The sequence below is a fragment of the Mycobacterium sp. VKM Ac-1816D genome (assembly GCF_000416385.1).
In the GTDB taxonomy this organism is placed as follows: Bacteria; Actinomycetota; Actinomycetes; order Mycobacteriales; family Mycobacteriaceae; genus Mycobacterium; species Mycobacterium neoaurum_A.
Window position 1 is genome coordinate 1 of sequence record NZ_AOHQ01000134.1, and the last position, 57,671, is coordinate 57,671.

At 67.0% G+C, this 57,671-nt stretch carries 53 protein-coding genes (1 of these 53 running past the window's edge); 27 read left to right on the forward strand and 26 right to left on the reverse strand.

Annotation, left to right across the window (positions count from 1 at the left end; genetic code table 11):
- From G154_RS27390 to prpD, 4 genes are all read right to left on the reverse strand, one after another.
- Positions 1–161: biotin carboxylase N-terminal domain-containing protein (locus G154_RS27390; protein ID WP_353647189.1), on the reverse strand; the 161-nt coding region annotated here is incomplete at its 3' end.
- On the reverse strand, positions 158–1,291 hold the full coding sequence (locus G154_RS13280; protein ID WP_019514141.1) for a bifunctional 2-methylcitrate synthase/citrate synthase: 1,134 nt from the start codon (positions 1,289–1,291) through the stop codon (positions 158–160). The genes G154_RS13280 and G154_RS27390, both read right to left, overlap by 4 nt.
- On the reverse strand, positions 1,288–2,202 hold the full coding sequence (gene prpB, locus G154_RS13285) for a methylisocitrate lyase (RefSeq protein ID WP_019514142.1): 915 nt from the start codon (positions 2,200–2,202) through the stop codon (positions 1,288–1,290). The genes G154_RS13280 and prpB overlap by 4 nt, the downstream gene beginning before the upstream one ends.
- Positions 2,199–3,704, reverse strand: coding sequence for a 2-methylcitrate dehydratase PrpD (gene prpD, locus G154_RS13290; RefSeq protein WP_023985191.1), 1,506 nt, complete (start codon positions 3,702–3,704; stop codon positions 2,199–2,201). The genes prpB and prpD overlap by 4 nt, the downstream gene beginning before the upstream one ends.
- Positions 3,705–3,789: 85 nt before the next feature.
- Between prpD and G154_RS13295 the strand changes: the two genes are divergently transcribed.
- The gene (locus G154_RS13295) at positions 3,790–5,235 is read left to right on the forward strand and encodes a short-chain fatty acyl-CoA regulator family protein (RefSeq protein WP_051154385.1); all 1,446 of its coding nucleotides are present in this window, start codon (positions 3,790–3,792) and stop codon (positions 5,233–5,235) included.
- A gap of 5 nt (positions 5,236–5,240) precedes the next feature.
- Here the strand turns inward: G154_RS13295 and G154_RS13300 are convergent, their stop codons facing one another.
- Positions 5,241–5,915: a hypothetical protein gene (locus tag G154_RS13300; RefSeq protein ID WP_023985190.1), complete on the reverse strand. Its 675-nt coding sequence runs from the start codon at positions 5,913–5,915 to the stop codon at positions 5,241–5,243.
- Positions 5,916–6,073: 158 nt separating this feature from the next.
- The gene (locus tag G154_RS13305; RefSeq protein WP_019514146.1) at positions 6,074–7,933 is read right to left on the reverse strand and encodes an Hsp70 family protein; all 1,860 of its coding nucleotides are present in this window, start codon (positions 7,931–7,933) and stop codon (positions 6,074–6,076) included.
- A gap of 92 nt (positions 7,934–8,025) precedes the next feature.
- Here G154_RS13305 and G154_RS13310 point away from each other — a divergent pair, with 92 nt between their 5' ends.
- Positions 8,026–8,508 carry a nuclear transport factor 2 family protein gene (locus G154_RS13310; protein WP_019514147.1) on the forward strand — a complete coding sequence of 161 codons (483 nt, stop codon included), beginning with the start codon at positions 8,026–8,028 and terminating at the stop codon, positions 8,506–8,508.
- A 23-nt stretch (positions 8,509–8,531) separates the two neighbouring features.
- Here the strand turns inward: G154_RS13310 and G154_RS13315 are convergent, their stop codons facing one another.
- Complete coding sequence (locus G154_RS13315) at positions 8,532–9,182, reverse strand: L,D-transpeptidase (RefSeq protein ID WP_019514148.1); 651 nt, start codon at positions 9,180–9,182, stop codon at positions 8,532–8,534.
- Between the two features lie 76 nt (positions 9,183–9,258).
- On the opposite strand from G154_RS13315, the gene G154_RS13320 reads away from it, so the two are divergent.
- Positions 9,259–10,710, forward strand: a complete 1,452-nt coding sequence (locus G154_RS13320; protein ID WP_019514149.1) for a bifunctional phosphatase PAP2/diacylglycerol kinase family protein — start codon at positions 9,259–9,261, stop codon at positions 10,708–10,710.
- Here the strand turns inward: G154_RS13320 and G154_RS13325 are convergent.
- Positions 10,655–11,332, reverse strand: coding sequence for a phosphatase PAP2 family protein (locus G154_RS13325; RefSeq protein WP_234713171.1), 678 nt, complete (start codon positions 11,330–11,332; stop codon positions 10,655–10,657). The two genes, G154_RS13320 and G154_RS13325, sit on opposite strands and share 56 nt — an antisense overlap.
- 58 nt (positions 11,333–11,390) lie before the next feature.
- On the opposite strand from G154_RS13325, the gene G154_RS13330 reads away from it, so the two are divergent.
- From G154_RS13330 to cysC, 6 genes are all read left to right on the forward strand, one after another.
- The gene (locus tag G154_RS13330) at positions 11,391–11,873 is read left to right on the forward strand and encodes a hypothetical protein (RefSeq protein WP_019514151.1); all 483 of its coding nucleotides are present in this window, start codon (positions 11,391–11,393) and stop codon (positions 11,871–11,873) included.
- 9 nt (positions 11,874–11,882) lie between these two features.
- Positions 11,883–12,599, forward strand: coding sequence for a CoA pyrophosphatase (locus G154_RS13335; protein ID WP_019514152.1), 717 nt, complete (start codon positions 11,883–11,885; stop codon positions 12,597–12,599).
- Between the two features lie 120 nt (positions 12,600–12,719).
- Positions 12,720–14,090, forward strand: coding sequence for a sulfatase (locus G154_RS13340; RefSeq protein WP_019514153.1), 1,371 nt, complete (start codon positions 12,720–12,722; stop codon positions 14,088–14,090).
- A 65-nt stretch (positions 14,091–14,155) separates the two neighbouring features.
- Positions 14,156–14,956 (forward strand): Stf0 family sulfotransferase, encoded by an 801-nt coding sequence (locus tag G154_RS13345; protein ID WP_019514154.1) that lies wholly within the window; start codon positions 14,156–14,158, stop codon positions 14,954–14,956.
- Entirely contained in the window at positions 14,953–15,873 is a 921-nt protein-coding gene (cysD, locus tag G154_RS13350; protein WP_019514155.1) for a sulfate adenylyltransferase subunit CysD, read from the forward strand. The genes G154_RS13345 and cysD overlap by 4 nt, the downstream gene beginning before the upstream one ends.
- A gap of 1 nt (position 15,874) precedes the next feature.
- Entirely contained in the window at positions 15,875–17,725 is a 1,851-nt protein-coding gene (gene cysC / locus G154_RS13355; RefSeq protein WP_019514156.1) for an adenylyl-sulfate kinase, read from the forward strand.
- A 51-nt stretch (positions 17,726–17,776) separates the two neighbouring features.
- Here the strand turns inward: cysC and G154_RS13360 are convergent, their stop codons facing one another.
- Positions 17,777–18,541 (reverse strand): trans-aconitate 2-methyltransferase, encoded by a 765-nt coding sequence (locus tag G154_RS13360; RefSeq protein ID WP_019514157.1) that lies wholly within the window; start codon positions 18,539–18,541, stop codon positions 17,777–17,779.
- Positions 18,542–18,585: 44 nt separating this feature from the next.
- On the opposite strand from G154_RS13360, the gene G154_RS13365 reads away from it, so the two are divergent.
- On the forward strand, positions 18,586–19,473 hold the full coding sequence (locus G154_RS13365; protein ID WP_019514158.1) for an amidohydrolase family protein: 888 nt from the start codon (positions 18,586–18,588) through the stop codon (positions 19,471–19,473).
- A 63-nt stretch (positions 19,474–19,536) separates the two neighbouring features.
- Entirely contained in the window at positions 19,537–20,727 is a 1,191-nt protein-coding gene (locus G154_RS26440) for a S9 family peptidase (RefSeq protein WP_023985188.1), read from the forward strand.
- 10 nt (positions 20,728–20,737) lie between these two features.
- Here the strand turns inward: G154_RS26440 and eccE are convergent, their stop codons facing one another.
- The 12 genes from eccE to G154_RS13430 form a co-directional block, all read right to left on the reverse strand.
- Positions 20,738–21,622 carry a type VII secretion protein EccE gene (gene eccE / locus G154_RS13375; protein WP_019511456.1) on the reverse strand — a complete coding sequence of 295 codons (885 nt, stop codon included), beginning with the start codon at positions 21,620–21,622 and terminating at the stop codon, positions 20,738–20,740.
- The gene (gene mycP, locus G154_RS13380) at positions 21,619–22,956 is read right to left on the reverse strand and encodes a type VII secretion-associated serine protease mycosin (protein ID WP_045546673.1); all 1,338 of its coding nucleotides are present in this window, start codon (positions 22,954–22,956) and stop codon (positions 21,619–21,621) included. The genes eccE and mycP overlap by 4 nt, the downstream gene beginning before the upstream one ends.
- An 89-nt stretch (positions 22,957–23,045) precedes the next feature.
- A complete protein-coding gene (gene eccD / locus G154_RS13385; RefSeq protein ID WP_019511454.1) occupies positions 23,046–24,458 on the reverse strand; it encodes a type VII secretion integral membrane protein EccD in 1,413 nt (470 codons plus the stop codon).
- Positions 24,440–25,300, reverse strand: coding sequence for an ESX secretion-associated protein EspG (locus tag G154_RS13390; RefSeq protein WP_019511453.1), 861 nt, complete (start codon positions 25,298–25,300; stop codon positions 24,440–24,442). The genes eccD and G154_RS13390 overlap by 19 nt, the downstream gene beginning before the upstream one ends.
- The gene (locus G154_RS13395; RefSeq protein ID WP_019511452.1) at positions 25,301–25,588 is read right to left on the reverse strand and encodes a WXG100 family type VII secretion target; all 288 of its coding nucleotides are present in this window, start codon (positions 25,586–25,588) and stop codon (positions 25,301–25,303) included.
- Between the two features lie 25 nt (positions 25,589–25,613).
- Positions 25,614–25,907, reverse strand: coding sequence for a hypothetical protein (locus G154_RS13400; protein WP_019511451.1), 294 nt, complete (start codon positions 25,905–25,907; stop codon positions 25,614–25,616).
- Between the two features lie 68 nt (positions 25,908–25,975).
- Positions 25,976–27,535 carry a PPE family protein gene (locus tag G154_RS13405; protein WP_023985187.1) on the reverse strand — a complete coding sequence of 520 codons (1,560 nt, stop codon included), beginning with the start codon at positions 27,533–27,535 and terminating at the stop codon, positions 25,976–25,978.
- 1 nt (position 27,536) lies between these two features.
- Positions 27,537–27,848, reverse strand: a complete 312-nt coding sequence (locus tag G154_RS13410) for a PE family protein (protein WP_019511449.1) — start codon at positions 27,846–27,848, stop codon at positions 27,537–27,539.
- Positions 27,848–31,819, reverse strand: a complete 3,972-nt coding sequence (locus G154_RS13415; protein WP_019511448.1) for a type VII secretion protein EccC — start codon at positions 31,817–31,819, stop codon at positions 27,848–27,850. The genes G154_RS13410 and G154_RS13415 overlap by 1 nt, the downstream gene beginning before the upstream one ends.
- Entirely contained in the window at positions 31,819–33,351 is a 1,533-nt protein-coding gene (eccB, locus tag G154_RS13420) for a type VII secretion protein EccB (protein WP_019511447.1), read from the reverse strand. The genes G154_RS13415 and eccB overlap by 1 nt, the downstream gene beginning before the upstream one ends.
- A complete protein-coding gene (eccA, locus tag G154_RS13425; RefSeq protein WP_019511446.1) occupies positions 33,348–35,198 on the reverse strand; it encodes a type VII secretion AAA-ATPase EccA in 1,851 nt (616 codons plus the stop codon). The genes eccB and eccA overlap by 4 nt, the downstream gene beginning before the upstream one ends.
- A gap of 222 nt (positions 35,199–35,420) precedes the next feature.
- On the reverse strand, positions 35,421–36,305 hold the full coding sequence (locus G154_RS13430; protein WP_019511445.1) for an oxygenase MpaB family protein: 885 nt from the start codon (positions 36,303–36,305) through the stop codon (positions 35,421–35,423).
- 87 nt (positions 36,306–36,392) lie between these two features.
- On the opposite strand from G154_RS13430, the gene G154_RS13435 reads away from it, so the two are divergent.
- Positions 36,393–37,001, forward strand: a complete 609-nt coding sequence (locus tag G154_RS13435) for a TetR/AcrR family transcriptional regulator (protein ID WP_019511444.1) — start codon at positions 36,393–36,395, stop codon at positions 36,999–37,001.
- A 56-nt stretch (positions 37,002–37,057) separates the two neighbouring features.
- Here the strand turns inward: G154_RS13435 and G154_RS13440 are convergent, their stop codons facing one another.
- Complete coding sequence (locus G154_RS13440) at positions 37,058–37,633, reverse strand: VOC family protein (RefSeq protein WP_019511443.1); 576 nt, start codon at positions 37,631–37,633, stop codon at positions 37,058–37,060.
- 83 nt (positions 37,634–37,716) lie between these two features.
- Here G154_RS13440 and G154_RS13445 point away from each other — a divergent pair, with 83 nt between their 5' ends.
- From G154_RS13445 to G154_RS13460, 4 genes are all read left to right on the forward strand, one after another.
- Positions 37,717–38,340 carry a TetR/AcrR family transcriptional regulator gene (locus tag G154_RS13445; RefSeq protein WP_019511442.1) on the forward strand — a complete coding sequence of 208 codons (624 nt, stop codon included), beginning with the start codon at positions 37,717–37,719 and terminating at the stop codon, positions 38,338–38,340.
- Positions 38,337–39,470: an alpha/beta hydrolase gene (locus G154_RS13450; RefSeq protein ID WP_019511441.1), complete on the forward strand. Its 1,134-nt coding sequence runs from the start codon at positions 38,337–38,339 to the stop codon at positions 39,468–39,470. The genes G154_RS13445 and G154_RS13450 overlap by 4 nt, the downstream gene beginning before the upstream one ends.
- Before the next feature lie 41 nt (positions 39,471–39,511).
- Positions 39,512–40,420, forward strand: a complete 909-nt coding sequence (locus tag G154_RS13455; RefSeq protein ID WP_019511440.1) for a 2-hydroxyacid dehydrogenase — start codon at positions 39,512–39,514, stop codon at positions 40,418–40,420.
- Positions 40,421–40,508: 88 nt separating this feature from the next.
- A complete protein-coding gene (locus G154_RS13460; RefSeq protein ID WP_019511439.1) occupies positions 40,509–42,698 on the forward strand; it encodes an acyl-CoA dehydrogenase in 2,190 nt (729 codons plus the stop codon).
- A 111-nt stretch (positions 42,699–42,809) separates the two neighbouring features.
- Here G154_RS13460 and G154_RS13465 read toward each other — a convergent pair whose 3' ends face one another.
- Complete coding sequence (locus tag G154_RS13465; protein WP_019511438.1) at positions 42,810–43,589, reverse strand: SDR family NAD(P)-dependent oxidoreductase; 780 nt, start codon at positions 43,587–43,589, stop codon at positions 42,810–42,812.
- 115 nt (positions 43,590–43,704) lie between these two features.
- Positions 43,705–45,381: a long-chain-fatty-acid--CoA ligase FadD2 gene (fadD2, locus tag G154_RS13470; protein ID WP_019511437.1), complete on the reverse strand. Its 1,677-nt coding sequence runs from the start codon at positions 45,379–45,381 to the stop codon at positions 43,705–43,707.
- 55 nt (positions 45,382–45,436) lie between these two features.
- On the opposite strand from fadD2, the gene G154_RS13475 reads away from it, so the two are divergent.
- The 3 genes from G154_RS13475 (at position 45,437) to G154_RS13485 (ending at position 48,499) form a co-directional block, all read left to right on the forward strand.
- A complete protein-coding gene (locus G154_RS13475) occupies positions 45,437–46,657 on the forward strand; it encodes a DNA polymerase domain-containing protein (RefSeq protein WP_023985185.1) in 1,221 nt (406 codons plus the stop codon).
- Positions 46,658–46,878: 221 nt separating this feature from the next.
- Entirely contained in the window at positions 46,879–47,301 is a 423-nt protein-coding gene (locus G154_RS13480) for an STAS domain-containing protein (RefSeq protein ID WP_019511435.1), read from the forward strand.
- Positions 47,302–47,512: 211 nt separating this feature from the next.
- The gene (locus tag G154_RS13485; RefSeq protein ID WP_031601285.1) at positions 47,513–48,499 is read left to right on the forward strand and encodes an NAD(P)H nitroreductase; all 987 of its coding nucleotides are present in this window, start codon (positions 47,513–47,515) and stop codon (positions 48,497–48,499) included.
- On the opposite strand, the gene G154_RS13490 is transcribed toward G154_RS13485, so the two are convergent.
- Positions 48,489–49,052, reverse strand: a complete 564-nt coding sequence (locus G154_RS13490; protein WP_019513654.1) for a TetR/AcrR family transcriptional regulator — start codon at positions 49,050–49,052, stop codon at positions 48,489–48,491. The two genes, G154_RS13485 and G154_RS13490, sit on opposite strands and share 11 nt — an antisense overlap.
- A 209-nt stretch (positions 49,053–49,261) precedes the next feature.
- Between G154_RS13490 and G154_RS13495 the strand changes: the two genes are divergently transcribed.
- Positions 49,262–50,218, forward strand: a complete 957-nt coding sequence (locus tag G154_RS13495; RefSeq protein WP_019513655.1) for a hypothetical protein — start codon at positions 49,262–49,264, stop codon at positions 50,216–50,218.
- Between the two features lie 68 nt (positions 50,219–50,286).
- Here G154_RS13495 and G154_RS13500 read toward each other — a convergent pair whose 3' ends face one another.
- Complete coding sequence (locus G154_RS13500; protein WP_019513656.1) at positions 50,287–51,141, reverse strand: LysR family transcriptional regulator ArgP; 855 nt, start codon at positions 51,139–51,141, stop codon at positions 50,287–50,289.
- Between the two features lie 290 nt (positions 51,142–51,431).
- Here G154_RS13500 and G154_RS13505 point away from each other — a divergent pair, with 290 nt between their 5' ends.
- The 7 genes in view from G154_RS13505 to G154_RS13535 are tightly spaced (at most 9 nt apart) and all read left to right on the forward strand, a layout consistent with a single transcriptional unit that may run on beyond the window.
- Positions 51,432–51,956, forward strand: a complete 525-nt coding sequence (locus G154_RS13505) for an MSMEG_0572/Sll0783 family nitrogen starvation response protein (RefSeq protein WP_162181533.1) — start codon at positions 51,432–51,434, stop codon at positions 51,954–51,956.
- A 9-nt stretch (positions 51,957–51,965) separates the two neighbouring features.
- Positions 51,966–52,865, forward strand: a complete 900-nt coding sequence (locus G154_RS13510; protein WP_023985182.1) for a carbon-nitrogen hydrolase family protein — start codon at positions 51,966–51,968, stop codon at positions 52,863–52,865.
- On the forward strand, positions 52,858–53,154 hold the full coding sequence (locus tag G154_RS13515) for an MSMEG_0570 family nitrogen starvation response protein (protein WP_019513659.1): 297 nt from the start codon (positions 52,858–52,860) through the stop codon (positions 53,152–53,154). The genes G154_RS13510 and G154_RS13515 overlap by 8 nt, the downstream gene beginning before the upstream one ends.
- A complete protein-coding gene (locus G154_RS13520) occupies positions 53,151–54,422 on the forward strand; it encodes an MSMEG_0569 family flavin-dependent oxidoreductase (protein ID WP_019513660.1) in 1,272 nt (423 codons plus the stop codon). The genes G154_RS13515 and G154_RS13520 overlap by 4 nt, the downstream gene beginning before the upstream one ends.
- Positions 54,423–54,431: 9 nt before the next feature.
- Positions 54,432–55,487 (forward strand): MSMEG_0568 family radical SAM protein, encoded by a 1,056-nt coding sequence (locus tag G154_RS13525; RefSeq protein ID WP_023985181.1) that lies wholly within the window; start codon positions 54,432–54,434, stop codon positions 55,485–55,487.
- Positions 55,487–56,902, forward strand: coding sequence for an MSMEG_0567/sll0787 family protein (locus tag G154_RS13530; protein WP_019513662.1), 1,416 nt, complete (start codon positions 55,487–55,489; stop codon positions 56,900–56,902). Before G154_RS13525 ends, G154_RS13530 begins: the two co-directional genes overlap by 1 nt.
- 9 nt (positions 56,903–56,911) lie before the next feature.
- Positions 56,912–57,671, forward strand: the 5' portion of a protein-coding gene (locus G154_RS13535) for a carbon-nitrogen hydrolase family protein (protein ID WP_019513663.1). 77 nt of this gene lie beyond the right edge of the window; only the first 760 of its 837 coding nucleotides appear in the window; the start codon lies at positions 56,912–56,914; its stop codon lies beyond the right edge, outside the window.

Here is a 57,671-nt window from a genome sequence, read left to right on the forward strand (position 1 = left end):
TCATCCCCGATCTGATACGACTCATCAGCCTTCAGGCGATGCAACGAATTGCGATCCTCGAACGGGTACACCGCAACGGTCGTTGCACCGAGTTCGAACGCCGCGCGGAACGCGCGGATGGCGATCTCGCCGCGATTGGCCACCAAGAGTTTCGATATCACCGGCGACGTTCCAGCGGTCGCTGGGCGGTCCCGACGTACTCACTCAACGGCCGGATGAGAGCGTTTGAAGCGGTTTGCTCCATGATGTGGGCCGTCCACCCGGTGATCCGACTCATCACGAAGATCGTTGTGAAGCAACCGATGTCGAAACCCATAAGGTGGTACGCCGGCCCGGTCGGGAAATCCAGATTGGGCTTGATACCGGTGGCGGCGGCCATATCGGCCTCCAGCACGTTGTAGATGTCCAACCATTTCTGCCCGTCCCGGACGGCGGCGACCCGGATCAGCGACTCCTTCATGGTCGGTACGCGTGAGTCACCGTTCTTGTAGACCCGATGGCCGAAGCCCATCACCTTGTCCTTGCGGGACAGTTTGCCGTGCAACCATTCCGATGCCTTGTCGGCAGAACCGATCTCCAGCATGTCGTGCATCACGGCCTCATTGGCGCCGCCGTGCAGCGGACCCTTCAGCGCACCGATGGCCGCGGTCACCGCGCTGTAGATGTCGGACTGCGTGGAGGTGACAACCCTGCTCGCGAACGTGGAAGCATTGAAGCTGTGTTCGGCGTAGAGCACCATCGATGCTTCGAAGGCGTCCACGATGACCTTCTCCGGGACATCCCCGAAGCACATGTGCAAGAAATTCTGTGCATAGCTCATGTGACTGTGCGGGGCGATCGGGTCGAGACCGCGACGCCTGCGCATGTCCGCGGCCACGATCGTCGGCAGCACGGCCAGCATGCGGAGCGACTTGTCGTAGTTGGCCCTCGGACTGCTGTCATCCTCATCGGGGTCCTGGGCGCCCATGTAGCTGATCAATGTCCGCACGACGTCCATCGGGTGGCAGGTGTCGGGCAGCTTGGAGAGCAAGGACTGCATACCGCGGTCCATCCGTCGGGCAGCACGCTCACGCTGAGTGAACAGAGCCAGCTCTTGGTCTCCGGGCAGCTCGCCGTGCCACAGCAGGTAGGCGACCTCTTCGAAGGAACACATGGCAGCCAGATCCTGTACCGCGTAACCGCGATAGGTCAGCGAATTGGTCTCCGGGACAACCTTGGAGATCGCCGTCGTGTCCACGACGACGCCGGCCAGGCCCTTGCAGATGCGCGGACTGTCTTCGACAGCGCTCATGGTGCCACCCCTTGCAGTGCGAAGTTGTAGATGTCGGAATCGAATTCGTTGTACTCGGCGTAGTGCAACAGTTCGTAGAGCCGGCTGCGGTGTTGCATCTGATCCAGCAGTCCGGATTGGGTTCCCGCCGAATTGATCTCACGCAGACCGGTTTCGACGGCATGCATGGCCAACCGCAGCGTGGTGACCGGATAGATGACGACGTTGTAGCCGATATCGGCGAGCTGGCCGGCGGTCAACAGTTCGGACTTGCCGAACTCGGTCATGTTCGCCAGTAGCGGCGTGTCGACGGCGTCCCGGAAGTGCTCGAAGTCGGCCGGATTGTGCAACGCCTCGGTGAAGATCAGATCGGCCCCGGCATCGGCGTAGGCCTTGGCCCGATCGATCGCGGCACCGATTCCTTCGATGCCGGCGGCGTCGGTGCGGGCACAGATCACAAAGTTGGGATCGCGCCGCGCAGCGACCGCCGCCCGCAGCCGCTTGACCATCTCGGACGTTTTGACCACGGCCTTGCCGTCGAGGTGACCGCAACGCTTGGGGTTCACCTGGTCTTCGAGGTGCAGGCCGGCCAGGCCGGCGTCCTCGAGGAGGGTGACCGTGCGCGCGGCGCTCATGGGCTCACCGAACCCGGTGTCGGCGTCGATCAGGGTCGGCAGGTCCGTCGCCGCAGCGATCTGCGCACCCCGACTGGTCACCTCGGTCAGTGTCGTGAGGCCGATATCGGGTAGCCCGAGGTCAGCCGACAGCACCGCACCGGACACGTAGACACCGTCGAAACCGATCTCGGCGACCAGCTTCGCGACCAGCGGAGAGAACGCACCCGGAAACCGCTGTAGCCGACCGGATTTCAGTGCGGTGCGGAAGCGCGCTCGTTTCTCTCCGGCCGAGGTCGACGCACCCATCAGGCTCATCGGAAGACGCCCGAGGGAATCGTCGGGGCCTTGTCCAACACCCGTTGGTCGACCCGGATGTTCAGCGCACTCAGACCACCTGACTTGATGCCGGCAGCACCGTCGACGACCTGCAAAAACCGTTGCTGCTCTTCCGGTTCCACCACCCCCTCCGCCAGCACGCCGAACTTGTGCACGTACTGTTCCCGAGCGAAGGGGCGGGCGCCCAGCGGATGCGCATCGGCAACGGCGAGCTCGTCGACGATGGTCTCCCCACTCTTGAGGGTGATCACGGCCTTGGCGCCGAAGGCCTTATCGGCCGAGTCGGTGCTGTGGTAGCGACGCGTCCACTCCGGATCCTCGACCGTGGAGATCTTGCGCCACAGCTCGATGGTGTCGGGACGGTGCGCGCGCTCCGGCGCGTAGGAGTGCTCGTGGTGCCAGGTACCGTCCTGCAGCGCGACGGCGAAGATGTACATGACCGAGTGGTCCAGCGTCTCCCGAGACGCGTCCGGATCGAACTTCTGCGGATCGTTGGAGCCTGTACCGATCACCACGTGCGTGTGGTTGCTGGTGTGCAGCACGATCGACGCGATCTGATCCAGATCGCCGACCCGCTCGCGCATCCGGCGAGCCAGGTCGATGGGCGCTTGGCTCTGGTACTCGGCCGAGTGCTCCTTGGTGTAGGTGTCCAGGATGGCCCGTTTCGGCTCACCCGGCTCCGGCAGCGGCACGGTGTAGGTGCGCTCGGGCCCACCCAGCATCCAGGCGATGACGCCGTCCTCACCCTCCCAGATGGGAGCCGGGGACCCCTCACCGCGCATCGCGCGGTCCACGGCCTCGATGGCCACCTTGCCGGCCCAGGCCGGGGCGTACGCCTTCCAGCTGGAGATGAGGCCCTTGCGTGACTGGCGGGTCGCGGTGGTCAGATGCAGCGCCTGCCCGATGGCGTTGTAGATGGTCTCGGTGTCCAGGCGCAGCATCGTGCCCAGGCCGGCGGCGGCCGACGGACCGAGGTGCGCGACATGGTCGATCTTGTTCTCGTGCAGACAGATGCCCTTGACCAGATCGACCTGGATCTCGTAGGCGGTGGCCAATCCGCGGATCAGGTCGGCACCGCGCACCCCGAGCTGTTGGCCGACGGCGACCAGCGCTGGGATGTTGTCACCGGGATGGGAGTATTCGGCGGCCAGGAACGTGTCGTGGAAGTCGAGTTCGCGCACCGCCACGCCGTTGGCGTAGGCGGCCCACTCGGCCGAGTAGCTGCCTTCGACACCGAAAACGGCGGCACCCTGGCGCGTGGGATGCGCCAGCGCCTGTGCACGGGCCACCGTCACCGGGCGGCGGGTCACCGAGGCCGCCGAGACCGACGCGTTGTCGATGATGCGGTTGATCACCATTTCCTCGGTGGCCGCCTCGACCGCGACCGGGTCGGCGGCGACCTCGGCGATCTTCCACGCGAGGTGCTCGGTGCGAGGGAAATTCTCGGCGCTGCGTCGGGTACGGACGTCGTGTTTCTGCATGATCCGCACGCTACGCAAACGCCGACGACATGCGAAAGCACCTGTAAATGCGTAATTTTGCGTCCATTGTTGACGCACTTTGCGAATGTTGTGTAAGACGGGTGCGCTAAGGTTTGCCGCGGTGGCGAAGACATTCGCGGGAGCCCGGCTACGGCGGCTCAGGGACGAGAAGGGCCTGACTCAGGTCGCGCTGGCGCGCGCCCTGGGCCTGTCCACGAGTTATGTGAATCAGCTGGAGAACGACCAGCGCCCCATCACCGTCCCCGTACTGCTCGCGCTCTCGGATCGCTTCGATCTCCCGACGCACTACTTCGCGCCCGATTCCGATGCTCGGCTGGTATCCGACCTCCGCGAGATCCTGGCCGACGGGTCCTCGACGACGACCCAGATCGAGGAGTTGGTCGCACGCATGCCCGAGATCGGGCAGACCGTGGTCAACCTGCACCGGCGACTGCACGATGCGGTGGCCGAACTCGAAACCGTGCACGCCCGCGCCAATTCCGAGCTTCACGGCGGTACCCAACAGCCGATGCCCTTCGAGGAGGTTCGCGACTTCTTCTACGACCGACGCAATTACATCGACGTGCTCGACCGTGCGGCCGAGGATCTCTTCGTCCGGCGCAGTCTGCGCATCGGCGGCATGGACGGTCAACTGGCCGAGCTGCTGTTCGACGAGTTCGCCATATCGGTCGTCGTCGACAACGGAGATCGCCTCGGGCCCAACGTCAAACGACGCTTCGAACCGGACACCCGGACACTACTACTGGCACGTTGGCTGCTCCCGGGACAGCGCGCCTTCCAGTTGGCCACCCAGTTGGCGCTGCAACTGCACTCGGATCTGATCTCGTCGATCGTGGCCACCGACGACCAGCTCAGCGCCGAGGCGCGCGATGTCGCGCGCATCGGGTTGGCGAACTACTTCGCAGGCGCCCTGCTATTGCCCTATCGGATCTTCTTGTCGGCTGCCGAGTCGTTGCGCTATGACATCGACCAGCTCGCACGCAATTTCGATGTCGGTTTCGAGACCGTCTGTCACCGGTTGTCGACTCTGCAGCGTCCCGACGCTCGCGGGGTCCCGTTCATCTTCGTCCGCACCGATAGTGCGGGCAACATCTCCAAACGGCAGTCCGCCACCGCCTTCCACTTCTCCCGGGTCGGCGGCAACTGCCCACTGTGGGTGGTTCACCATGCCTTCTCCAGGCCCGGGGAGTTCCTCACCCAGGTGGCGCAGATGCCCGACGGCCGCAGCTACTTCTGGCTGGCGAAGACATCGGTGTCCCCACCCGGCCGGTACCTGGGAACCCCGAAGAGTTTCGCGATCGGGTTGGGATGCGATCTGGCCCATGCCGACAAGCTGGTCTATTCGGTGGGTATCGATCTCGCCGACGCCGAGGCCACCGTGCCGATCGGCGCCGGCTGCCGGATCTGTGACCGGGCGGCGTGCCCGCAGCGGGCGTTTCCCTATGTCGGGCGACCGGTCCAGGTGGATCCGCAGACCAGCAGCAATCTGCCCTACCCGCCCGCCAACTGACCGGACTAGCGGTAGTAGACCTCGTCGCCGGTCGGGTAACCGCCGCCGGTCGTGGTGACGTGCACGTGGTCGTAGTGGCCGTAACCGCCCGACCCGGATGCACCGGTCGGGGTGTAGTAGGTGCCGCGCCAGATGGCGTCCTGCATGCCGAAGCGGGCGGCGTTCTTCATCACGTAGGCCACGATCTGATTGCCGAGTGCGATCCCCTGCGCGCTGCCCGGATTCGGGATCATCACGTCCAGGGCCAGTCCGTTGGGGTGCCAGCGCAGTGCGTCGGGGCGCACACCGCCGATGCTGCGGATCTCGGGGAAGACAACGCTGATTGCCCGAGCAGCCAGGATGGTCTTGACCTGCAGTCCGTGTTCGGGGGCTACCCCGGGAGGCAGCAGCAGCGGGCGGTTGTCGGGACGCCACCGGGATGCGGCGACCAGCTGAGCGGTCGGCGCCGCGGGCGCTGCGGCCGAGACCGTCGACGAATTCCAGGCGAAGTCGGCGGGCGCGGCGACGATCTCCACACCGGGCACGACGGGTGCGGCGGCGCTGACGACCGTCACGGGCTCCTGGGGCGCCTGGGGGCGGGCCTCGGAGCCGACCGAGAACACGATGGCTGCCGGGGCCAAGATCGCGGCAAGAGCCGCTGACGACCGATAGCGGCCGCTCGCCGTTCCATATCGCGCCATTCACCGCACCTAACGAATTGGTTCAGCAATCACCGAGACCGTGGCGTTTGCTTCCCGTTACACATTCGTGACTTTGACTCCGGGACTATAACCCGGCGTGTCGCGGCGGCTCAACTCTTCGCAAAAACCATCGGTGCAGGTGAGGGCCCACCCGGCGGTCACGGCCCCGCCGGAACTCCCTGGTTGGGCACCTGGATCGGTATCGGCGGCAGCAAAGGGATCTCCAGATATGTGGTGGTCATCGCCGGTTGGGTGGTGGTCACCGCGGGCGTGGTGGTGACCGGCGGAGCAGTCGTCGTCGTCACCGGAGGAGTCGTGGTGGTGACGGTCGTCGTGGTGGTCGGCGGCGTTGTCGTCGTAGTCGTGGTGGTCGTCGTCGTGGTGGTCGTGGTCGTGGTGGTGGTCGTCGTCGGCGTGGTGGTCGTCGTCGGCGTGGTGGTCGTCGTGGTCGGCGGCGTCGTGGTGACGATCGTCGAGGGGACCACCGGCGCGACCGGTTCGGGACGCGGCGCCACCGGCTCCGGCGCGGGCGCCTGGGTCACGGTGACGGGCGGCGGCTCGACCGGTGCGGCGGGTTCGGCCGGTGGCGGTGTCAACACACCGGTCACCGGGGCTGTGGACGGGGTGGGCGCCGGGCTCTCCGAGGTTCCGGTCAAGGCGATGGCCACCCCACCGAGCGCGACGAGGGAGATGAGACCCACCGCAGCGAAGACCGCCATGGGTACCCGCGGCAACCCCCGCGGCTCGTCGGCGTACACCGACGGGTCCTGCTGCGACACCACATGGGTGGCCTCGTCGACGAGGTAAGGGTCGGCCAGATAGGGATTGACACTCGGATAGTCCTCGGGGCCGGTGTAGGGCACCGGCTCGTTACCGGCATCGCCGTCCTCGGACCAGGCCAGCGCACGGAATGTCGACGATCCGGACGGGTCATGGGTGATCGCCGCGGCCGGAGCCAGACTGGTCGGCGCGTCGGCGCCCACCGCCGGAGCCATCCCGGTCTGTGCGCCGGTATCGGTGCCATACGCCGCCCGCAGCACCGCCCCGAGTGCGGCATCGAGTGCAGGTTGCGGCGTGTTCACCACCGGTGTCCTGGTGTGCTCGGACAGTTTCTGGGTGACCAGCGGGATACTGGCCCCGCCACCGACGGTGGCGATCACCGAGACATCGGACCACCCGATTCTGTTGCGCTGCAACAGGTTGTCCAGTTCTGAGAGCACCAGGGCGAAGGGCTCGACCAGCAGCGACTCCAATTCGGCCCTGGTCACCCGGACCACCGAGCGGACACCGGGAAGGTCCACGGGCACCTCGGTGGCGGTCGCCCCCGACAACCGTTCCTTGGCCTGCCTGCACTGCTCACGCAGCACCCCGAGCTGCCCGACAGCGGCCGTTGCGGCCGGATCCGCGTCGTTGACACCGGCGAGCACACGACCCAACAACGCCTGGTCGATGAGGTCACCGGAGAAGTCGGCCACCCGCACCGTCTCGTCGATCGGTTCGAATCCGGCGTCGGCGTCGGCCAGTGTGATGCTGGTGCCACCACCGCCGAGGTCGATCAAAATCACCGCCCCGCGTGCGTTCAGGCCCGGGTTGGCGTTCAGTGCGGTCAACGACGTGACGGCATCGGACACCAGCCGTGGCGGAGCGCCCCCAGGTGAAAGCACCGGGTTGGCGCGCAATGTCGCACGCAGAACCCGCATGGTGGCCGGAGTCCAGTGCGCAGGTACCGCAATCACCGTCTGCCCGGACCCGGTCGGGCCGACCAGCGCTTCGAGGGCCTCCACCAGGAGATCGTCGGCGAGGTAGGACGATCCGTCGGCGGCCACCAGTGGCACCGGATCGCCCACCCGTTCAACGAAACCGGAGAGCACCTGGCCGGGACGCCCGGACGGCACGCCTATCTCCGGCGCGCCGTCGGTGGGAAGGGTCAGCACCGCGCGCCGTGTCACTGGTTGGTCGCCGACCCGGGCAGCAACCAGATTGGTCGTGCCGATCGACAACCCCAACGGGTCGCTCATTGGGCCCACCCTAACCGGCGGCCCTGTCGGCGGCAGGCCGGACACCGCCGGTCTGGCCGGAGTTCCAGACATCGACCGGAGGCTGTGTTGTGATGTCGGGCATGGCAGACATTGCACGCGATATGCACGACATCAAGCAGGTCAAGTACCGCTACCTGCGCGCCCTGGACTCCAAGCACTGGGACGATTTCGCCCAGACGCTGGTCGAGGACGTCAGAGGTGACTACGGGCCGTCGCTGGGCAACGAGCTGCACTTCACCGACCGCGACGCCCTGGTGGACTTCATGCGCACTTCCCTGGGTCCGACGATCTACACCGAACACCGCGTCGACCACCCCGAGATCACCTTCGACGGTCCCGACGAGGCATCGGCCACCTGGTACCTGCAGGACCGCGTCATCGCACCGGACTTCAACTTCATGCTCATCGGTGCCGCGTTCTACCACGACCGCTACCGACGCACCGACGACGGCTGGAAGATCAGTGCGACCTCCTACGACCGCACCTATGACGCCACGATGTCGCTGGAGGGCCTGAACTTCAACCTGAAACCCGGTCGCGCACTCAACATCTGAGACCTGAGTTACTTGGACCCCAGTTACTTGGACACCGCGATCAGCGCACCGGGCCGCAGCCAGCGCATGATCTTCACCATCATGTCGTCGTCGATGGCGATGCAGCCCGCGGTCGGCCCACCTCCGGTGGTGTGCAGGAAGAAGGCACTGCCCGCGCCGGGCACCCTGGCCTTGTTGACGCCCATCACCACGGCATGGGCGTATTGCGGTATCTGCAGATTCTCGGTGGCGGTGCCCTCGATGCCGAACGGGCACTCGTCGCGCTTGCACACCTGCATGGTGTTGTAGGTGGGGCTGTCCTCATCGCCGTCCCACCAGTGATCGGGGCCCACCTGCACGTGCGGCAACCCACCGCCGGGGTTGGGCTCGGTTCCGAAGGTGAAGTCCAGCGAGAAGATACCCATCGGCGTCTTCATCGAGCCCTCGCTGAAGTCCTCGGCCATCCCGGCCGATCCGATATCGGCGGGGATGCCGACGCCGATCGGTTCCCAGCCTGCCGCGGTCCGCTCCCAGACATCCATCTTCGCGGTGGTGGGACCCACGCCGACCACTGAGATCACCTGAGTGGCCGAGCCGACCGAGTCGACGAACCAGGGCGTCTCGGCGGCACGGGCTACGGGTGCGACGGCGCACGCCAGCCAGAGCGCACACGCCATGGCGAGCAGTCGACGCATCGGTCAATCGTCGGTGCGGCGCACAAGCGGGTCAAGTCAAGTTTCAGACACGATCCGGTTGGATAGGTTGAAGGCCATGGGACTCGGAACGCTCGACCGCCGCATCTTCGACGCCGTCGCCGAGTCCGACAGTCCCTTTCTGGACAAGGTCATGCCGCGGCTGACCTCGGCGGCCGATCATTCCAAGCTCTGGTTCGCCATCGCCGCGGCGCTGACGGCGACCGGATCACCGTCGATGCGACGCGGGGCCGCGCGAGGGGTGCTGACGCTGGCGGTCACCAGCCTGCTCACCAACCAGGGCGCCAAGCGCATCTGGAAACGGCCCAGGCCCGACCACTCGATGGTGCCGCTGCTTCGTCGCTCACGCCGGATGCCGACCTCCAACTCGTTGCCCTCCGGCCATTCCGCCAGCGCGGCGGCCTTCGCCGTCGGGGTCGGACTGGAAAACCGGTCACTCGGTGTCGGGCTGGGAGTGCTGGCCGGCCTGGTCGGACTGTCCCGGGTCGCCACCGGTGCGCACTATCCCGGTGACGTGCTTGCCGGTTTCGGTATCGGGACCGCCGTGGCGCTGGCCGGTGCGGCCGTCGTGCCGACGATCGTGGAACCGCCGATCACCGCGGGGCATCCCCGCCATTACCAGACCGAGGCCCGGCCCGACGGCGAGGGCGTCATCCTTGTCGTGAACCCGAACTCGGGAAGCGGCACCGGAGCGCGCATTCTCGACGAGGTCCGACAGTCGCTGCCCAAGGCCGAGATCGTCGAGGTCGGCGACGACGAGGACATCGCCGAGAAGCTCCACGAGGCCGCCGATCGGGCCGAGGTGCTTGCCGTGGGTGGCGGTGACGGGACGGTGTCCTGCGCGGCCGGCATCGCATTGCAGGCCGGGGTACCGCTGGCGGTCTTCCCCGGTGGCACGTTCAACCACTTCGCCAAGGACATCGGGTGCGATACGGTCGCGGCCACCGTCGAGGCGCTACGCACCGGGTCGGCCGCCTTCGTCGACACCATCGCCTTCAACGACACCGACACGGTCGTCAACACCGCCAGCATCGGCGCCTACCCGAAATTCGTCCGAATCCGCGAAAAACTGGAGAAACGGGTCGGTAAGCCCGTGGCCGGCGTGTACGCGCTGTTCCGCACCCTGCGCAGCGATGCCAGCGTGCGCATCCGCTACGACGACAAGACCGTGCAGACATCATTGTTCTTCCTTGGCAATTCGCTGTACTCCCCCTCCGGCTTCGCCCCGTCGCGCCGGGTCCGGATGGACGACGGACTGATCGATGTCCGCATCCTGGAGACCGGTCCCAGGTTCGCCACCCCGCGCATCCTTGCCGCGCTGGCGACCGGCCGCCTGGTGCACAGTCCGCTCTATCACGAACTGCGTGTGCCCGAGTTCAGCTTCACCGCAGTCGACGGGCCCACCCGGATCGCCCACGACGGCGAGGTCGAGATCGTCTGCCAGGAGGCGACCTTCAAGAATCGCTATCGCTCGCTGCCAGTGTTTCGTCCGCTGCCTCGGAACGTCTGAGCACCGGCAGCCACGCCAACGCCCACAGGTATCCCAGCGCCCAGCCCGCCAACACATCGGAGGGGTGGTGCACGTTGAGCACCACCCGGCCGACGCCGACCGCGACCACGCTCAACACACCGATCACCACAACCGTTGTCCGCCAACGCCGCAGCTGATGCCAGCCGGCCATGAGCAGCGCGGTCACCGCGGCAGCGACACCCAGTGCGTGCCCCGACGGGAACGACGAGGACATCTCGCCGACGAGCGCGGTGCTCGGGCGCGGCCTGTCGATCACCAATTTCAGCACCAGCACCAGCAGAGCGGACGCCTCGACGGTGAGGGTGAGGAAGAGGGCGACGTGGTACTGGCCGCGCAGCAGCGCATACCCGATCCAGACCAGCGCGAGCACCCGGAACACGGCCGGATGCAGCACATTGCAGAGCAGATTCCAGCCGTCCACCCACACCGGATGGGCCGATCCATACCGGTACAGCGGGTCCAGCACCGTCCAGTCCGCATCCGTCATCCAGGCCCAGTGGCCCAGGACACCGCCGAGCGACACCAGGAACACGATCGCCGCGGCCGTGACCGCCATGCGGTGTCGAGAAGTGGCCGCCAGGCGGTGCTGAGAACTGGTCACCTCATCGAGGGTAAGTGACCGACGACCCGATCTCGGCGGTTGGCGTAGGGTTCGCTGCATGGCGGTACTTCTGCGTAAGTGGCTGAGGATCGGCAAACTTCCCGGTGAGCTGCGCGCCGAGGTCGAGGCAGAAGGAATTCTCCACCTCGCCGAGTACGTCGCGGTGACCCGCCGGTTCTCGGGCCAGGTTCCCGGCAAACGATCCGCAGGCAGCGTCTCCAGTTTCACCGGTTCCCTGGTGATCACCGAAGCGCGGGTGCTGGCCACCCTGTCGACCATGCCGAAGCTGGCCGGCCGCACCATCGACCAGCGCTGGGACGCCGTCCAATCCGGCACCGTCACGGCCGATCTCTCGGTCGCCGGTCTGGTGCTCGATGTCGACATCGCCGCGGTCGACCCGCGCTGTTCGGGGACGCTGTCGCTGCACTACAAGGAACCGCTGCCCGAGGACCTGCTGGCGCAACTGCCGCGCCGGTCGCTGGCCTACGACGTGCCGCCGGAGTTCGTCTTCCGTGCCGTCGGGGTGCCCTACCACCCGTAGGGTCGCGCCATGACCGTTCCCTACGACACCGCGCTGCGCGACCGGGTCCGCGCCAACCTCGCAGCCCATACCCGTCGTACCGTCACCGACCCGACCAAGCGGCACGCCGCCGTTGCCGTGACCCTGGTCGACTCCCGCGTCGGCGAGGACCGCGTCGACCCGGCACCCGTCGAGGACTGGATCGCGGGCCGGCCGATGCCGGACAGCCTGGACGGCCGCATGATCGATGTGTCCGGCGGGGCATCGTTTCTGCTGTGCCGACGGGCGTCGCGGCTCAATTCGCATGCCGCACAATGGGCGCTACCCGGCGGTAGGCTCGACCCCGGCGAATCGGTGATCGACGCGGCACTGCGCGAACTGCACGAGGAGGTCGGCGTCGAGCTCGGCAGCGATGCGGTTCTCGGACTGCTCGACGACTACCCGACCCGATCCGGATACGTCATCACCCCGGTGGTGCTGTGGGGTGGCGGCCGACTGGACCTCGCTCCCTCCCCCGACGAGGTCGTCGCCGTCTACCGGGTGGGCCTGCACCAGCTCCAGCGTCCCGACTCCCCGCGATTCGTCACCATCCCTGAGAGCCCTCGGCCGGTGGTGCAGATTCCGTTGGGCCACGACCTGATCCACGCCCCGACCGGCGCAGTCCTGCTGCAGTTTCGGTGGTTGGGCCTGGAAGGCCGCGCCGATGCGGTAGACCAGCTCGAGCAACCGGTCTTCGCCTGGAAATAGCGGAGCCACTAGCATATTCGCCCCTCCTTCGACAGTGCGGCGGTCGGCCTGCGCGAAAACCGCTCTGCACGCGGGACCGTCACTGTGGAATATTGCGAAGGGACGAACAGGAGGTGGCGCGTGACCGAGGCGCGACGCGAGAACGTGTTGATCGTGCACTGGCATGATCTCGGCCGTTATCTCGGGGTGTACGGCCACCCCGACGTACACAGCCCGCGGCTGGACGGGTTTGCCGCCGAGTCCATCCTGCTCACCCACGCCCACGCCACCGCGCCACTGTGCTCGCCTTCGCGTGGCTCCCTGTTCACCGGCCGCTATCCGCAGACCAACGGACTGGTCGGCCTGGCCCACCACGGCTGGGAGTACCGCGCCGGGGTCCAGACCCTGCCCGCCATCCTGTCCCGGTCTGGTTGGCACACCGCGTTGTTCGGTATGCAGCACGAGACGTCGTATCCCTCGCGGCTGGGTTTCGACGAGTTCGACGTCTCCAATTCCTACTGCGAATACGTCGTCGAGCAGGCCACCGGATGGCTGCGGCGCCCGCCGGCCGAACCCTTCCTGCTGACCGCCGGCTTCTTCGAGACGCACCGGCCCTACCCACACGACCGCTACACACCGGCCGACCCTGCTGCCGTCGACCTGCCCGACTATCTGCCCGACACCCCGGCCGTCCGCCAGGATCTCGCGGACTTCTACGGGTCCATCACCGTCGCCGACGCCGCCGTCGGCGAACTGCTGGACACGCTGGCCGAGACCGGTCTGGACCGCAGCACCTGGGTGGTGTTCATGACCGATCACGGTCCTGCCCTGCCCCGGGCCAAATCGACGCTGTACGAGGCAGGTACCGGCATCGCCATGATCGTGCGGCCACCGATCGGGTCCGCGGTGCCTGCCCGGGTGTACGACGAACTGTTCAGCGGTGTCGATCTGGTGCCCACGCTGCTGGACCTGCTTGGCCTCGAGGTGCCCGATGAGGTGGACGGCATCTCGCATGCCGAGGCGTTCGCCGGGACCGGGGAATCACCGCGTAATGAGGTGTATTCGACAAAGACTTATCACGATTCTTTCGATCCGATTCGCGCAATTCGGACGAAGGAATTCTCCTATATCGAGAATTACGCCTCCCGACCACTTCTGGATCTGCCGTGGGATATCGCCGACAGTGCACCCGGCGCCGCCGTCGGACCGCAGGTGAGCGGTCCCCGGCCGGTGCGCGAGCTCTACGACCTGCGCGTCGATCCCAGCGAGTCACACAATCTCTTCGATGGCCCTCTTCCAGCGGAAATCGAAGCCGTGGCACGCGACTTGGCGCTGCGGCTCAACGATTGGCGACAGCAGACCAACGACGTCATCCCGTCCGAATTCGCCGGCACGCGGATCTCGGAGCGCTACACCCAGACATACAAGACCATTCTGGAATGGCCCGCTCTGAGCAGGTCGGCAAAAGCGACCGAACGAGGCATCGAAGACACCTCCAAATCAGGGCAATAGTTAAACTCGCGGTGACCTGAATACCAGGTCTACGAGGCGGAACAATTGCCATTAGAGTCTCGCCCATGGCCCACTCGAAGGCGTATCTCGTCCTCGCGTCGCAGCGCAGCGGAAGCACTCTGCTCGTCGAATCGCTGCGCGCGACGGGCGTCGCCGGTGAACCGCAGGAGTTCTTCCAATACCTGCCGACCACCAGCCAATCACCGCAGCCGCGGCAGTGGTTCGCCGGAGTCGAGGACGAGTCGATCCTGCGCCTGCTCGATCCCCTCGACGAGGGCAAGCCCGACCTTGCGCCGCCGGCGATCTGGCGTGACTACATCCAGACCGTCGGCCGGACCCCCAACGGGATCTGGGGTGGCAAGCTGATGTGGAATCAGACGCCTTTGCTGCTCGACCGTGCGGCCGGACTGCCCGATCGATCCGGGACCGGCCTGCTGTCGGCCATCCGCGATGTGGCCGGCAGTGATCCGGTGCTGGTACACGTCTACCGCCCGGATGTGGTGTCCCAGGCCGTCTCGTTCTGGCGGGCGGTGCAGACCCGGGTCTGGCGCGGACGCCCCGATCCGGTGCGCGACGCCCGTGCCGAGTACCACGCCGGGGCCATCGCACATGTGATCACCATGCTGCGCGCGCAGGAGGAGGGCTGGCGGAACTGGTTCGCAGAGGAGGGCATCGAACCCCTCGATGTGTCCTATCCCTACCTCTGGCGCAACCTCACCACCGTCGTCGGCGATGTCCTGCAACGGCTGGGACTCGATCCGCGGCTGGCCCCCGAGCCGGTGCTGGAACGTCAGGCCGACCAACGTTCGGACGAGTGGGTGGACCGATATCGCGCCGACGCACACCGGGAAGGGTTGCCGACATGACTTCTGCCGAGGGCGCCATCGAGCGCGTCGACGAGCTGCGGTTGTTGGAGGCCGAGGCCGTGCACATCATCCGCGAGGTGGCTGCCGAGTTGCAGCGCCCGGTGCTGCTGTTCTCCGCGGGCAAGGACTCGATCGTGCTCTTGCGGTTGGCGGAGAAAGCTTTTCGTCCGCTGCCCTTGCCGTTCCCGGTACTGCATGTGGATACCGGGCACAATTTCGAGGAGGTCATCGAGTTCCGCGACCGGCGTACGACCGGAGCCGGACACAAGCTGCTCGTGGCGTCGGTGCAGGAGACCATCGACAGCGGCCGCGTCGCCGATCCGGGGCCCGGTGCCTCACGCAACCGGCAGCAGACCCGCACGCTGCTCGATGCCCTGGAGGCCGGCGGGTTCGATGCCGCATTCGGCGGCGCACGCCGCGATGAGGAACGGGCCCGCGCCAAGGAGCGCATCCTGAGCTTCCGCGACGAGTTCGGGCAGTGGGATCCACGAGCGCAACGGCCCGAGCCGTGGTCGTTGTACAACGGGCGCATCCGCAAGGGCGAGCAGGTACGGGTGTTCCCACTGTCGAACTGGACCGAGATCGACATCTGGCGCTATATCGAGCTGGAAAACCTTGAGCTGCCGTCGATCTACTTCGCCCACGAACGTGAGGTGTTCGAGCGAGACGGCATCCTGCTGGCGGTATCGGAATACGCCAAGCCCGTCGACGGGGAGTCCGCGGCGGTGGAGTGGGTGCGCTACCGCACCGTCGGCGACCTGACCATCACCGGTGCGGTCCGGTCACAGGCCACCACCATCGACCGCGTGATCGCCGAGATCTCGGCGGCCACCGTGTCCGAGCGGGGCGAGACCCGCGCCGACGACCGGACCTCGGTCGCGGCAATGGAAGACCGTAAGCGGGAAGGGTACTTCTGACATGACGACCCGTCAGCTACTGCGCATCACCACCGCCGGATCGGTCGATGACGGCAAGAGCACCTTGATCGGCCGGCTGCTGCATGACACGGACAGCCTACCGCTCGATCACCTCGAAGCCGTGACCGACGCCGAGGGGGTGGCCGATCTGGCCGCGCTGTCCGACGGTCTGCGCGCCGAGCGCGAGCAGGGCATCACCATCGATGTCGCCTACCGGTTCTTCTCGACCGACACCCGCAGCTACATCCTGGCCGATACTCCCGGCCACGAGCGCTACACCCGCAACATGTTCACCGGCGCCTCGAACGCCCACGTGGCCATCCTGCTGGTCGACGCCCGCGCCGGTGTGCTGCGGCAGACCCGCAGGCACGCCCGGATCGCAAAGCTGTTGGGCATCAAGCATTTTGTCGCCGCGGTCAACAAGATCGATCTGGTCGACTTCGACGAGGGCCGATTCGCCGAGGTGGAGCGCGAACTACAGCAGGTGGCCGATCGGCTCGGTGGTGCCGACCTGTCGGTCATCCCCATCGCGGCCAAGCTCGGCGACAACGTCGTGCACCGTTCGGTCAACACACCGTGGTTCACCGGGCCCACCCTGCTGGAGTATCTGGAGACGGTGGAGTTGGCCGCGCCGCAGCCCGATCCGGCCAGTCTGCGGTTACCGGTGCAGTGGGTATCGCGACCCACCGCGCAACAGCGCCGCCGGTACACCGGGCGGTTGTCGGCGGGCACCCTGAAGGTCGGCGATCCGGTCGTGAGCCTGCCGGCAGGCACCCGCTCGACGGTCACGGTGCTGGACACCCTCGATGAGGACCGTACGACGGCCGTTGCGCCGCTGTCGGTCTCGATCGAGCTGGCCGACGATATCGACGTCGGCCGCGGTGACGTGTTCGTCAGCGCCGCCGAGAATGCGTCGCTGCCGGTACTGGCACGTGAGCTGGATGCCACGGTGTGCTGGTTCCTCGACGAGCCGCTGCGCGCCGGCGACCGACTGGCGCTCAAGCAGGGCACCCGCACCGTGCGGGCGACCGTGCAGGAACTGCACACCAAGCTCGACCCCGAGACACTCGACGAGGTGGACGGCCCGGTGGAGCTGGCCCTCAACGACATCGGCTCGATCACGCTGCGTACCAGCTCGGTGGTGGTGGCCGATGCCTATGCCGACAACCGGGACAGCGGTGCCTTCATCCTCATCGACGAGGTGTCCAATGACACCGTCGGTGCAGGCATCATCGCAGAGCCTCGCGAGGTCAAGCCCAGCGGACACAACCGCTCCGATATCAAGTGGCACCCGTCCTCGCTGGACCGCGAATACCGCTGGGGCAGAACCGGTCAGCGCGGTGCCACCATCTGGTTCACCGGACTGCCCGCCTCGGGCAAGTCGACACTGGCCGTCGCCGTCGAACGTGCGCTGGTCGAATCGGGGCGGGTGGCCTACCTGCTCGACGGTGACAATCTGCGCCACGGTCTGTCCGACGATCTGGGCTTCTCGGCCGGTGATCGGGCCGAGAACATCCGCCGGGTCGGGCACCTGACGCGGTTGCTCGCCGACGCCGGTGTGGTGGCGCTGGCCTCCCTGGTCTCACCGCTGCGGTCCGACCGCGAACTGGCCCGCACGCTGAACGATGCGGCCAAGCTGCCGTTCCTGGAGGTGCACGTCGCGACCCCGGTCGCCGAGTGCGAGCGCCGCGACCCCAAGGGGCTCTATGCCAGGGCCCGGGCGGGTGAACTGAAGGGGCTCACCGGGATCGACGCACCCTACGAGCCCCCGGAGAACGCGGATCTGGTGGTCGACACCACCGGTGCCGATATCGACGACCTGGTCGCCAAGGTCATCGCACTGCTCGACTGATCGCGATTTGTGGAGTCTCACCCGCGGTCGTCACGGCTGAGACTCCATACATCACCGCAGCTGGGCCACCACGAAGATCCGACGGAACGGGAAGTACGTGACACCGTCCGCGCGGGCCGGATACGCCTTCGCCAGCAGCGGAATGATGGCCTCCCGGTAGCGCTGCCAATCCTGCGCGGACAGCCGTTCGCGCACCTGTGTCAGCGCGGTACCGGTGATCCAGTCCAACACCGGTGTCTGCCCACGTAACTCGTGTAGGTAGGTGGTCTCCCAGGCATCCACCGCGCACCCGGCGTCGGTCAGCAGGCCGGCATAGTCGGCCGGGGTACCCACCACGTCGGCATCGCGGAACGGCATGTCACCCAACGCCTCGGCGAATGCCGCATCGCGTGCCACCTCGCGCACCGCCTCATGCGACGGCGCGGAGAAGTTGCCGGGAACCTGGAAGGCGATCCAAGACCCGGGCGCCAACTGCTGCACCCAGCTCACCAGCAGTTCCCGATGCTCGGGCACCCACTGCAAGGCGGCGTTGGAGATGACGACATCGGTCTCGGGTTCGGGTGACCAGTCGGCGATGCTGCCCAATCGGACATCGAGTCCGCGTTCACCGGCGGCGGCCACCATTTCCGGTGACGAGTCCACACCCGACACCGATGCCGCCGGCCAGCGCCGACTCAGCGTCTCGGTCAGGTTTCCCGGCCCGCACCCGAGGTCGACCACCCGACGCGGTGCGTCGGCGGCCACGCGGTTCACCAGGTCGAAGAATGGGCGGCCGCGGTGATCGGCGAACGCCAGATAGGTATCGGGATTCCACATACCCCGAGTCTGCCCGGTCGGCGCCTTTGACAGGATGACCGGCGATGGACGACACAACCGAGGTGCGCCGGATCGTCGAGGGACTGGGCCTGCCCGGCGTCATCGACGTGCACACCCACTTCATGCCGAAGAACGTCATGGACAAGGTCTGGCAGTACTTCGACAGTGCCGGCCCGCTGACCGGACGGCCCTGGCCCATCACCTACCGTGCGGACGAGCGGGACCGTCTGGCCACGCTGCGATCCTTCGGCGTGCTGGCCTTCACCTCGCTGGTCTATCCGCACAAGCCGGCCATGGCCGAGTGGTTGAACCAGTGGGCGGCGCGTTTTGCCGCCGACACCCCGGACTGTCTGTCCACCGCGACCTTCTTTCCCGAGCCCGGCGCCGCTCGGTATGTGGCCGCCGCGATCGAACACGGTGCGCGGGTATTCAAGGCCCACGTCCAGGTCGGCGGGTACGACCCCACCGATGCCCTACTCGACGATGTCTGGGGAGTGCTGGCCGACAGCGGTACGCCCGTGGTCACCCACTGTGGCTCGGGACCCACTCCCGGCACCCACACCGGCCCGGACCCGATCCGCGCGGTTCTGGCCCGGCATCCGCGGTTGCGCCTCATCGTGGCGCACATGGGCGGGCCCGAATACAGCGACTTCCTGGACATCGCGGCAGCACATGATGGCGTGTACCTGGACACCACCATGGCGTTCACGCCCTTCATGGAACGCACCATGCCGTTTCCGGCGACCGAGTATGCCCGGTTACGCGATCTGGGCCACCGCATACTCTGGGGCAGCGATTTCCCGAACATCCCCTACACCTATGCCGAGGCGATGCGCGCCGTCGGTGATCTGCCCGGCGTCGACGACGCCTGGCTGCGCGGGGTGTTCCACCACAACGCCGCGGCGGTCTTCGGCACCCCCGATCCTGACTGACCGATACCGTCGGTTCGACCGGGCTACCATCAGTTGGCCCGCGAAAGCCCGAGAGAGGCAGCCGTGCCCCAAGCGCAACCGGTCGATCCGCCGATCCCCGTCCCCGATATCCCGGGCGCAGATGCAACCGCCCGTGGACTGCCTCGGCGGGTGGATCTGACCCGCCAGCAGCGGCTGGTGGTGGACGCTTCGGCGGTCGCCGACCTGGCGCTGCGGACAACGGTGGCCTCTATCGTCGGGGCGGCGATGTTGCCGAAGCTGGCCGGTGCGGCGCTGCGTCCCGGTTCGGTGCGCGACGAGGACGCCGCGCTGCAGTTCTACATCGATCTGGCGGCCGAGCATGATCCGACGCTGTCGTTCCCTGCGCCGACCGAACCACCTCGGGTGTCCTCACGGCCGGCGAACCTGTTGGCATCGTCGGTCGCCCACGGCTCGGTCTACAACATCCGCTTCAACAGCAGCTTCCGCGCGATCAACCCGGCACTTCGCGACCGGCGCGCGGGATATGTACGCAACAACGTCGTGCACGCGCAGCACTGGGTGCACGGCGACGGTCCCCGGCCCACCCTGTGCCTGATCCACGGCTTCATGGGGTCGGCGTACCTGTTCAACGGCCTGTTCTTCTCGTTGCCGTGGTTCTTCCGCTCCGGCTACGACGTACTGCTCTACACGTTGCCCTTCCACGGGATGCGCGCCGAAGCCGATTCGCCATACAGCGGATACGGCTACTTCGCCGACGGCATGCCCGGTTTCGCCGAGGCGATGGCCCAGGCGGTGCACGACTTCCGTTCGGTCATCGACTATCTGGAGTACACCGGGGTCGACCGAATCGCGCTGACCGGCATGTCGCTGGGCGGGTACACCTCGGCACTGATCGCCTCGGTCGACGACCGCATCCAGGCGGTCATCCCGAATGTCCCGGTCGTCACCCCCGAAGCCGCATTCGACGACTGGTTTCCGGCGAATATGCTTGTGCGCCTTGGTAATCGACTAAGCAACGTGGACAAGTCGCGATCGGATGCCGCGACGATGTTCCATTCACCGCTGAACTACGCACCACTGGTGCCCAAGGAGCGCCGGCTGATCATCGCCGGACTCGGTGACAAGCTGGCGCCGCCGCAGCAGGCTGAACTGCTCTGGCGACACTGGGACCGGTGCAAATTCCACTGGTTCCCCGGCAACCACGTGCTGCACGTCAGCCAGCCGGATTATCTGCGTCGGATGACCCGATTCCTGCGGCCGTACATGTTCTGACCCTCCCGAGTCACACCGTCGAGGGCCAGCGCACCTGATCGGCGAATGTCCCGGCGGGACGGTGTCCGGGCAACCGATCCGCCGAGAACGGATCGAGTGCGTCAAGTGTCGACCGCTGGAGTCCGCCGAGCGGAGCGAGCGCCGCGATGGGGGGCGCTCCGGTCGGACGCTCCGCCGAGCGCAGCGCAGCCACCGCGGTCACCGACTCGGGGGCGAATTCGACTGCCGTCCAGCGTTCCTCGCAAGGAGCCGCTCGCACCAGGTCCAGCGTGGCGGCCAACGCATCGACCGGAATCCGGTAGGCGGTCAGGAAACCGGACTCGTCGGTCACGGCCCGCCAGGTCTCCTTGGCCGAATCCGACACCGGTCGCGGGGCGTGCTGCACCGCGGTGACCGTCCAACCGCCCTCCCGCAGATGGTCTGCCAGGCGGCGGGCCACGGTCTCGGTGGTCTGTGCGACGGGGATCTGCGCCGAACGTGCCTGTAGCGCGGGTAGGTTCTCCTCGGCGTCCAGGGTCAGGCTGATCCAATGCTGGACCTGCCCGCCGGCCTCCCGGCTGGTGATGCGCACCTTGTCCAGCCGCAATCCGTAGCGATCGGCATAGCCGGCGATCAGCCCGACCGGCAGTTCGTCATCCAGTGGATCCTCGATGCCCAGCACCACGGTCGCGGCGGTCACACGGGCCGGACGGCGCGCACCGCCGCGGTTGCCTCGCCAGATCGCCCACCGACGGACGAGTTTGGTCGTCGCGAATTCCCCACGCCACCAGGAGAAGAGAGCAATCACCACGACGACAGAGACGCCCAGGACCCACTGCTGGGTGGCATCGCGGTAGGGGTAGGCCAGCACTGCGGCCACGATGAACAGCAGCGCGAGTGCGAGTCGGACCGTCATGCGGCGGTGTCCTTCCGTCGTTGAGTTGCGGTCACGGCCGTCACGGTGGCGATCAATGCCAGCAGACCCGCACCGATGAAGGCGATATTGCGCCCGGTGTGATCGGGCGCCACCGGATCGGGCGGAGCCGCAACATCTCTGGTCGTCCGTGGTGGACTGCCGGGACCCGGCACATCCCAGGTGAGGGCGGCAACCGGGTCGACGGTTCCCGCGCCCACCAGCGATGACGGCGAGCGGTCGGCACCGCGGGCGGTCATGGTCAACCGGCGCACCACCTGGGTGGCCGAGAGCTCGGGAAACCTGCTGCGCACCAGGGCTGCCACGCCGGACACATAGGCGGCCGCATAACTGGTGCCCGAAACCGGTGTCAGCTCGCCCTTCTCGTCGGGCTGGCCGTTGGCCAGCGCCCCGTCGGGGCCGTTGCTGATCGAGGTGATGTTCTCCCCCGGCGCGGCCAGGCCCACCCACGGGCCGGACATGCTGAACGCCGCGGGTGCGCCCGCCGAGCCGAGCGCACCGACCGACAGCACATAGGGCTGCCACCACGACGGCGTCGAGACCGAGGTGACGCCGGCCCAGTTGCGCGGGTCATCGGGACGGTTCGGGTCGGTCAGCGGGTTGGCTGCACAGGCCGTTCCGCCGGCGATACCGCCGCCGGTGTTACCGGCGGCGGCGATGATGACGACATCCTTTTCGACTGCGGCGTAACGCAATGCGGCACCGAGCTCGCTTTGGTCGATGGTGGTGGTCGCGGGCACGCAGGCCACCGACGAGATGTTGATGACCTGGGCGCCCAGGTCGGCGGCGCGCACCACCGCACGCGCCAGCGTCGCGATATCGTTGTTGGCCTCGGCGATCGCCGGATCCTCACCGGGCTGGTTCGGCGCGTACTTGCCCGAGGTCTGCCGGATGGACAGCAACCGGGCACCCGGGGCGACCCCCGAGAAGCCGTCGTCACCGGGCTGGCCGGCGATCAGTCCGGCAACCATGGTTCCGTGTCCGTCGCAGTCGGTCAGTCCGTCTGTGGCGCCGACGAAATCGCCGCCGGCAGCGACATTGGGCAGCCGGGGTCCTGGCTGCACACCGGTGTCGATCACGGCCACGGTCTGGCCGTCACCGCGGCTGTGCCGCCACGCGTCGTCGAGGTCCAGCGACAGCTGGTTGGGGCTCACCGCGGCGGGATCGGTGCCGGGGATCGTCCCGGTCACCGAGCACGCGCTGCGCTGGGTCATGGTGCGCAGTGGTCCCGCGGTTCCCGGCGGGGGTGCCACGGCGGCGTCCACTTCCGGGGGCGTCACAGCGCCGGCCGCCGGGCTGGCCACCAGGGCGACCATGACCGCAGCGGCGAAAGTCACGCCTCTCCCCTGGCGATTTCGGCGCGCTGACGTTCGCTCACCGAACGTCAGCGCGCCGAAATCGCACGTCATCGGTTCAGCACCCATTCGAACAACCCCAGTAGGTATGCGGCCAGCGGGATCACCGAGGCATCCAGTGCCGCTGCGGCGAAACCGAACAGCCGGCGCGCGGGCAGTGAATAGGTCTCCGGTGCTGCCAGCCGCGGGTTCAGGGCGGCGATGATCCAGCAGCCCACCACCACGACCAGTGCTCCCAGCGCCCACCACGCCGCGGTGTACCGGTCGGTCGCGGCGAACACCACCAGCAGACCGGCGGGCAGCAGGAACGACTGGCTCAACAACCATGCCTTGCAGGGCGCGGAGTCCCACACCCGCGCGCGCACCGTGGTACCCAATGCCGCGACGACCACCAACACCCAGGCCCACGGCGATACGGACTGCGCGCCGACCAGGATCAACGAACCCGTCACCGAGAGCAGCACGCCGGCGGCCAGAAAGCCTGTCTGATGCGCATCGGTCACCCGGACGCGGCGCGGGAGGTCCTCCAGCACGCGCAGGGGTTGAGCCGACGGAGTCGGGTCACCCGGGGCGGGGATGACCGGCACCGGCAGCCGGGCCCACAGCGCAGACAGCCGCGCCGCCTGCACGGTGACCACCAGGGCGAAGACGATCAACCCGGTACCGATCCGCACATCGGTCATATCCCAGATGGTCGCCAGCGCCGCGAAGATCATGACGCCGACGCCCAGGACGGTCGCGGCGGTGAAGGCGGCGATCCCGCGTTCGAACACCACGATGCTGATGATCGACCAGGCGGCGACTCCTGCCGCGGCCAACAGAACCTGAGACGCACCGAGTTCACCGGGTACGGCAAGTCCGAAAGCCGCGGCGATCGGAAGCAGCGCTGTCAACGCCAGCGCGGTGCCGAGGTGCGGGTGGCGTACCCGCGCGGCGAACGAGGCCACCACCGTCGCGGCCGCCAGGCCGGCGACGGCGAACAATCCCGCGGAGTGACCGGTGATCAGCCGCACGGAGGTCGCCAGCGCGGCGCCGAACACGATCAACGCGATGGCCGCGAGCACGGCGGCGCGCGCGATATGCCCGTGGCCCCAAGGCAGTTCCCGCGCGGCAGAGAAGATCATGGCCGCGTCGGCGATATCCTCGACGATGCGCGGCGCGGCCGGTCCGGCCGGGATCTCCTGCAGCGCGAGCAGATCGCCGTCGACGACACCGACGGTGTCCAGTGTCGCGTCCAAACTGAACGGCGCACCCCCGATGGGAGCCAGGCTCAGTTGCGCCGGCGGAGTGTCGGTCGCGTCGTCGGTAGGCAGCACTGTGCGCTGGACTGCCGGGATGATCTCGCGCAGCGGCAACCCTGCCGGCAGCGCCAGCTCGGTCAGTCGCCCCGCCGCATCGGAGCCACCACCCGTGGCGGCCAGCACAGCCACCCGCACGATCGGCATCACAGTGTTGTCGGGCATCGGTTTTCCGTTCTCTGGTCGAAATCTCGGTTATGCGTGACCGGGGCGAACCACGGGCCACCGGGCAAGGTGGCGATGAGGTTGTCGATCGCCGCGGCGATGGCGCTGTCGCTTCCCGGGGCGAAGGTGGACACCCACTCGCCGTCGAATGCCCGTTGCGGGCTGGCCAGGATGCGACCCGCCGGGCAGTCGAGCACACTGACGCCGACCTCGGTGCTCACCCGATGACCGTCGCGGTGCTCGCCGGCGACGATCTCGACGTAGCTGCGCCGCTCGGTGAACACCGACTCGACCACCTGTCGCGCCGAGGACGAGATCCCCAGGTAATCGAGGATCTCGGTCAAATCGGCCCCAGCTCTCAGTTTCTCGTCGGCGCGAGCGCCGGCGCGGACCGGCACGGTGAAGTCCTCGAACTCGGCAGGCCGTTGGCCTGCGAGTCCGGCCACCAGAACCGGCACCAGGTCGCGAGCCGCGTGGATGTCCATGGCGGTGAAGGTCACCAGGCCACCGCTGCGCAATGCCACCACCGTGGCATCGTCGGATCTGCCGACGAGGCCGCGCAGCATGTCGCCGTGCGGGGCCACGACGCGCATCTCCAACCACTGCCGGGCCTGGCAGGTCTGCCTTATCCACTGTGCGACAGCAGGATTGACGACCCGGTCGGCGGACATCACACCCAGCTCGGTCAGCTCGTCGATCCGTTCGACCGCGAACGGCTCTGCGGACGACGGCTCACTATAGGGCGGCGTGATCGCCAGTACCCACGGAAACGACCCACAGCCCGTCGTGTCCGCGATGTACCAGGCCTGCTCGACGGTCAGCTCGACCGCATTAGCAGCCATCTATCCCCATTTGGCACCTTCTGCCCGGTCCCGGGCATTCATCGCGATGGTGTTCGTCTCGTGCGTGCTGGCCATCGCCTGGTAGGCGCGCACCAGTTCGGCCAGACTCGCGTTCCACTGCGCCTGCCACGCCTGGTACGTCATCCCGGTGTCACCCTGCCAGGCGCCGGAAAGGGCCGCCTGCTCGGCGGCGATGTCTGCGCCTACGGTGTTGAGTGCTCCTGCGTAGCCGTTCATCTCGGCCGACAGACCCAGCATGGCCGGGTAGTTGTACATGATCTGGGACATGTGATTTCTCCTTTGGCAGCCGGTGTCAGATGCCGGTGTAGGTGCTGGCGGCGGCCGCGTCCTGGGCGACATAGGTGCCTGCGGCGTCGGCGAGGTTGGCCTGGGCGATGTCGAGCAGCGCGTTCACCCGCGCCGACACCTCGATGAAACGGGCATGGGCGGCCTGGAATGCCGCCGCCGACTCACCCATGTGGAAGGCCTGCGAGGCCTGGGCGGCCCCCTCGGCCTGGGTGATGGTGCTTCGCATCAGGGCCGCCTTCGCGGCGAACGCCGACTCGGAGGCAACCAGCTGCGGAATGTGCGCATCGAGCATGCTCATGAATGTTCCTTTCGGGCAGGGTATTCGGGATCAGGCGTTGTGGTGTTCGGGGGCCACCCACCGGGTTCTCAGTGCGGTCTTCCCCCTTCCGATGCGGGTGGCTCATCGGGGCTCCAGGAGCCCGGCAGCATCGGGTTGGCCGGCGCACCGCCGAAGGAATCCTCGGTCAGTTCGGCCAGACCGGCAGCCCTGGGCTGCTCGGCGCTGACCGCTCCGGTGAAGCCCATCGGGCCGGCTCCGCGCTCGGACGCGCGGATTGTCGGCTCGGGCCGGGGTTGCGGTGGTCGCGGGTCCTCCTCGGTGGCCTCGTAGTCCATGAACTCGTCGGCGTACGCGCGGTCCTTGATCTCCCCGCCCTTCTTGCGCCGCCGCTTTCGGCGCTCGGCGGCCGACAGCGCGGCGGCCGAGGCCACGGCTGCTGACGACCCTGACGCGGGCGCCTTCGCCTGGGTGCCGTCCCGGACCGTAGGGCTGAAGCCACCGCCGGGGTGGCCACCGTAAACGGCGTAGGCCAGCGCAGGGGCAGCTGCCGCGGGAGCCGTCGCCGGGGCGGCAGCCGGGGCCGCCGCCGGGGTGGCTGGTGCGGGCGCCGCTCCCGCGGGCGTGCCTGCCGGGGCGATGCTGGCCAGTGGCAGCGCGGATTCTCGTTGTGGGCCAGGCGCGGCCGGATCGCCGAGCACCAATGGTGGCAGGTCGGTGAACTTCGGGATCAGCGCCAGGAAGGCCAGCGCGACCAGGCCGAGGGACAGCAGCGGCAGCAGGAACGGTGCCAACGCCACCCCGATCCAGGTGCCCCAGCCGACCGGCTGGAGGATGGCCTGATAGACCAGCGCGAACAGCATCGGCCCCCAGGTGACCAGTGCCGCCGACGGGTTGGTGAGGAAGTCGATGAACATCTGGCGCAGGATGCCGATGGGGTCGGAGAAGAACTCCAGGATCAGGTCGCCACCGGGCAGCGATTTGATGTACTGCTCCAGGAACTGGACGATGATGTTCGAATTGTTCAGCGCCGAAGCCGAATTGACCGCATCCGCTTGGGCGGACAACTGGGTTCCGGTCGCGGTGAACGCACCCGCCTCGCCGATACCCGGGGCCAGTAGCGGCGGCGCGGGTTCCAGTGTCGGCATGGCGGCCACCGTCGCCGCGGAGACCGCCTGATAGGTGCTCATCACAGTGGCAGCCTGGATCCACATCCGTGCGTAGTCGGCTTCGTTGACGGCGATCGGAATCGTGTTGATACCGAAGAAGTTCGTGGCGATCAGCACGCCCCGCATGGCGTGGTTGGCGGCCAGTTCGGCCAGCGTCGGCATGGTGGCCAGCGCGGTGGTGTAGGCGGCCGCGGCCGTCTGGTGCTGCGCGCCGGCCACGGCGCTGGTGACGCTGGCTCGCGCCAGCCACGCGAGGTAGGGCTGGTGGGCCGCGATGTACTGTTCCGAACTCAGCCCTTCCCAGGACCCGGCCGCCACCGCTCCGAGGGTCGTGGTCAGTTCTGCTGCCGCCGCGGCATACTCGGTGCTCAGCGACTGCCAGGCTCCCGCGGCGGCAAGCAGCGACCCGGGGCCCGGACCACTGCTGAGCAGCGCCGAATGCACCTCGGGTGGCAGGGCCATCCAGATGGGAGCTGTCATGTCAGCCGCCGCGGGCGATCAGATAGCTTGCCGCCGCCTGCGCGTCGCCGCTGGCATAGCTCGCACCCGACTGAGCGACGCCCAGGCCGGCGCGACCCAACTCTTCGACGGCCAGCGCCGCGACAGCACTGTGCGCGTTACCGTGTGCGCTCAGGCCCGCGGCAGTCTGCAATGACACGGGGTCGGCGGCCGGCGGGATCACCGCGTTGACCAGAGGCGCCGCCGCGGCGTGGGCGGCAGCCAGTCTCGCGGTCAGCGATTCCACCGCCGAGCCGGCGGCGGTCAGTCCTTCGGGAACCACACGCAGCGTCATCAGCTGTATTCCTTTCCGTTTGATCCGGCAGGTGCGATCGGCTCGGGTACAAGCGGATTCACCAGTTGCACATACGTCGCCACCTCGCTGTCGCCGAGCAGCATGGCGCGCCCGGCCGGTAGCTTGCTGAAGCGCACACCACGGAGTTTGCCGCCGTCGGAGGGGCTTCCGGACAGCATGACGGTGGTCGCTTGGAGATCGTTGAGCCTGCGCAACAGCGGTGCCGTCATCACCGCGTGCGCGGATCCGCTCGCCCTGGCGGTGACGATGACGCGCAACCCCAGATCGCCCGCCTCGGCAAGCAGGCCCAGCAGCGGGCTCCAAGGGCGCTGCCCGGCATAGGGGCCGCTGACAGCCGGACCATCCGGTATCTGGTCGACATCGTCGATGATCAGGTAGTGGATCTGTCCTCCGCCGCTGGCGCGGTAGGACCAGTTGCGCAGTTCCTGAGCACTCAACCCGGCCGGCGGACGGCGCTTTTCGATCAACGCCGCCAGTCCCAGCATGGCCGGGGTGATCCGGTCGATGTTCGGGGTGTACTCGTTGTCGGGGAACAACGGCTCGTCCACCAGGTGCAGCCGGCGGTCGATGACCGTGAACGCGATGTCCTGTTCGGTGGAATTGTCGCGGATGGTGCGGATCACGTGGCGCAGCAGCGTCGTCTTGCCCGAGCGGGAGTCGCCGAACACCATCATCAGCGGGTGCCTGGCGAAGTCGATGGCGACGGGTCGCAGATCCTCCTCGCGCTGGCCGATCACCACCTGTTCGGGCCCCAGATAGGCCGCGCCGAGCGCCGAAGGAGGCAGCTGTGTCGGCAACAGCCGGACTGCCGGGGCATGCAGCCCGTCGTGGCGCGAGTTGAGCGTCGCGATGTAGCCCAGTTCCGGTGCAGCGAACAAGAAGTGTTCGGCGGCCATCGTGAGGCCGCGACCGGGCTGGTCGGCGGGCACACTCTCGGCGGGCCGGTGCAAGGCACCGGCGACCCGGACATTGCTGTCGTGCGCATCGCTGAGCTTGAGCTCAAGCCGCATCCCCAGGCCGTCGCGCATGGCCAGCGGCACCTCCAGCCAGTTCGGCGTGGTGATCACGACGTGGATGCCGTAGGCAAGGCCCGCGTTGGCCAGTTCGGTCACCCTGGCCAGCAACGGATTACGGGTATTGAACGTGTCGGTGTTGTCCCTGCTGAAGGCGTACAGATTGTCGATCACCAGGAACACTTCGCCGTAGCCGTCGCCATATCGGCCTGCGGCGCCCGTCGAGGCGCCGCGTTCCTGCCGCGCTCGCAGCAGCTGCTCGAGCTCGGCAAAGGTTCGCCGGATCAGTTCGGGCTGCAACGCTGTCGCAACGGCGCCGACGTGCGCCAGATCGGCCATGGGGGCGAGCTGGCCGCCGCCGTAATCCAGGCAGTAGAAGCTGACCTCGCCGGGTGCGTGCAGTGCGGCGGCCGTCAGCATGAATGTCTGCAGGGCCGTCGATTTGCCCGACCGCGGGCCACCGTGGATCAGCAGGTTGCCCGCGGAGCCCGCAGCATCGAAGACCAGCGGATCGCGGCGCATCTCGAACGGCTTGTCGATCTCACCGAGCGGCCAACGCCACTTCCCGACGGCGATCTCGGTGCGGGCCAGCAGACCCGCCAGCGGAATCGTTTCCTCCAAGGGTGGCAGCCACAGCTGCGGCGCCTTCGGCCCGTAGTTGGCCAACTGGTCACCGATCGTAGCGATCAGCTTGCGCGGCGCCGGTACATCGTCGGCCTCGGTATCGACGATGACGGTATCGGGCGCAGGCTCCACCCAGCCCGCCGTGAACAGCTGCGGCTCGGGCACCGAGTGCACCACCACAGCGTGACTGCTGCGTGGCGGATCGTAGATGCCGTCGACATAGGTGCTGCGGAACTTGATGGGGTTGGCCCCCGGCGCCGGCACCAGGAAACCTTCGCCTTTGTGCTCGCGGCCGGATTCGATGCGGTAGGCATCCTCGGAGCCGATGATCTGCCGGCTGATCGACGGACTCGCGACCTTCAGACCGATCCGGTAGGAGGTGTTCTTGTCGATGTCCTTGATCCGGCCGACGTCCAGGGTCTGCGACGCGAAGAGGATATGGATGCGGAAGGAACGCCCCTTGCGCGCCACATAGTCGAACAGTTCGGCGTACTCGGGATGCTCGGCGAGCATCAGGGTGAATTCGTCGGCCACCACGAACAACGTCGGGATCGGAGGAAGATCGTGTCCGGCCGCGATCGCACCCTCGTACTCGGTGACCGAGTTGAATGCACTGTTCTGTACCCGGCGGCCGGCGTCCTTGAGCAGCTGCTCCCGACGAGCCACTTCACCACGCAGAGTGTCTGCGAAACGGTCGGCCAGTGAACGCTTTTCGGCCATATTCGAGATGACGGCAACGACCTGGGGAAAGTTGCGGAAGATGTCGGCCCCCGCCTCACCCTTGAAGTCGGCGTAGATGACGATCAGCCGGTCTGCCGGATGGGTCGTCAACAGCGACAACAAGATCGACATCAGGGTCTGCGACTTGCCCGAGCCGGTCATACCGATCATCAGGCCGTGCGGGCCCATTCCGCCCTCGGCCTCGTCCTTGAGATCGAAGATCAGGGGTTCGCCGGTGGCGGTCACACCGATGGGTACGCGTAGTTCCTCGTCGCGGTGCCTGGGCGCCCACAGACTCGCGACATCGAGCGCCGAGGCATCGTCGACCCCGAAGAGCGTGGTGAACGTCGATGCCCCGGTGGCCGCGGTGCGCGACTGGTCCGGGTTGGTGTCCCAGCGGGCCAGCCGGCGGGCGAGGTGGGAAGCCTGCCCGGCCGAAAAGCCGTCCGCGGTATCGATATACGGCTGCCAGCCGCCGGTCTGCCATCGGTCGATGCGCCCATCGACCACCTTGAGGATGGGGCGTTCCGGGTCCGAATACTGCTCACGGTGCGGCTCGATGCTCGACCGTGCGATCACGGTCACACCCGCGACACCGGCCCGGCCGACCACTGCGTCGGCGTCGGCCTCGTCATCGTCGATGAGCACCAGGAGGTGCTTTCCCGCCTCAAGCGGGTCACCACCGAAGGCATCGCGCTCGTCAAGTGTGGGCGCCAGCAGTGCCCGCAGCGCATCGACGCTGGGTGCTAGGTAGCGGGCGGGTCCGACACCGTCGACACGGCCGGGAACATCGTTGTGAGGCAGCCATTTCAGCCACGACCAGTCGGCGGCCTCCAGGTCGGGTGTTGCCAACGCGACACTCAGCACCGCCGGGTCATGCCAGGTGACCGCCTGCGCCACCCAGGCGCGCATCGCATCGCGCACCTCCTCGGGTGTTCCCAGGACCGTGATGCGCGAGACCTTGGCGAGGTCGATACCGACCGGGGCGGCGCGCACCGTCCGGTGTACGTCGAGCAAGCCGCGCAGGGTGGTGTGTGCCACCGGTTCCAGGTCGATCTCGTCGGCGGTGTCCTTGACCCGCAGCGGGGTACTCAGCGGCACATCGGCCACACCGGCACGCACCACCAGGAAATCGGGGTCGTGCGGGTCGCGCTCCCACTGGCGTCGAGATCCGGGCATCGCGGACAGCGAACCCGGCGCGGGATGCGACCACTCCAGCGCGGCGCGCTGCTCGGCGGCCTGGGCACGGACATTGTCCCGCACCACCGACAGATAGCGCAGATAGTCGGCGCGCTCGGCGTCGACCTCCTCGGTGCGCAGCTTGTTGTCCGAACCGCGGTAGAGCGCGCTCGCCGCCAGCAGCAGGACGAACGGGAAGAACAGCATGGTCGGTGAGATCATCCGCATCCCGGTGGCGAACAATGCCACGATCATGCCGACGATCAGGATGACTATGAGATAGGGCAGCACCCGACGCAACAGCGATGGCGGCACCAGACGAGGCAACGACGGCGGCGCCTCGATGGTGATGGTGCCCTTGCGGACCTCAGGGATGGGCAGTCGGCGGCGCGCCTCGAAGATCAAGCGACTCATCAGTTTTCTCCATCGGCGGCCATGGCTCCCACGGCATCGTGTGCGACCAGCGCGTCGGCCCGCGACAGTGTCGGGCCCGGCGCGAACTGGGTGAGCACCGACCACGGGATGGCCAGCGGGGGCGGGTTCAGGCCGAGTGCCTCGACGGTCTTGGCGTCGGTGGTGGTGTCCACCCCGTAACGCACACCGGTATCGCTGACCCAGAAGGCCGAACCGGCGGGCGGAGAACCGGGATCGGATCCAACGGACTGGACGAAGTATCCGCTGCCCGGTGTCAGCGCGACGCGCTCGGCAGTGGCCGCGCTCCCCGCACCGACCAGGTCCACGGTGTGTAATCCCTGTGGCAACGGCAGTGCGGCTCCCGAGAGCAGGCTCAGCCTGCCCGCGGTGGCATCGGCGGGCTTGGACCAATACGCACAGGTGACAGGTGCCGGTCCGGCGTCGACAAGTGTCAGTTCATCGGTCGGGTAGGCGGCCGGGTCGATCCCACCGGCCACCGGCAATCTGGCGATCTCGTCGGCGCCGAGTCTCGGTGGCTGCTGCAGGCCATAGGAGTCGGTGTTGCGCATGACGGACGCCAGCACCGGCGATACGGGCTGCAGCCCGTCGATCTGCACGATGTAGTGACGGAGGGTGTTGTCGGAGTCGAATGCGGCGACCACCGCACCGACCGGCGCGGGGACGGGCAGATCGAACTGCGGCGGCGCGCCGGCGCCGGGCAGTACTGGCGCGACCAGTGGTGCTGATTCAGGGATCGCGTTGAACAGGCCGGGGGCGATGACACGTGGCTCCGGGATGGTCGCGCCGAGCCCGAGGGCGGCGGTCACGGCGCGGTTACCGAGATCGATGGGACTGCGTTTGCCGCCCCACAGCAGCCAGGTTCCCGCGTTCACGGCGCCGACATTGCGCACCAGCACCGCACGGCCGGCCGGCATCGCCGCGGCCTTCTCGCCCTGTTCATCGGGAACACCCGCGATCAGGGTGACACCGGCCCCATTGTCGGAGACCGAGTCGCAGACCGTCCAATTGGCGTCACGAGAGGTGTTCTGCACCATGCGCTCCGGGGCGCCTGGGATGCCGATGAGATTACCGCGGGCAAACCGGTCGATCTCACTGCTCTTGACGGTCGTGGGGTTGTCGGCCTGTCCGGCAATCAGCCGCGCGGAGGTGAGGTTCAGCGCCGGATGCACGACGTCACCGATGCGCACGTAGAGCGCCGAGGTGTCCCGGTCGGCCAGGATCGTCGCGCTACCGGCGTCGCCCCCGGGTCGGATGAGGGAGAAGACGAAGCAGCCGGCGACCACGGTGACCGAGACCAGCGCACCCACGAGCACCGCACGGTTCTGTGTGCGCAGCGGGTCCACCAGCATCCGGGTGTCGTGTAGTGCCACACCAGAGGCGATCCGGCGCATCATGAATCGCCACCCGGACACCTGGTGGCGGGTGACGAAACCGCGGCGGTACGCGACGCGGTCGGGATTTTCGTTGACCGGTGTGCGAGAGGCGAATTCGCGGCGCTCCTGCTCGCTCATCCGGCGGCCTGCGGCAATGCCAGACCCAGGCCACGCAGCAGCGGTCCGGCGGAGCGGCTGACGTCTTCGGCGGTGATGGCCATCAGTTCTTCATCGGTGAAATCGTCGGAATCGGAGTGATCCAATCGGTACTCGCGTTCCTCTTCGGAGCGTTCGACAAGGTTTCGGACGAATCGACCATTACCGGCGATGTCCAGGCTGCGTCGGGCGGTACCGGTGGCGTCCGGGGAGGAACTGGCGGCGAGGTGGGCGAACAGCGCCTCCATCTCGTCGTGGGCCGCCGGCTCGAAGACGCTGTCGCGCTTCTCGGCCATCCGGGTTGCCATCTCGACGAGTTCGGCCGCGTTGTAGGACGGGAAGTCGATGCTGCGGGTGAAGCGCGACCGCAGACCCTCGTTGGTGTCCAGGAAACGGTCCAGGTCGGCACGGTAGCCGGCGACGATCACGACCAGTCGATCGCGGTCGTTCTCCATCCGGGCCAGCAGGGTGTCGATGGCGACCAGACCGAAATCGTTCTTGGCACCGGTGGAAACCAGCGCATAGGCCTCGTCGAGGAACAGCACACCGTCGAGCGCGCTGTCGATGATGGCGTTGGTCTTCGCCTCGGTCTCGCCGATGTGCTGACCGATGAGGTCGGCGCGGTGCACCTCGCGTACAGTTTCCTTCTTCAAAAGGCCCAGCCCGCAATAGATCTTCGCGACCACCCGAGCGATGGTGGTCTTACCGGTTCCTGGTGGGCCGGCGAACACCAGGTGGTTGGCGCGTTGGGCGACGGCCAGGCCGCGTTCCTGGCGGCGGATCGACATGGCCACCGAGCTTTTCAGCCGGGCCACCTGGTACTTGACCTCTTCCAGCCCGATGAAGTCGGCGAGTTCGGCCTCGGCCTCGACGAGCAGATGGGCCTTGCGTTCCTTGGCCCCCGGATCGACGAAGTCGGCCTCGCCCGGTTCGGTGTCCGGGTCCCATGGGTTGGTGCGGGCCTCGATTCGGGCTGCGGTGGTGATGTTCAGCCCGAAAGACTTGTCCAGCAACGCTTCTTCGACACCACTGTGCTCGGGGTTGGCCGCGTATAACTCGGCGAGCACATCCTCGGATTCGTCGTCCTCACCTTCGGCGCGCAGACACAACCCTTTGACCAGGCCACCGTCGACCGCGGCCACCGGGACGGGACCGGCGGGATTCTCCAGATGCGACAGGGCAGGCGCGTACATGCCCAGGTGTGCCAGCGCGATGCCGAGGGTCACCCGGGCGGCGTGGGCATAGTGCTCGTCGAGGTGGGGGTTGTTCACCACGGGGGTCAGCACGCGCACCACATCCGACCAGCGCCGGCTGCGGTGATAGAGGGCGACCCGCACCCAACGCGCCTGTAACCAGGCCGGGCGCCGGCCGACCAGTTCCTCGACGAGCAGGTCGGCAGCGGGGAGATCGCCCGCCTCCGCCAGCGCGGCGGCATACGCGAGGGTGATGTCGTCGCGGTCGGTGGCCCGGAACCGGAGGTACAAGCCGGTGTCATAGACGAAACCGAGGTCGCCCGACCCCAGCTCGATCTCGCGACTCAGCACACCGAAGGTGCCCATCGTGCGCCAGATTTCGCCGATGACGCGGCGGGCGTCGGCGCCGACGCCTGCTCCGGTGGCCGCCAGCCCGATCCACGCGTCGCACTGGTCGCCGGCGATCCGCGTCAGCTCCGTGAAGCCCGAAAGCGCCGCGGTGAGGTCTGCCGGTCGTCGACGGTCATTGACCGACAGCCCGAGCGACCGGCAGCAGGTCGCGAACCTGCTCACCACGTCGCGGTCGACGCGCGCTCCCCCGGCGATGGGCGCAATCGATGTACTGACGGTATCCATGTAGTGGTCGCAGGGGCTGTACGCCCGCTGCCGTCTCCTTAAGTATGCCTATGCTAACTCCGCAGAAGTTAGCATTGCATCAACTAACTGTCGAGACGTCTGGCACGGGTGGTTGCGGTGTGCAACATCACCACACGCGCGGGACGACAGCGAAGTCCCCCAGCGGATGTACTGGCGCGATCATCCGGTCAGCAAACTATGAAAAGGAGGCCCCAGGAGGCCTCAGACGAGCGGTCGGCCCGTGCGGATGCGCCAGTCGAGGTCCTTGAGCAAGATGTTGAACGGAAACTGCCGGACCGGACCCGGCGCGATGTTGTTGACGAACCGTAAAGCGCCCATCAGTTGATCGAACCGGCGCTGACGCTGCGGGTCCCACGGCAACCGCATCTCGTCACGAAACCGCTGCGGCAGGAATCCCGTGGTGATCAGGCCCGCCAGGTCCTCGGCATGCCGTTGCAGCGGGCCGGGCAAACGCAGACCGCGCAACCGGGCGACCGCAATCGGATACAGGAACTCGCGGGCGGTGTCGTCGATGTGGATCTGGTCGAGCTGCTGCTCCCAGTACGCGTCGAACGCCGCTCTGTCGGCGGGCCACATTTCCGGTGTCACCTGCAGGGTCGTGCCGAGGGCCATGCCGTCGCGGTAGTGCTGGTCGGCCGTCTCGTCATCGACCTCACCGACGAAGATCCGCCGTACGTCGACCGATCCCTTGTACAGACACGCGGCCACCCACAGCTGCAGATCCTTGTCGAACGCGTTGTACCGGACGGGACTGTCCTCGGTCGAGTGCACCTGGGCATGCGCCTTGTTGACGGCCCGGCGGAACGCCGTCTTCTGGTCGTCGGTGCCGCGGCCGGCCACCGCCAGGTAGGTGAAGGTGGTGCGGGCCCGCTTGATCGGATGGCGATCGATGCGCCCGCTCTCCACCTTGCTCTCCATCACGCCGTACGCGACGCCGGGGCGCCCGAGTTGCATGATCACGTTTGCCGGGCCCGCCAGTAGGGCCACGCCCATCAATCCGTCGCCGACCGAAGCCCCCCGGCCCCGCCGGCGCGGTGCAGACGGCTGGCGCGAGGTGTCGCTGATGCCTCGTTCGACGATCGCCATTGATTGCCCCCAAAAGTGAGAACGAGTGTTTCCCGATACTGCTCGCCCATCTTGCCGCGCACTTTCGACAGGTGTCAATATGGGTCCATGCCCCAGGTTCGGCCGTACCGCGGTGTCGCGGCACCGCAGCGGTTGGCCGAGCGTCGGCGACGGTTCCTCGATGCCGGTCTCGACCTGCTGGGAAGCGGAGACAACGAACTCACGGTGCGTACGATCTGCAGCCGGGCCGGAGTAACCACTCGACACTTCTACGAGGCCTTCACCGACAAGGATCAGTTCGTCGCCGCGGTGTTCGACTCGGTGATCGGCACCATCGCGGCGACCACACAGGCTGCGGTGGCGGCCGCGCCACCGAACGAGCAGAACCGGGCAGGTATCACCAACCTGGTCGAGACCATCGGGGCGGATGCCCGCGTCGGCAGACTGCTCTTCGATACCTCTTCGTCGAATGCGGTACTCATCCGCAAACGCGCCGAACTGGGCGGATTCTTCGCCGTGCTGGCCGCCCAGCACGCCGGGGAAGTACTCCCGAAAGCCGGGACCGCGCAGGTCGACGCGATAGCGCATTTCGTCGTCGGCGGCGTCAGCCAGACGATCAGCGGCTGGCTCAGCGGGGCCATCGACCTCACGAGCGCCGAACTGATCGATCTGCTCACCGGGATGCTGAACAGCTTCCCCGACCCGCGCCAGAGCTAGGCCGGTTCACACGACCGCTCGCGGCGGTGTCTCACACGACCGCTCGCGGCGGTGTCTCACACGACCGCTCGCGGTCGGCGGTCCGCCGCGGTCTTCGGCACCGTCGTCGCATCGGCATCGGTGAATTCCTTGATCCAACAGGCGAACTCCAGGGTGATGCCATCGGGATCCTGAAAATAGAACGACCGGACGTAGACACCCGGGTGCAGGGTTTTGGAGGCCTGCCACTCACTGTCGTCATGATTGAGCACCGGTCCGACCCGGACACCCTTGGCCTTGAGCTTCTCCCGGTAGTCGTCGAACTTTTCCGCGGGCACATGGAACGCCAGGTGATTCATGGTGGACACCGCGCTGGTGATCTCACCGAGCCCCGGGAGCGCGATGGGGGCGGACACACCGGGGACGCCGTCGGGAGCATCGGTGAACCAGAAGAACGCCACGCAGTCGCCATTGCCTGCATCGAAGAAGAAGTGCTGCCCCATCCCGCCGGGCAGATCCAGCGATTTGATCAGCGGCATCCCGAGGACACCGGAGTAGAAGTCCACGGTGCGCTGCATGTCCGAACAGACAAGGGCGACATGGTTGATGCCACCGAGGGCGAACTCGGAATTCGGATTGTCGGGCTTGATCATCACGACCTCCAGGTCTGGCGCAGATCCAGATCTGAATCTAACATCAGATTCAGATCTGATCAACGAATCGGGAAGGTAGGGATGTGACCGCTCGGGTCGAGCTGCCCACCGTGCGTGGCCGCCAGACACAGGCAGCCATCGACGCCGCCGCACGAACAGTCGTGGCACGCAAGGGAATTCTGGCGACCACCGTCGCCGATATCACCGCAGAGGCCGGCCGGTCGACCGCGTCGTTCTACAACTACTACGACTCCAAGGAGGCGATGGTCCGAGAGTGGGCCGTCCGCTTCCGCGACGAAGCGCGCGAGCGTGCCCGCGCGGCGGCCGAACCCGGCCTGGACGATGCTGCCCGCGCCCACGCCGCGGCGGCAGCGCACTGGCACACCTACCGGCACCGCCTCGCCGAGATCATCGCCGTGTCCCAGCTGGCGATGGTCAGCGATGATTTCGCGCAGTACTGGTCCGAGATCTGTGAACTACCCATCACGTTGATCACGAACATGGTCGAGAAGGCACAGCAGCGCGGGTTCTGCGCCGGTGACGACCCCCAACTGATCGCAGTGGCACTGGTCTCCATGCTCCACCAGTTCTGCTACGCCCAACTGTCGGGCACGGGCGCCCAGACAGCCGATGACGACAAATGCATCACCACCCTCGCCGCCATCTTCCACCGGACCATCTATCACGAGGGGACACCCCGGCCATGACAACCAAGGGCGCGACACCCGGGGTGATCCGCGAGTTCGTCGCGATGGACTCCCCCACCGCTCGGCGGGCCGGCGCAGGCGGGCACCCGTGTCAGGGTCTGTATCACCGTGGGGTCGGCCGCAAGCCGAAGATCGCGGTCATCGCCACGCACTATCAAATCGACTTCTCCGAGCACTATCTCGCGGATTATCTGGCCACGCGCGGTATCGGGTTCCTGGGCTGGAACACCCGCTTCCGCGGTTTCGAGAGCAGCTTCCTACTCGATCATGCGCTGGTCGACATCGGGGTCGGCGTGCGCTGGTTGCGTGAGGTCCAGAACATCGAAACCGTGGTGCTGCTGGGCAATTCCGGTGGTGGGTCCTTGATGGCGGCATACCAGGCCCAGGCGCGGCACCAGCATGTCACTCCGCTGGACGGCATGCGTCCGGCCGCGGGTCTGGCTGATCTGCCCGCGGCCGACGGATACGTCGCGAGTGCGGCGCATCCTGGCCGTCCGGAGGTGCTGACTTCCTGGATGGACGCCTCGGTGATCGACGAAAACGACGCCGTCACCAGCGATCCCGAGCTCGATCTGTTCGACGAACGCAACGGCCCGCCCTACTCGCCGGACTTCGTGACCCGGTACCGCGCCGCCCAGGTGGCCCGTAACGAGGCCATCACGGACTGGGTGGAAGCCGAACTGAACCGTGTGCAGAACGCCGGGTTCTCGGACCGGCCGTTCACCGTCATGCGCACCTGGGCCGATCCGCGCATGGTCGACCCGACGCTGGAACCGACCAACCGGCGGCCGAATCTCTGTTACGCCGGGCCACCGGTCAAGGCCAACCGATCCGCACGCGGGATCGCCGCGGCATGCACGCTGCGCAACTGGATCGGCATGTGGAGCCTGCGGCATGCGCAGACCCGCGCCGAACCCCATCTGGCGCTGATCGACTGCCCGGCACTGGTGATCAACGCCCACCAGGACACCGGCGTCTTCCCGTCCGACGCGCGCAGAATCCATGACGCCCTCGGCTCGACCGACAAGGGATTGGTGTCCATCGACACCGATCACTACTTCACCACCCCCGGCGCGCGCAGCGAGCAGGCCGATACCATTTCCAAGTGGATAGCGACACGGTGGCGTTGAGAGTCCTCGCACATTTCACGCCCGGCCAGCGAGTTCTCGATATGGTTGCGCCGGAACAAGATTGGCTGGACATCCGGTGGTGCGCCGAGGACGACGACACGACCTTCTATCGCGAGCTCCCGCACGCCGAAGTCATCTGGCACGTGCTGCGCCCACTGTCGGGTGCCGACCTGGAGCTGGCACGCCGTTGCAGGCTGGTGCACAAGCTGGGCGCCGGGGTGAACACCATCGACGTGACGACCGCGACCGCCCGCGGTATCGCGGTCGCCAACATGCCCGGCGCGAATGCGCCGTCCGTGGCCGAGGGCACGGTGCTACTGATGCTCGCCGCACTGCGCCGCCTACCAGCCCTCGACCGTGCCACCCGGGCCGGCACGGGCTGGCCATCGGATCCCAGCCTCGGCGAGACGGTCCGCGACGTCGGCGGCTGCGCCGTCGGGCTGGTCGGCTACGGCAACATCGCCAAGCAGGTCGAGCGCGTCGTCATCGCGATGGGCGCCCCCGCGGACCGCGTTCTGCACACCAGCACCCGCGACGACGGGAACCCCGGCTGGCGCCCGCTGACGGAACTGCTGGCCGAGAGCGACATCGTCTCGTTGCACCTGCCGCTCACCGAGGCCACCCACCATCTCTTGGACCGGCGGGCCCTGGCGCTGATGAAGCCCGATGCGGTGCTGATCAACACTGCGCGCGGGCCGATCGTCGACGAACAGGCGCTCGCCGAGGCACTGCGCGACGGACGGTTGGCTGCCGCCGGACTCGACGTGTTCTCGGTCGAACCCGTCGACGCCGACAATCCCCTGCTCGACCTCGACAACGTGGTGCTGACCCCGCATGTCACCTGGTACACCGCGGACACGATGCGTCGCTACCTGGAGTTTGCGCTCAGCAACTGCCGGCGGATCCGGGACGGCCACCCCCTCGCTAACGTGGTGAACCAGGTGAACTAGGGGCGGGCGGTGACAACCGTCACCCCGCGGGTACCCTCGGTTACCAACCGACCGGTTAATAGGGAAGTTGCCCCCATGGAGGTTAAGCGTGCCCATCGCGATCAACTCTGAACACAACGACCTGGCCGATTCGGTCCGGTCACTGGTGGCCAAGGTGGCCCCGTCCGACGTCCTGCACGAGGCACTGGAGACGCCGATCTCCAACCCGCCGCCGTACTGGAAGGCCGCCGCCGAACAGGGTCTGCAGGGAGTTCACCTGTCCGAGAAGGTCGACGGCCAGGGCTTCGGCATCCTCGAACTGGCCATCACGCTCGCCGAGTTCGGATACGGGGCGGTCCCCGGCCCCTTCGTCCCGTCCGCGATCGCCAGTGCGCTCATCGCCGCCCACGACGCCGAGTCCTCGCTGCTGAACGGTCTGGCTACCGGTGACACCATCGCCGCCTACGCCATCGACTCCGGCCTGACCGCCACCCGCCAAGGCGAGCAGCTGGTCATCCGCGGCGAGGTGCGGGCCGTCCCCGCCGCCGCCCAGGCCTCCGTGCTGGTGCTGCCCGTTTCGATCGACAGCAGCGAGGAATGGGTCGTCCTGGACGCCGACGCGCTGGAGATCGAAGAGGTCAAGAGCCTCGACCCGTTGCGTCCGGTGGCCCATGTCCGGGTCAACGCCGTCGAGGTCGCCGGCGACCGGGTCCTGTCGAACCTGACCCGCGCACACGCCCGGGCGCTCATCTCGACCCTGCTGTCGGCCGAATGCGTCGGCGTGGCGCGTTGGGCGACCGACACCGCCACCGAGTACGCCAAGATCCGCGAGCAGTTCGGCCGCCCGATCGGGCAGTTCCAGGCCATCAAGCACAAGTGCGCGGGCATGATCGCCGAGACCGAGCGGGCCACCGCCGCGGTGTGGGACGCCGCCCGCGCCATCGACGAATTCCACAGCGGCAACGAGGATTCCAAGTACGAGTTCGCCGCCGCCGTCGCCGGAACGCTCGCTCCGGTGGCGGTGCAGCACACCACCCAGGAATGTATCCAGGTCCACGGCGGTATCGGCTTCACCTGGGAGCACGACACCAACGTCTATTACCGCCGCGCACTGGTGCTGGCCGCCGGCTTCGGCCGGGCCGCCGACTACCCGCAGCAGGTCGTGGACACCGCCACCGGCGGCGGTCTGCGCAAGCTGGACATCGATCTGGATCCCGACACCGAGAAGCTGCGCGAGGAGATCCGCGCAGAGGTCGCCGCGCTCAAGGAGATTCCGCGCGAGGAGCGCAACACCGCCATCGCCGAGGGTGGCTGGGTGCAACCGCATCTGCCCACGCCGTGGGGCCGCAATGCCCAGCCGATCGAGCAGATCATCATCGCCCAGGAGTTCTCGACCGGTCGGGTGGCCCGCCCGCAGATGGGAATCGCGGCCTGGATCATCCCGTCGATCGTCGCCTACGGGACCGACGAACAGCAGCAGCAGTTCCTGCCGCCGACCTTCCGCGGCGAGATGATCTGGTGCCAGCTGTTTTCCGAGCCGGGCGCCGGATCGGATCTGGCCAGCCTGACCACCAAGGCCACCAAGGTCGACGGCGGCTGGCGCATCACCGGTCAGAAGATCTGGACCACCGGCGCGCAGTTCTCACAGTGGGGCGCACTGCTGGCGAGGACCAACCCGGATGCTCCGAAACACAATGGCATCACGTACTTCCTGATCGACATGACGTCACCGGGTGTCGAGGTGAAACCGCTGCGCGAGCTGACCGGGGACGCCATGTTCAACACCGTCTTCATCGACGATGTCTTCGTGCCGGATTCGATGGTGCTCGGTGAGGTGGACCGTGGCTGGGAGGTCAGCCGCAATACGTTGACCAACGAGCGTGTCTCGATCGGCAGTGCCGAGCCGCCGTTCCTGGCCAGCCTGGACCAGTTCGTGGAGTTCGTCCGCGACGGCCAGTTCGATCAGATCGAGCAGAACCATGCGGGCAAGTTGATCGCCGAGGGGTACGCCGCCAAGGTGCTCAACCTGCGCTCGACGCTGCTGACGCTCGCCGGTGGCGATCCGATGCCCGCGGCCGCGATCTCCAAGCTGCTGTCGATGAAGACCGGTCAGGGTTATGCCGAGTTCGGTGTCTCCTCTTTCGGCACCGACGGCGCTATCGGCGACAAGGAGCAGGAGCCGGGCAAATGGTCGGAGCGGCTGCTGTTCAGCCGGGCCACCACGATCTACGGCGGCACCACCGAGGTGCAGCTCAACATCATCGCCGAACGTCTGCTGGGCCTGCCCCGCGACCCGTAACGGTCACCTTTTCTGCGCGAGCAGACGCGTGTACCCCTGGAACCAGCCGGTTTTGGGGGTACATGCGTCTGCTCGCAAGCGGGAGGTGCCCCCAGCTCGCCAGGGCAACGGTCAGGGCAGGATCGCGTCGACGTAGCCGCCGTCGACGCGGAGCGCACCACCGGTGGTCGCCGAGGCCAGCGGCGAGGACAGGTACACCACCATGTTGGCGATCTCCTCGGGCTCGATGAGCCGCTGGATCAGCGATTGCGGTCGGTGCAGCCGCATGAACTCACGCTGCGCCTGCTCCCAGGGCAGCTCCTTGTCCACCAGCTGATAGACGAAGTCCTCCACCCCGGCGGTGTGCGTCGGCCCGGCGATCACCGAGTTCACCGTGACACCGGTACCCGCCGCATCCTTGGCGAAACCGCGGGTCACCGCGAGCAGGGCGGTCTTGGACACGCCGTAGTGGATCATCTCCGCCGGGGTCACGATCGCCGAATCACTGGCAATCTGAAGCGCTCGGCCCCAACCCTTTTCGATCATGTTCGGCAGGTAGGCGCGGATCAGCCGGACCGCCGAGAGCACGTTGACGTCGAAGTAGGTGCGCCACTGCTCGTCGGTCACCTCGCGGGCTGGGACGGCCTCGAAGATCCCGAGATTGTTGACCAGCACGTCCACGTCGGGGAACTCGGCCACCAGCGCGGCGGTCCCGTCGCCGTCCGCCACATCAGCGGCGAAGCCGACAGCATCACCTCCGACAGCGGCAACCGCCTCGTCGACGCGAGCCCGGGTGCGGCCGTTGACGATGACGCGGGCCCCGGCGCCTGCCAGGCCGTGCGCGATGGCCAGGCCGATGCCCTGGGTGGAGCCGGTGACGAGCGCGGTCTTACCGGAGAGGTCGATGTTCACGACAAGGTATTACCACCGCGCGCCCCGAGGTATTCCTCCCCGCGAGGGTGCGTCGACTCGCGACGGCACGCGGTGTGTCGGGGTGCAGACACGCACGGTCGCTGGGAAGGTGAGGTCAGTCGATATCCAGCTCGCGCAGTTCACGCTTGAGGATCTTGCCGGTGGGGTTGCGCGGCAACTCCTCGATGAAGACCACCTCACGCGGGACCTTGTAGCGCGCGAGGTTGTCGCGCACATAGGCCTTGATGGTGTCCTCGTCGACGGTGGAACCCTCGACCCGCACGACGAAGCAGCGCAGCCGGTGGCCCCACTCCTTGTCCTCCACGCCGAGCGCGGTCGCCTCGACCACCTCGGGATGGCCGCTGACCAGATCCTCGATCTCGGCCGGGAACACGTTCTCACCGCCGGAGACGATCATCTCGTCATCACGCCCGCTGACGTAGAGCAGATCATCGTCATCGAAGTATCCGACATCGCCGGAGGACAGCAGACCGTCGATGATCTGCTTGCCGCCGCCGCCGGTGTAGCCCTGGAACGGGAAGAAGTTGCCGACGAAGATGCGCCCCACCTCACCCTTGGGCACGTCGTTGCCGTTGTCGTCGAGAATCCGGACCTTCATACCCTTCACCACCGGGCCGACGGTCGACGGATTCTTCGAAAGGTGCTGCGGCCCAGCGATGGTCGCGAACGCGACCTCTGTGGATCCGTACAGGTTGTAGATGACCGGACCGAGGTCCTTCATCGCCCTGGTGGCCAACTCGGCGCCGAGCTGCGAACCGGATACGAACACGATGCGCAACGACGACAGATTCGGCTTGGGCGAGGTCTTCTCGAGCTCATCGAGCATGCGGGACAACATCACCGGGACGACGACGATGGCGGTGACCTTGTACTTCTCGATATCGGCGAGCACGGTCGCGGGCTTGAATCGACGACGCAGCACCAGCGTCGTGCCCAGCATCATGGCGATCGTCGAGTGCAGGAAACCCAACGCATGGAACATCGGCGCCGGCAACGAGGTGACCTCGTTCGACTTGAACGGCACCGAGGACAGCACGCCGCCGATCGGCGCCAACGAGGGCGGGGCACTGCGGTTCGCACCCTTCGGGGTACCGGTCGTGCCGCTGGTCAAAATGATGATCGACGATTTCTTGGTGGCCGCAGGCGGCGGCGCGGAACCGTTCTTGGCGACGATGTCTTCGAGCGTCTCGTCGGTGCTGCCCGACGGTTCGTCCTTGTCGGGGTTCACGCCCAACGCGCGCAGCTTGCCGAGCTCAGGCGCGGCCTGCGAGACCGCGGCGGTGTACTCGTCGTCGTAGATGATGATCCGGCTGCCCTCGCGCTCGGACACCTCTTTGATCTGCGGGCCGGAGAACTCGCTGTTGAGCAGGATGATGCGGGCACCGATCTTGGCGGTGGCATACACCGCCACCAGGAACCACCGATGGTTGCGGGCCAGGATGCCGACACCGTCCCCACCGCCGATACCGCGGGCCAGCAAGGCATTGGCGACGGCGTTGACAGCGTCGTCGAGCTCCTTGAACGTCATGGTCCCGAAGTCGTCGATCACGGCATTGCGGTTCGGGTAACGACGGGCGTTGAGGGCGGGGATCATCCCGATCTCGCCCCACTGCTTCATATCGTTGACGAAGGCGGCGATATCGCGCGGGGGCTCCAGCTTGAGCGCACCCGCCTGGAACATCTTGCGGGCATAGTGCAGCTCCGCGGCGCCCCGATCGATGTACTTGCCTACCGATTCCTGGATCTTTGACAGCGGGCTCAGCTTCGACATCTGTCAACCTTATGTGACGCCGGTCGCTGTGCGGGGTCGAACCTACGATGAGGAGATGGCCGCTCGCGCGCAGGTGGAGATCGCGGGCAGGCAGGTGCCTGTCACCAATCCGGACAAGGTGGTCTTCGCCGATCTCGGACTCACCAAGTCGGATCTGTTCGATTACTACACCGCCGTTGCCGACGGCGCCCTTCGCGGTGTGCGCGACCGACCGATGATCCTCAAACGATTCGTCAAGGGCATCGCAGTGGAGGCGATCTTTCAGAAGCGGGCCCCGGAGAAACGGCCCGACTTCATCGATGTCGCCGAATTGAAGTACGCATCCGGGACGTCGGCCAAGGAGGCGGTGTTCACCGAACCGGCCGGTCTCATCTGGGCGGTGAACCTGGGTTGTGTCGACCTCAATCCTCATCCGGTGCGTGCCGGTGACCTGGAGCATCCCGACGAGCTGCGGGTGGATCTCGACCCGATGCCAGGTGTGGAGTGGCCGCAGATCCTCGAGGTCGCCGCCGTGGCCCGATGCGTACTCGAAGACCACGGCCTGACAGCCTGGCCGAAGACCTCGGGGTCGCGTGGCTTCCACATATACGCGCGCATCCACCCCCACTGGCCGTTCACACAGGTGCGACTGGCCGCCGAGGCGCTGGCCCGCGAAGTCGAGAACCGCAGGCCCGACCTGGCCACGGCGCGCTGGTGGAAGGAGGAACGGGGCGCTCGCGTGTTCGTCGACTTCAACCAGAACGCCAAGGACCGCACCGTGGCCTCGGCCTACTCGGTGCGAGCCACCCCGGATGCGCGGGTCTCGACACCGTTGCACTGGGACGAGGTGCCCGATTGCCGCCCGGAAGCGTTCACGGTGGCCACGGTGCCGGCACGCTTCGCCGAGATCGGTGATCCATGGGAGGCGATGAACGACCATCCCGGGAGCCTGGACGGCTTGCTGGAGTTGGCTCAGCGGTTGGGTCCGGCCGAGAAGCCGCCCAAGGGCACGGGCCGGCGGACCTCGACGATGCCGCTCATCGAGGTGGCCAGGACCAAGACCCGCGACGAGGCGATGGCGGCCTTGGATGTGTGGAGGAAGCGTCATCCCGAGGCGGCGGATCTCCTGGAGCCCGTCGACGTGCTGATCGACGGAATGCGCGGACCGAGCTCGATCTGGTACCGCGTCCGGGTCAATCTGCAACACATCCCGGAGTCGCAGCGACCGGTCCAAGAGGAACTCATTGCCGACTATTCGCCGTGGGATGGTTACAGCGGATCGCAGTGGCGGCACTGAACGCGCGAGTCGGCTACTGGCCGGTACGCGATACCCTAGGTTTGAACTTTTGAAACGTCGCAATGAAAACTATTGCACCACAAGAGATTTCAATTTGCTCAGCGAAACCTTACCCTGCTCTCAGACTATCTTCTTAGCAAAGTCTCAATCACTACTCCCAAGTACCTTAAAGTCGCCCGATAACTTCGGTGTCAGTAGAGATCCACGAAGGGAGGCAGTCCATGACAATCGCATTCCGGTATGGCAACCCCGCCGTCCAGTGCGGCGGTGCAGAACTGCGGGCGCAGTGCCGCCATCTAGCCCTGGTGGTGACGGTATCCGGCGTGATCGACGACAACAACGTCGAAAGCCTCACCGAGCAGGTACGTCGACTGGTCCTGACCGAGAAGCCGTTCGTTCTCGACCTGACCGACGTGACCTTCCTGTCCGCACGCGGTGTTGCACTGCTCTACGCACTCGATGACGAATGCGATATGGCCGGTGTCGAATGGGCGTTGGTTGCCGGCGCCCCTGTGGTCGACGTCCTGCACATGATCGACGACGCATTCCCCATCACGGTCTCCGTTCCGGAGGCGCTGCATCACTTCGCCGAAGGCACCCTCGCCCGGCGTCGCCTGCTCCCCCTCCTTCGCAAGACCGCATAGAAAGGCGGAACGACATGTTGCTCGACGTTCGCTGGTTGACCGCCCTGATCGGTCGGCATCGCAAGCCGGCCCACTAGGGCCCCATCCCGACAACGAATCGGCCCCCGCCACGTCTGTGGCGGGGGCCGATTCACATCTGGAGCAGTCACCGCATCCGGCTAGGGACTTCCGGCCCTACCGACTCCGGCGGCCCCGCCGCACACTCATGACCATGGCAGCAACATCGCAGACAGCGGCCAACGCTCGAATCGTGGAAGACGCCGTGCAGCTGGCGTGCCGGGCACCCTCCTATCACAACAGCCAGCCGTGGCGGTGGGTCATCACCCCCGACGGGGTACAGCTGTTCGTCGACACCGACCGGTTGGTCGCCACCGATACGAGTGGACGTCAGGCGGTGATCAGTTGCGGTGCGGCCCTTGACCATTTCCGCGTTGCGGCTGCGGCCGCCGGCTTCCGGACCACCGTTCATCGCTATCCCGATTCCGGCGACCACCTGCACCTGGCGACCATCACACTGGCACCGGCGGATACCGTCACCGCATTCCAGCGCCGTCAGGCGGATGCGATCCTGGCCCGCCGAACCGATCGTCTGCCCCTGGCAGCGCCCGCCGACCCGGCAACCTACGATCTGCTGCTGGGCGCCGCGCACGACGCCGATGCGGCGGCCGTGGATGTGATCGATCCCGCGGACCGGCCCACCGTCGCCGATGCCGCTCAGCTCACCGAGGCACTGCGCCTCTACGACAGCGCATATCATCACGAAATCGGCTGGTGGACATCACCTTTTGAAGTTACCGACGGCATTCCGCACAGCTCACTCGTGTCGGCCGCCGAGGCGGACCGGGTCGACGTCGGCCGCAACTTCCCGGTGACGCAGCACGCGGAGCGCCGGAGGCACATCGCCGAAGACCAGGCTGGACTCCTGGTCATCTCCGCCCCGGAGGACACCCGGCTGGACATGCTGCGATGCGGCGAGAGGCTCTCGGCATTGCTGCTCGACGCCACCATGGCCGGCCTGTCCTCCTGCACGCTCAGCCACCTCACCGAAGTCCCGGCCACCCGCGACATCGTGGGCGGGCTGGTGAACCGCGCTCATCCGCAGATCGTGGTCAGGATCGGGTTGGCCTCCGAACTCGACGACGTGCCGCCGCCGACACCGCGGCGCCCGCTCGGCGAGGTCCTGCACGTCAGGATCTGAGCAGACCCTCCAACTGGGCGGCCACTGCCTCGAGGGGTTGCACGCTGCGCTCGGCACGGCACATCGCTACGGCACCTTCGACCGCCGCGACCACCAATGTCGCCAGATCGGCGGCGGCGCCGTGGCTGACACCGCACCGACGCAGCGCGGCAGAGAGCTCGGCCGTCCACGTGCTGAACGCGAAGACCGCGGCATCCCGCGCCGCGTCTCCGGGATTCTCGTGCACCGCAACCGCGACCACTGCACAGCCGCGGCCGAAGTCACTATCGACCAGCGTGCGACGCCACATTTGCACGAACGCCCGCAACCCGGCGATCGGACCGTCGACAAGCCCTTGTCGCAGAACAGCGCCGGCCTCGCGGTCGGCCCAGCGCACCGCCTCCGCGGCAAGTTCGGGCTTTCCGCCCGGAAAGTAGTGATACGTCGACCCGAGCGGGGCGTCGGCATGACGGGCCAGTTCGCGCACGGTCATCGTCCCCAAACCGCGCCGCGCCAGCAGATCGGCTGCGCCGGCGACCAACCGGTCGCGCGCGGTGGGCGCATCGCTTCGCAATATTCGCTCCTATAACGTCTGTCATAAAACTGCATGACATGCGGTTATAACGATAGTAATAGAACTTCACCGAGACGTGGGCCACATCCCGGCGTGTCACCGTGTCAACTCCGGCAACCCCGGGTAGCCGATAGTCGAGGGTGCTCACCCGCACCGTCCGATCGACCGATCGGATACATCCATTCCGAATTACGTGCAGGGGGATACGCATGACCGACAAGACCGCGCTCATCACCAACTTACGCACCATCCTTGAACTGACCAGCACCGAAATCCAGATCGCCGAGGTCCGGACGGCGCAGGCGCGCACCGAAGCGGTGCGCGAAGAACTGTCCGCCAATGCCGAGAACGCACGGACGCGTGCCGCGCTGATCGAGGCAACCATCCGCGAACTGGGCGGGTCGCCCGATATTCTCGGCCCACTGCTGGGCCGCGCGGCCGCCGCCGTGAAGGCGCTCACCGAGCAGGCCGAGCCCTTCGCCGAGGCACTGCTTGGCGATCTCGCCCTCGAACACCAGCTCGTGGACCGCGCCCGCTACCTGAAGTCGCTGTCGGTCGCCGCGGGTAACCGCGAGGTGCAGGATCTCGCCGACTCGCTTATCGAGGCCCACAGTGCGACCGTGCTGTGGTTGACCACGGTCTTGGCCGAGGAAGCTCTGGGCGGCCCAGCGGCTTTGCGGCGCACACCGATTCAGGCCGTCGCCGGCGCTGCGGTGAAGTTGGCCAACCTGCCGGGCATCGTGGCCACCAGGGCCTTCGAGCGCGTGTACGCCACCGCCCGCGCGACACGCCCCACCATCGATGAGGCACTCAGCCGCGGTAGCCACGCCGGTGAGATCGCCGTCAAGACTCTCTCGGCTTCACGGGATGCCGCGCTGTCGGCCGCCGAGAAGGTCAGCCGTCGAGAGGGCGCCGCGGAGGTCGCCGATGCGCTGCACACGATCCGCGGCGAGGCCGGTGTGCTGGAGGCCGACGAGTTGCCGATCGCCGGCTACGACGACCTCAACGTCAACGACGCCGTGGCCGCGGTGAAGGAACTCTCCGATGCCGCCGACATCCGAGTGGTCATCGCCTACGAGGAGTTCCACAAGAATCGGCAGCGCGTCGTCTCAGCCGCCCAGGTGCGGCTCAGCGCCATCGCCCAGGAGATCGTCGGCATCAGCTGACATCTGTAGAGAAGTCACAGGTGACCTACGGACCCACCGGGCCGTAGGTCACCTTTTTCTGCGCGGGATCAGCGGAGAGTGCGGGCCGCCGTCGACACGGCGCGACCGATCGAGGCGACCAACGCGCTGTCCAGCTTCCACGACTGCCAGAACAGCGGCACGTCGAGATGGATCGGCGATATCTGGACGAAGTCCGCGGTCACCAATTGCTCCGGATACATTCCCCAGCCCAGGCCGGCGCGCACAGCGGCGCCGAACCCCTCGGCCGTCGGCACATAGTGCACGGCACGATGGACATCGCGCCGGAAAGCCTTTCGAATCAGCTTGTCCTGCAAAGCGTCATCTCGATTCCAGGCCAGCGAGGGCATCTGTGTGGCAGCGGCGGCAGTGAATCCCTCCGGTAGGTACCGCGCCACGTAATCCTCCGATGCGACGGGGACGTAGCGCATGACGCCCAGCGACTGGACCCGACAACCCGGCACCGCGGCTCGTTCGGTGGTGACGGCGCCCATCACCGCACCCTCGCGAAGCAACCGGGCCGAGTGATCCTGGTCTTCGATGCGCACATCGAACAGCACCTCGGGCAGCAGCCCGAACACCGCGGTGAACCAGGTGGCCATCGAGTCGGCGTTCACAGCGACCGCTATGCGAGTGCGTTCGGCGGAGCCAATGGAGGTTTCGGCCAGCGCCTCCGATTCCAGCGTGGCGATCTGGGCAGCCAGGCGCAGGATCGGCACTCCGGCGGGGGTCGCCCGGCAGGGCTTCTCGCGGACCACCAGAACCTGCCCCACCCGCTGCTCAAGAGCTTTGACCCGTTGACTCACCGCCGACGGGGTGATGTGTAGCCGCTCGGCGGCAGCATCGAAACTGCCCAGGTCGAGTACGGCGGCGAAGGCCGACAACTGCTGACCGTCCAGTTTCACCCATCAAGGCTAAACGAAAGCGGCGCCGAGACCGCATCGTTCCCATTGCTAGTGCACTAATCTATGGTGTACTATCCATATCTCAGGCCCGTCGGATTTCCGATAGGGCCATTTCTCGTTGCCGCACAACATAATTCGTGTTTCACGGACGTTTCCGTCGTGAGCCGACGGCAACGTATCCGTATTCCGGGCCTAACCACGCGGAAATACCCGGCGCATCTAATGGAACCAGCCGATCACCGGCCGTCCGGCGACACCGCCGACGAACCGCGATACGAAACCCGGAGCACATCATGACCTTTGACGCATCCATCACCGAGAACATCGCCGCCTCACTGGCCGAGATCCCACATCCCGCCCTACCGAAGGGAACCTCCATCTACGGCGGGACCAAGATCTTCCCGGACTACCAGGCCGAGGCCGGCGAAAGCTACTTCACTCTTGTCCACGGCATCGCCCACGAATCGTCGGTATCGTTCGTGGCGGTCCTGCAGGCCACTCGCGCCCTGCGCAAGGGGTTCGAATCGGCGCTCTACTTCTACGGCCCAGGTGCCATCAACTGCCTTGCCACCCGGGGCTTTCCGACCACCGGTGATTCAGGATTCCCAGGTGAGCAGAACATCAACGACGCGCTGACGACCTTCATCAAGGAGGGCGGTACGGTCTTCTGCTGCCGCTTCGGGCTCGGTCTGCACGGTGGGCGCGAGGAAGATCTGATCGACGGCGTCATCCCGGCCCACCCGCTCGACGTCCAGGATGCACTGATCCACTATGCCCGCAAGGGCGCCATCATCAACTCCACCTACATGGTCTAGGAGATGACGGTGACCATCCTGGCCGCCGTTTCGGCGAACTTCACCCGCGATCTCGAACAGAACTACGCGCTCATCTCTTCGCTCACCGACAAGGCACGGGCAGCCGGCGTGGACTTCATGGTGCTGCCCGAGGCCGCGATCGGCGGATACCTGCCCTCCCTCGGAAACCACGGCGATACCGTGCGAACAACGAAGCGGGATCTGCCACCTGCCATTCGGATCGATGGACCGGAGATCGCACGAGTCCAGCAGATCGTCGGCGATCTCACCATCGCCATCGGGTTCTGCGAACTGGCCGACGACGGCGAGACCCGGTACAACACGGCGGCCGTTCTCGATGGTCACCAGGTGTACGGCACCTATCGCAAGGTCCATCAGCCCCTCGGCGAGGGGATGTCGTACTCCGCCGGGTCGAATTACCGGGTGTTCGACAGCCCGGTGGGCCGGATCGGCCTACAGATCTGTTACGACAAGGCATTTCCCGAGGCTGCCCGGATGATGGCTTTGGACGGCGCGCAGATCATCGCGAGCCTGTCGGCCTGGCCGGCAGCGCGTACCGCCACTGCCCAGAATCTGCAGGACGACCGTTGGACCTATCGGTTCAACCTCTTCGACACCGCCCGTGCGCTGGACAACCAGGTGTTCTGGGTGGCATCCAATCAGAGCGGCACTTTCGGATCACTGCGCTACGTCGGCAACGCAAAAGTGGTCGATCCTGGCGGAAACATACTTGCCACAACGCTTCTGGACAGCGGACTGGCCGTCGCCGAGGTTGACCTGGACACGGCCTTCCGCACCGCCCGCGCCGGGATGTTCCACCTTCGCGACCGCAGGCCCGACGTGTATGGCCCACTGATCGCCCCGACCTCGGCGCACGAGGCGAACTGGCAGGCGCTCGCCCATGCCTGAGATGACATTCGACATCCGCTGGCCCGACGGCAATACCCAGCGCTACTACTCGCCCAGTCTGGTCGTGCACGATCACCTCTCGGCCGGCAGTAGCTACACCGTCGGCGAGTTGGTCCAGCGCACCGGACACGCCATGACCGAGGCCAGTGACCGCGTACGGGCCAAGTTCGGCTTCGCCTGCACCTCCGCGGCTGAGACCGCGTCCCGGATCAGCGGCGCCGCTGCGGGTTTCCCGCTGGACGCACTGGTCGAGATCACCTCGATGAACCCCGGATCGGAGCAGCGATGACCAACACCCATGTTCCTGTGGTCGTCGTCGGGGCCGGCCAGGCCGGATTGTCGGTCAGTTGGTACCTGGGCCGGGCCGGCATCGAGCACCTTGTCCTGGAAGCCGCGACCCCCGTTCATGCCTGGTCGGACAGCCGGTGGGACAACTTCACCTTGGTGACACCCAACTGGCACTGTCGACTGCCCGGTTACTCCTATAGCGGCCCCGATCCGGACGGTTTCATGACTCGCGATCAGGTGGTCGAATGGCTGAACGGGTGGTTGGCGACCTTCACCCCGCCGCTGCGCACACATACCCGGGTGACCAAGCTGACCAATCACATCAACGGCGGATTCGAACTCACCGTCGAGGATGCCGCCGGTTCGCACACTCTCACCTGCGACCACGCCGTCATCGCCACCGGCGGTTACCCGTTGCCCGTCATACCGCCGTTCGCCGCAACATTGGACCCGTCGATCCGCCAACTCCACTCCGAGCTCTACCGCAACCCCGATCAGCTACCGGATGGGGCGGTCCTGGTGGTCGGTACCGGTCAATCGGGCACGCAGATCGCCGAGGACCTGCACCTGGCGGGCCGAGCGGTGCATCTGGCCGTTGGTGGCGCACCGCGGGTGGCGCGGACCTATCGCGGCCGGGACTGCATGACCTGGCTGTCCGACATGGGCCTCTACGATCGACCCGCCGCACAGTACCCCGGCGGCAAGGCGGCGATCGAGAAGACCAACCACTACGTCACCGGACGCGACGGTGGCCGCGATGTCGACCTGCGCCAGTTCGCCCTCGAAGGCATGACGCTGTACGGCTCGCTGACCGACGGTAGGGACGGTCAGCTGCGGTTCGCGCCGAATCTGACCACCGCGCTGGATCACGCCGATTCGGTCTACAACTCGATCTGCGCCGATATCGACGCATACATCGAGCAGAAGGAGATCCCGGCACCCCCGGCCTCGCGCTACATCCCCGTGTGGACACCTGAGGACGAGCCGACCACGCTCGATCTCGTCGGCCGGAACGTCACAAGCATCGTGTGGGCCATCGGCTACCGACCGGATTACCGGTGGATCGAAGCCAGTGCGTTCGACGGTGCCGGCCGACCCATGCAGACCCGCGGCATCACCGGCGTGGCGGGGCTGAGCTTCATCGGACTGCCGTGGATGCACACCTGGGGGTCGGGACGGTTCCTCGGGATCGACCGCGACGCGCGCCATGTTGCGGAGTCGATCCTTGCGCAGCAGAGCAGGTTTCACACGATCGCTTCGGCCAGCTGAGGGGCAGCAATGACCATATCGACCAGAGTCGACCTCGCCCTGATGGGTTTTCGCGGGCAGCCACCGGTGAGCCGCACCTCGGGCGCTGGCCCGAGCGCCGACGGTCACCTCGTCATCGACGGTCTCAATGCCGCGATCCCACGAAACGATGACAGTCCGTTCGTGTTCGACGGCACCAGGGTGCTTCGCGACGGTGTGGACACCGGGCTGGACGTCGAGGTGGTCGACCGCCCACGTTTCTACGATCTACGAACCGCCGACGGGGTCCCCTACGAGAAGATCGCTCGGCTGCACGGCCGTAACGTGCTGGCCACCACGGTGGTGCAGACGTGCATTCGCTACGAAGCCGAACAGCGCTGCCGTTTCTGCACCATCGAGGAGTCACTGCGCACGAACTCGACCACCGCGGTCAAACGACCGGCCGAGTTGGCCGACGTGGCCGCGGCGGCGGTGCGGCTGGACGGGGTGACCCAGATGGTGATGACGACGGGTACATCCGCCGGAACCGACCGGGGTGCAAGACATCTGGCCCGTTGTGTTCGAGCGGTCAGGGCGGCGGTCCCGGAACTGCCCATCCAGGTGCAGTGCGAACCTCCCGCCGATCTGTCCGTCATCGGTGACCTTCGTGAAGCGGGGGCCGCCGCGATCGGTATCCACGTCGAATCACTGGACGACGACGTGCGCCGGCGGTGGATGCCCGGCAAGGCGACCGTGCCTCTGGAGCAGTACCGCGACGCCTGGCGGGAGGCGGTCCGGGTGTTCGGCCGCAACCAGGTGTCCACCTATCTACTCGTCGGTCTCGGTGAGGACCCGGACGACCTGGTGGCCGGCGCCGCGGAGTTGATCGGCATGGGGGTCTATCCGTTCGTCGTGCCCTATCGGCCGCAGGCCGGGTCGCTGGCGGTCGAGGTCGATCATGCGCCGGCGCCGGATTCCGCACTGGTGGAGAAGATATCTCGCGAGGTGGCGACAAAACTGGCGATGGCGGGCATGGCCGGCGCCGAGCAACGCGCCGGCTGCGCGGCCTGCGGTGCGTGCTCGGTGTTGCAAGGGCTCGGAGCCTGATGATCCCCTTCGACCACAGCACCTCGACGTCAACGGCAGACCTGTCGATCCTGGCCGGGACACGGCCGCGCGCACCGTTTCTCATCCGTCGAGGCGACGGAGCGGATGTCCGCTCCTACCGCACCCTGCGCCGCATCGAGTTCGTCGGTGTCCAGCGCTTGTTCGCCGGATCGGACTCCGACGACACAGACGACGACCCGCGCACCGTCGTGCTGGTTGCCGTCACCGCCGACGGCGAACTCCTCGGCGGTGTGCGGTTGGCACCGGTCGGGTCCCGTGACCTGGGATGGTGGACCGGCAGTCGCCTGGTGACCGCACCACGGGCCCGTTCGGCGGGCGTCGGACCGGCATTGATCCGAGCCGCCTGCGCCTACGCCGAATCGGTCGGAGTGTTGCGATTCGAAGCCTGTGTGCAGAACCGGTACGAGGCCGTCTTCGCCGCCATGGGGTGGGAACGCCTGGGCGACGACCAGGTCGGCGGCCGGCCACACAGCCGGATGCGCTACCCCATCAACCCTTTCGGCGCACTCGCGGCCGCAACGAAGTCGTTTCTGGGTCGTTCACTGGCCCCGCTACGCGCTGTGCCGGGCGGGCTCGGAGCCGATGGGTACATCGGCGACGACGGCGCCCCGGTACCCGGCACGGACCTGGTCGCCGCATGCGATGCCATCATCCCGTCGATGGTCGAACGCGATCCGGAGTGGGCCGGTTGGTGCTCGGTGCTGGTCAACATCAACGATCTGACCGCCATGGGCGCCGTTCCCACCGGATTGCTCGACGCGGTGGCGGCCCCCACACGGCGGACCGTGCAGCGCGTGATCGGTGGTCTCGCGGCCGCATCGGCGGCATGGGATGTCCCGGTTCTCGGTGGGCACACCCAACTCGGTGTCCCCGCCGCACTGGCCGTCACCGCACTCGGCCGGACGAGTGATCCGGTACCCGCCGGTGGCGGGCGCGTCGGCGACCTGGTGCGGCTGACCGCCGATCTGTCCGGCGGCTGGCGGACCGGCTACACCGGTAAGCAGTGGGATTCGAGCAGCACCCGGTCCGGCGCGGACCTCGCCGCGCTGTCGGGGGTCGTTGCCGGGATGCGCCCCCGCGCCGCGAAGGACGTCAGCATGGCCGGTGTGGTCGGCACCCTGGGCATGCTCGCCGAGGCGAGCGGTACCGGCGCCGAGCTGGAGGTGTCCGCGGTGCCTCGGCCGCAGACCACCGACCTCGCGGCGTGGCTGACCTGCTTCCCGGGTTACGCCATGCTGACCGTCGGATCTGCCCAGCCGGTGCCGCTTCCCCACGGTGTCGTGGCCGCCGACTGCGGACGGTTGACCGCCAGCGTAGGCGTACGCCTACGCTGGCCCGACGGGGTCACCACGACCGCACTGTCGTCGCCGGTCACCGGACTCGGCCCGGCCTGAGGAGAGCGCATGGCACCGGTCACCCTCGGCGCGGTCGCCGCACACTTCGGGCGTGATCTCGATCGCGGCGTATCCAAGGTCGTCGGCATCATCGAGTCCGCCGCCCGCGACGGAGTGGACATGTTGGTCCTACCGGACGCCTGCCTCGGCGGTTACATCGGTGATTTCGCTGCCCCCGACCCCGATGACCCACCACCCGCTCTGGATCCCGACGGTCCCGAGATCGCAGCCGTGATCGCCGCGGCGGGTCCCATGACGGTGTGCGTCGGCTATGCCGAGGAGGCCGCCGGTGGCAGCCGCTACAACGCGGCCGTCTGTGTGTCCGGTGACGGCGTCCTCGGTCGCTACCGCAAGGTGCACCAGCCTGCCGGTGAGTCGCTGACCTACCTGGCCGGTGATCGCTTCGACAGCTTCGACACCCCGGTCGGCCGGGTCGGGATGCTCATCGACTACGACAAGACCTTTCCGGAGGCCGCCCGCACCCTGGCACTCGACGGGGCGCAGATCATCGCCGCGTTGTCGGCTTGGCCGGCGAGCATCACCGACCGTGCCTCCCGGCTGCCCGCGGACCGCCAGTCGCGCCTGTTCGACCTGTATGACTGCGCGCGCGCCGCCGAGAACCAGGTGGTGCTGGTGTCCTCGAACCAAACCGGGGTGATGGGGAATCTGCGGTTCCTCGGCCAGGCCAAGATCGTCGGTCCGGGCGGCGACATCCTGTGCACCACCAGGTCGAAGGGCGGGCTGGCCGCCGCGAAAGTCGATGTCGAGA

Coding starts and splice junctions, on each gene's coding strand:
- prpD (WP_023985191.1), bottom strand. CDS start 3,704: ATGCAGAAACACGACGTCCGTACCCGACGCAGCGCCGAGAATTTCCCT.
- G154_RS13395 (WP_019511452.1), bottom strand. CDS start 25,588: ATGTCCCAGATCATGTACAACTACCCGGCCATGCTGGGTCTGTCGGCC.
- G154_RS13415 (WP_019511448.1), bottom strand. CDS start 31,819: ATGAGTCGCTTGATCTTCGAGGCGCGCCGCCGACTGCCCATCCCTGAG.
- G154_RS13280 (WP_019514141.1), bottom strand. CDS start 1,291: ATGAGCGCTGTCGAAGACAGTCCGCGCATCTGCAAGGGCCTGGCCGGC.
- eccD (WP_019511454.1), bottom strand. CDS start 24,458: ATGCCCGACAACACTGTGATGCCGATCGTGCGGGTGGCTGTGCTGGCC.
- G154_RS13400 (WP_019511451.1), bottom strand. CDS start 25,907: ATGAGCATGCTCGATGCGCACATTCCGCAGCTGGTTGCCTCCGAGTCG.
- G154_RS13345 (WP_019514154.1), top strand. CDS start 14,156: ATGGCCCACTCGAAGGCGTATCTCGTCCTCGCGTCGCAGCGCAGCGGA.
- G154_RS13295 (WP_051154385.1), top strand. CDS start 3,790: ATGTTGTGTAAGACGGGTGCGCTAAGGTTTGCCGCGGTGGCGAAGACA.
- G154_RS13390 (WP_019511453.1), bottom strand. CDS start 25,300: ATGGCTGCTAATGCGGTCGAGCTGACCGTCGAGCAGGCCTGGTACATC.
- eccE (WP_019511456.1), bottom strand. CDS start 21,622: ATGACGGTCCGACTCGCACTCGCGCTGCTGTTCATCGTGGCCGCAGTG.
- cysD (WP_019514155.1), top strand. CDS start 14,953: ATGACTTCTGCCGAGGGCGCCATCGAGCGCGTCGACGAGCTGCGGTTG.
- G154_RS13435 (WP_019511444.1), top strand. CDS start 36,393: ATGCCCCAGGTTCGGCCGTACCGCGGTGTCGCGGCACCGCAGCGGTTG.
- G154_RS13335 (WP_019514152.1), top strand. CDS start 11,883: ATGACCGTTCCCTACGACACCGCGCTGCGCGACCGGGTCCGCGCCAAC.
- G154_RS13440 (WP_019511443.1), bottom strand. CDS start 37,633: ATGATCAAGCCCGACAATCCGAATTCCGAGTTCGCCCTCGGTGGCATC.
- G154_RS13520 (WP_019513660.1), top strand. CDS start 53,151: ATGACCAACACCCATGTTCCTGTGGTCGTCGTCGGGGCCGGCCAGGCC.
- G154_RS13330 (WP_019514151.1), top strand. CDS start 11,391: ATGGCGGTACTTCTGCGTAAGTGGCTGAGGATCGGCAAACTTCCCGGT.
- G154_RS13530 (WP_019513662.1), top strand. CDS start 55,487: ATGATCCCCTTCGACCACAGCACCTCGACGTCAACGGCAGACCTGTCG.
- cysC (WP_019514156.1), top strand. CDS start 15,875: ATGACGACCCGTCAGCTACTGCGCATCACCACCGCCGGATCGGTCGAT.
- G154_RS13515 (WP_019513659.1), top strand. CDS start 52,858: ATGCCTGAGATGACATTCGACATCCGCTGGCCCGACGGCAATACCCAG.
- G154_RS13475 (WP_023985185.1), top strand. CDS start 45,437: ATGGCCGCTCGCGCGCAGGTGGAGATCGCGGGCAGGCAGGTGCCTGTC.
- G154_RS13310 (WP_019514147.1), top strand. CDS start 8,026: ATGTCGGGCATGGCAGACATTGCACGCGATATGCACGACATCAAGCAG.
- G154_RS13525 (WP_023985181.1), top strand. CDS start 54,432: ATGACCATATCGACCAGAGTCGACCTCGCCCTGATGGGTTTTCGCGGG.
- G154_RS13315 (WP_019514148.1), bottom strand. CDS start 9,182: ATGCGTCGACTGCTCGCCATGGCGTGTGCGCTCTGGCTGGCGTGCGCC.
- G154_RS13360 (WP_019514157.1), bottom strand. CDS start 18,541: ATGTGGAATCCCGATACCTATCTGGCGTTCGCCGATCACCGCGGCCGC.
- eccB (WP_019511447.1), bottom strand. CDS start 33,351: ATGAGCGAGCAGGAGCGCCGCGAATTCGCCTCTCGCACACCGGTCAAC.
- prpB (WP_019514142.1), bottom strand. CDS start 2,202: ATGAGCCTGATGGGTGCGTCGACCTCGGCCGGAGAGAAACGAGCGCGC.
- G154_RS13430 (WP_019511445.1), bottom strand. CDS start 36,305: ATGGCGATCGTCGAACGAGGCATCAGCGACACCTCGCGCCAGCCGTCT.
- G154_RS13450 (WP_019511441.1), top strand. CDS start 38,337: ATGACAACCAAGGGCGCGACACCCGGGGTGATCCGCGAGTTCGTCGCG.
- G154_RS13480 (WP_019511435.1), top strand. CDS start 46,879: ATGACAATCGCATTCCGGTATGGCAACCCCGCCGTCCAGTGCGGCGGT.
- G154_RS13305 (WP_019514146.1), bottom strand. CDS start 7,933: ATGAGCGACCCGTTGGGGTTGTCGATCGGCACGACCAATCTGGTTGCT.
- G154_RS13365 (WP_019514158.1), top strand. CDS start 18,586: ATGGACGACACAACCGAGGTGCGCCGGATCGTCGAGGGACTGGGCCTG.
- G154_RS13495 (WP_019513655.1), top strand. CDS start 49,262: ATGACCGACAAGACCGCGCTCATCACCAACTTACGCACCATCCTTGAA.
- mycP (WP_045546673.1), bottom strand. CDS start 22,956: ATGGTCGCCCTGGTGGCCAGCCCGGCGGCCGGCGCTGTGACGCCCCCG.
- G154_RS13405 (WP_023985187.1), bottom strand. CDS start 27,535: ATGACAGCTCCCATCTGGATGGCCCTGCCACCCGAGGTGCATTCGGCG.
- G154_RS13485 (WP_031601285.1), top strand. CDS start 47,513: ATGGCAGCAACATCGCAGACAGCGGCCAACGCTCGAATCGTGGAAGAC.
- fadD2 (WP_019511437.1), bottom strand. CDS start 45,381: ATGTCGAAGCTGAGCCCGCTGTCAAAGATCCAGGAATCGGTAGGCAAG.
- G154_RS13300 (WP_023985190.1), bottom strand. CDS start 5,915: ATGGCGCGATATGGAACGGCGAGCGGCCGCTATCGGTCGTCAGCGGCT.
- eccA (WP_019511446.1), bottom strand. CDS start 35,198: ATGGATACCGTCAGTACATCGATTGCGCCCATCGCCGGGGGAGCGCGC.
- G154_RS13320 (WP_019514149.1), top strand. CDS start 9,259: ATGGGACTCGGAACGCTCGACCGCCGCATCTTCGACGCCGTCGCCGAG.
- G154_RS13455 (WP_019511440.1), top strand. CDS start 39,512: ATGGTTGCGCCGGAACAAGATTGGCTGGACATCCGGTGGTGCGCCGAG.
- G154_RS13410 (WP_019511449.1), bottom strand. CDS start 27,848: ATGACGCTGCGTGTGGTTCCCGAAGGACTGACCGCCGCCGGCTCGGCG.